Genomic DNA, 57671 nt, shown 5'->3' with positions numbered 1-57671 from the left:
AGCTCGCGCACCATCTGCTCCACATGCCCGTCACCGCGGACTATGTAGTGCGCCGAAGCCTTGTGCCAGGGGTTCTTGAAGGCGTCCACCGAGGACTTGAAGCCGCCCTGTGTGACATGCACGACGACCCGGTCCACCCGGTAGTCGTCGGGCCGGTCCGCCATCCGCCAGTTCGCCGGCGAGGCCGCGGTCCAGCCCGCCCCCGCGTGGTCGATCTCGCCCTCCTTGCGCGGCTTGGCCACTCCCGGCAGCAGCCACCACGCGCGGCTGATCTCGTCCCGCCCGGCGACCGCCCCCGCCGCGACGATCCCGAGCCCGCCGAGCAGCACCGCCCTGCGGGTCCGCCCCGGCTTCGGTCTCTTGTTCCCCTGCTCGGCCATGTGATCCACCCCCCGTAGCCGATAACGCGCTGTGACCCCGCTCGGTTCCCCCGTACCCTGGACGGTGCTATGACTGAGAACCTGCCGCGCACCGACCGCCCCCTTCGCGTCCTGGCCGCCATGTCCGGCGGAGTGGACTCCGCCGTCGCCGCCGCCCGTGCCGTCGAAGCCGGGCACGACGTGACCGGCGTCCACCTCGCGCTCTCCGCGAACCCGCAGTCCTTCCGGACCGGCGCCCGGGGCTGCTGCACCATCGAGGACTCCCGCGACGCCCGCCGCGCCGCCGACGTCATCGGCATCCCCTTCTACGTCTGGGACCTCGCCGAGCGCTTCCGCGAGGACGTCGTCGAGGACTTCATCTCCGAGTACGAGGCCGGGCGCACCCCGAACCCATGCCTGCGATGCAACGAGAAGATCAAGTTCGCGGCGCTGCTCGACAAGGCCCTCGCCCTCGGCTTCGACGCCGTCTGCACCGGCCACTACGCCACCGTCGTGCTGAAGGAGGACGGCTCCCGCGAGCTGCACCGCGCCTCCGACATGGCCAAGGACCAGTCGTACGTCCTCGGCGTCCTCGACGAGAAGCAGCTCGCCCACGCCCTCTTCCCGCTCGGCGACACCCTCACCACCAAGGAAGAGATCCGCGCCGAGGCCGAGGAGCGGGGGCTGGCCGTCGCGAAGAAGCCCGACAGCCACGACATCTGCTTCATCGCCGACGGCGACACCCAGGGCTTCCTCGCGAACCGCCTCGGCAAGGCCGAGGGCGACATCGTCGACGAGGCGACCGGCGAGAAGGTCGGCACGCACGACGGCGCCTTCGGCTTCACCATCGGCCAGCGCAAGGGCCTGCGGATCGGCCACCCGGCCCCCGACGGCAAGCCGCGCTACGTCCTCGACATCTCCCCGGTGAACAACACCGTCACCGTCGGCCCCGTCGAGGCCCTCGACGTCAGCGCCCTCACCGCGATCCGCCCCCGCTGGTGCGGCGCCGAGGCGGCCGCCCCGGGCACCTACACCGCCCAGCTGCGCGCCCACGGCGGCGAGACCGAGGTCTTCGCCGAGGTCGTGGACGGCGAGCTGCGCGTCTCCTTCACCGAGCCCGTCCGCGGCGTGGCCCCCGGCCAGGCGATCGTGCTCTACGACGGCACCCGCGTGGTCGGCTCCGCCACCATCGCGACCACCACGCGGGCCACCGCCGCCGTCTGACGGGCCCCGCGCACCCCGGTCAGACCACCGTCAGGACGATCTTGCCGGTGGTCCGGCCCTGCTCGCCGATCTCGTGGGCCCGCGCGGCGTCCGCCAGCGGCAGCACCGTCTCGACCAGCGGCTTCAGCAGGCCCCGGTCCGCCAGGTCCGCGATGGCCTCCAGACCCTTGAGGTCCGGGTCGACCAGCACCCAGGCCGCGTTCACCCCGTCGGCGCCCGCCGGGACGGAGTCCGGGCCGGGCAGCGAGACCAGGTGGCCGCCGGGCTTGAGCACCTTCAGGCTGCGCTCGGCGGTGTCGCCGCCCAGCGCGTCCAGCACGACGTCGACGTCCGAGACCGCCTCGGCGAAGTCCACCGAGCGGTAGTCGATCAGCTCGTCGGCGCCCAGCTCGCGCAGCACCTCGTGCTTGGCGGCGCTGGCGGTGCCGATCACGTACGCGCCGCGGGCCTTGGCGATCTGCACCGCCAGGTGCCCGACGCCGCCGGCCGCCGCGTGCACGAGCACCCGCTGCCCGGCCGTGACGCCGGCGGTGTCCACCAGCGCCTGCCAGGCGGTGAGCGCCGCCAGCGGCAGCGCCGCCGCCTGCACGTGGTCGAGGGAGCCGGGCTTGCGGGCGAAGTGCCGCGCCGGGGCCACCACGTACTCCGCGTAGCCGCCCGCCTGGCGCGGGAAGAGCGGCATGCCGTACACCTCGTCACCGGGGGCGTAGAGGGTCACGCCGGGGCCGACCGCCTCGACCGTGCCGGAGACGTCCCAGCCCACGATCGGGGTCCCGCCCCAGGCGATCAGGGCGCCGCTGGCGCGGGTCTTCCAGTCGACCGGGTTGACGCCCGCCGCGTGGACCCGGACCAGGACCTCGCCCAGCCCCGGCTCCGGTCGCTCGATCTCCCGCTCGACCAGGTTCTCCGGGCCGCCCCACTCGTTGACGACGATCGCGCGCATCTCAGTCCGCCTCATTCCATCCGTTTGCGTCCTCTACCGGGCCGTTTCCCGGCGACGTGTCCCAGATTCGGGCACCGGGCACGCGCATGGTGTTGGCCGTTTGGCCACTATGTGACAGGATCTGGCCATGGGTGAGACGCAGGAGCGCAGCGAGGACACAGCCCGCCGCGGGAGCGGCGCGGCCGGCCGGCACCTGGTCGCGGTGCTGGCCCTGCCGGGCTTCCCCCCGTTCGAGCTGGGCATCCCCTCCCGGGTCTTCGGCAGCGCCGTCGACGACGACGGCGAGGCCCTGTACGAGGTCGTCGTCTGCACCTCCGACGGCGCCCCCGTGCCCAGCGACTCCGGATTCACCCTCCAGCCCGCCGCCGGCCCCGAAGCCCTCGCCGCCGCCGACACCGTGATCGTCCCGCCCACCCACGCCATGCCCGAGCTCGCCGGCGGCGGGCCGCTGCCGCCCGCCGTCGCCCAGGCCATCGCGGGCATCCGCCCCGGCACCCGCCTGGTGTCCATCTGCTCCGGCTCCTACGTCCTCGCCGCCGCCGGACTCCTCGACGAACGCCCCGCGACCACGCACTGGAACCTCGCCGACGAGTTCCGCCGCGCCTACCCCCGGGTCCGCATCGACGAGGACGTCCTGTTCGTCGACGACGGCGACGTCCTGACCTCGGCCGGGGTCTCCGCCGGAGTCGACCTGTGCCTGCACCTGATCCGCCGCGACCACGGAGTCGCCGTCACCAACCGGGCCGCCCGCATGTGCGTCGTACCGCCCTGGCGCGACGGCGGGCAGGCCCAGTTCATCGACCGGCCCGTCCCCGAGCCCACCGTCGCCACCACCACCGCCACCCGCGCCTGGGCCCTGGAACGCCTCGCCGAACCGGTCAGCCTCGCCGAGCTCGCCGCCCATGCCCGGATGAGCCTGCGCACCTTCACCCGGCGCTTCCGCGACGAGGTCGGCATGACCCCCGTGCAGTGGCTCACCGCCCAACGCCTGGAAACGGCCCGGCACCTGCTCGAATCCAGCGACCTCCCGGTCGACCTCGTGGCCCACCGGTCCGGCTTCGGCTCCGCCAACTCCCTGCGCCAGCACATGCGCGCGTCCCTCGGCGTCTCCCCGATCGCCTACCGCCGCACCTTCCAGCCCACCGCCCCGGCATGACCCCGAAAGTAATCGCCACCGCGGCCGAGCGCTGACAGGATCGGATCAACGGCCCGCACCGGCGGGCCCGGTCGACAGGGGAGAAGACCATGACCGCCTACGCCATCGCCCACATACGCCCCGAGACGATGAACGAGGACGTCCTCACCTACATCGAGACCATGCAGTCGACCCTGGACCCCTTCGGCGGCCGCTTCCTCGTGCACGGCAAGGAGGTCGAGGTCCTGGAGGGACCCTTCCCCGGCACCGTCGTCGTCATCGGCTTCCCCGACATCGAACGGGCCCGCGCCTGGTACGCCTCCGACGCCTACCGGGCCATCCTCCCGCTGCGCACGAAGCACATCCCCGGCGAGGTCATCCTCGTCGAGGGCGTCCCGGCCGACTACGACGCCTCGAAGACGGCCGCCGGCCTGCGCGCCGAAGCCGGCCTCTGATGGGCAACCGGGCCACCTTCGTGATCGCGGGCCCCGAGGGGCACGAGCGCCGGTCCTCCTCCTTCGGAGCCGTCGGCCTCGATCTCGACCTGCTCGGCGGCCCGGAGGCGGTCCTGCCCTTCGCCCTCGGCCACCGGCTCGAGGAAGGCCCCTGGTACGACGACGACATGTGCGAAGCGGGCGCCCTGATCGACCCCGCCCGCAAGCTGCTCCTGGTCTTCGCCCAGGAAGGCCCGTCGGTGGCCATGCGCACCCGCGCCGCCTGGCTGGGCATGCTCGGCCACGCCTGGCCCGGATGGGAGGTCCGCTGGACGTACGACGGCCAGAGCGGCCTGCGCGCCCACCTCGGCCTGGAACCGGGACACGTACCGGACACCGCGCACCCCGGCCCGGCCCTGGAGGCCGACGAGCAGGAACTCGCCGACCCCGACCCCATGGCCGCCGTCGTCACGGTCGGATCCGGCCGCTGCCACGTCCTCGCCCACATCGCCGACCACCCCGTGGCCGAGGGCCCGGCGCTCGTCGACCGGCTCGCGGACGCCCCCGCCCACACCGGGTACTCCCGGCGCGCCGAGGCCGGCGTCCACGTCGACCCCGCGGCCCGCAGGGTCGGGTGGTGGCTGACCGGGATCGCGCCCCACGCCGGACGCATGGCCGCCCGCTGGCCCGGCTGGACCGTGGAGTTCTGGGCCGACCGCTGGGACGAGCACGAACGGGCCTCCGGCGGCCGATTCGCCCCGCCCGCGCAGGACCGTGCCGCCGCGCCGGCCGACGTACGGGCGCAGGCGCTGCAGCGCTGGGCCGGGCCGCGCGGCGACGTGCGGGAACGGCTCGTCGCCGCGCTCCCGCACGCCACGGTCGGGCGGGGCTTCGCCCCCGCCGTCACGGCGGAGCAAGCGGCCGCCGCCCGCGCCGCCGTGGAGCGGGCCTACGCGGCGGCCGTCGGCACCTGACCTCGGCCTTCGGGCCCCGAGCTCCCGCGGGACCGCCATCGGCACCGGCTTCCCGCCCGCCGTCACCGCCCGGCGGGCGGCCGGGGCGCGGGCGGTCGTCGCACGGTCCCGGCGGGCCGCCGCGGCCGGCCGCGGCGGCCCGGCCCGGCCCCGGGGCCGGGAGCACGGGGCTTCCCCCTCCCCGCCGCGCCGGACCTGCGAGCATGGGCGGTATGGCTACTCACCTGATCACCGGTGCCGGTTCCGGCATCGGCGCCGCCGTCGCGACCCGCCTGCACGCCCGTGGCGACGACCTCGTCCTCCTGGCCCGCGACGCCGGCCGCGGCAAGCAGCTCGTCGACCGCTACCCCGGCTCCAGGGTCCTCGTGGGCGACCTCGCCGATCCCGACCGGCTCTCCTGGGCCTTCTCCAAGCAGGCGATCCCCGAGCGCATCGACTCGCTCCTGCACATCGCCGGGATCGTGGACCTCGGACCGGTGGGCGAGCTGCGGCCCAAGACCTGGCACCAGCAGCTCAACGTGAACCTGATCGCCCCCGCCGAGGTGACCCGGCTGCTGCTGCCCACCCTGCGCGCCTCCAAGGCCACCGTCGTGTTCGTGAACTCCGGCGCCGGCCTGAACGCCCACGCCGACTGGAGCGCGTACGCCGCCTCCAAGCACGGCCTGAAGGCGCTCGCCGACTCGCTGCGGGCCGAGGAGCGGGCCAACGGCGTCCGCGTCACCTCCGTCTACCCGGGCCGCACCGCCAGCCCCATGCAGGCCAAGGTGCACTCCCAGGAGGGCAAGGAGTACGACCCGGCCGCCTGGATCGACCCCGAGTCGGTGGCGACCACCATCGTCATGGCCGTCGACCTGCCCCGCGACGCCGAGGTCAACGACCTGTCCGTCAGGCCGGGCCGATGAGCGCAGGCGCGACCGGCGTCGGCTCGCTGCCCGGCGGCGACGCCCGCGAGGCCGCCAAGACCGCGACCGGCTCCTTCGAGGACTTCCCGTACCTGCCCGAACTGCCGGCCCGCGGCCCCGGCGCCGACATGATCGGCCGCTCGATCGGGCTGCTCGTCGACATGTACGGGCACGTGGAGCCCAGCGGCTGGCGGATCAGCGACCGGCCCGGGCGCGACACGCGCCGGGCCCGGTCCTGGCTGGGCGAGGACCTGGACGCCCTGGAGGAGTTCACCCAGGGCTACACCGGCAAGCTCAAGGTCCAGGCGGTCGGGCCGTGGACGCTGGCCGCCGCCCTGGAGCTGCACGGCGGCGAGGCGATGCTGCAGGACGCCGGCGCCTGCCGGGACCTGGCCGGATCGCTCGCCGAGGGCCTGCGCGAGCACCTGGCCGATGTGCGGCGGCGGATCCCCGGGGCCGACGTCGTGCTCCAGCTCGACGAGCCGTCCCTGACGGCCGTGCTGCTCGGCCGGGTCCGCTCCGCGAGCGGCTACCGCACCTACCGCGCCGTCGACCGGCAGGTCGTCGAGGGCGCGCTGCGCGACCTGTTCGCCGTCCACGACGGCGAGGTGATCGTCCACTCCTGCGCGCCCGAGGTCCCCTTCGGCCTGCTGCGGCGGGCCGGCGCCACGGGCGTGTCGTTCGATTTCTCCCTGCTCACGGAGCGCGAGGACGACGCCGTCGGGGAGGCCGTCGAAGGCGGTACGAAGCTGTTCGCCGGAGTGGTGGCGGGCACCGACGGCCCGTTGTCGGACCCGGGCGGTAGCGTCATGGGTGTCAGGAAGCTCTGGCGCAGGCTGGGGCTGGCCCCGGGGACTCTGGCGGAGTCCGTCGTGGTCACCCCCTCGTGCGGTCTGGCGGGTGCCTCGCCCGCCTACGCCCGCGCGGTGCAGGCGCATTGCGCCAGGGCGGCGAGGTCGCTCGCCGACAACCCTGAGTGACGGTCGAGACGGGCCACGGGAGGACACGGCATGGCAGCCGAACAGCAGGACACGGCAGTACCGGCGGCGGTGCGTGAACAGCACCAGCTGCTGGCCGAGCAGGTCGAGGAGCACCGCTTCCGGTACTACGTGAACGACCAGCCGGTCGTCAGCGACGCCGAGTTCGACAAGCTGCTGCGTTCGCTGGAGGCGCTGGAGGAGCAGTACCCCGAGCTGCGCACGCCCGACTCGCCCACCCAGAAGGTGGCCGGGGCGTACGAGACGGACTTCGCCTCCGTCGAGCACCGCGAGCGCATGCTCTCCCTCGACAACGCCTTCGACGACGAGGAACTGTCCGCCTGGGCCGACCGGGTGGCCCGCGACACGGGCACCTCCGACTACCACTACCTGTGCGAGCTGAAGGTGGACGGCCTCGCCGTCAACCTCACCTACGAGAACGGCCGCCTCACCCGGGCGGCCACCCGCGGCGACGGCCGCACCGGTGAGGACATCACGCCCAACGTCCGCACCATCGCCGACATCCCGGACCGCCTGTCCGGCGAACGGATCCCGGCGCTCGTCGAGATCCGCGGCGAGGTCTACTTCCCGATGGAGAAGTTCGAGGAGCTCAACGCGAGACTCGTCGCGGCCGAGGGCAAGCCCTTCGCCAACCCGCGCAACGCGGCCGCCGGTTCGCTGCGCCAGAAGGACCCGAAGGTCACGGCCGGCCGCCCGCTGCACATGGTCGTGCACGGCATCGGCGCCCGCGCGGGCTTCGAGATCGAGCGCCAGTCGCAGGCGTACGAGCTGCTGCGCGAGTGGGGCCTGCCCACCGCCCGGCACAACAAGGTCGTCTCCTCGCTCGCCGAGGTCCGGCAGTTCATCGCGGAGTTCGGCGAGAACCGGCACTCGGTGGAGCACGAGATCGACGGCGTGGTCGTCAAGCTCGACGAGATCGCCCTGCAGGGCCGCCTCGGCTCCACCGCCCGCGCCCCGCGCTGGGCCATCGCCTGGAAGTACGCGCCCGAAGAGGTCAACACCAAGCTGATCGACATCAAGGTCGGCGTCGGGCGCACGGGGCGCGTGACCCCGTACGCGCAGGTGGAGCCGGTGACGGTGGCGGGCTCCGAGGTCGAGTTCGCGACCCTGCACAACCAGGAGGTCGTCAAGGCCAAGGGCGTCCTCATCGGGGACACCGTGGTCCTGCGCAAGGCCGGCGACGTCATCCCCGAGATCCTCGGGCCGGTGGTGGACCTGCGCGACGGCACCGAGCGGGAGTTCGTGATGCCGGCCGAATGCCCCGCGTGCGGGACGGCGCTGCGGCCCATGAAGGAGGGGGACATCGACGTCCGGTGTCCCAACGGCCAGACCTGTCCGGCCCAGTTGCGCGAACGGATCTACTACCTCGCCGGCCGGCAGGCCCTGGACATCGAGAACTTCGGGATCGTCGCGGCGGCCGCGCTGACCGGCCCGCTGGAGCCGGCCCGGTCGCCCCTGCTCGACGAGGGCGACCTCTTCGACCTGACCATCGAGCAGCTGCTGCCCATCAAGGCGTACGTCCTCGACCCGGACAGCGGCCTGCCCAAGCGGGACCCGAAGACCGGCGAGGAGAAGATCGTCACGGTCTTCGCCAACCAGAAGGGCGAGCCGAAGAAGAACGCCCTGGCGATGCTGGAGAACATCGCCGCCGCCAAGGAGCGCCCGCTCGCCCGCATCATCAACGGCCTGTCCATCCGCCACGTCGGACCGGTCGCGGCCGAGGCGCTCGCCCGCGAGTTCCGGTCCATCGCGGCCATCGAGGCGGCGACCGAGGAGCAGCTGACCGCAACCGACGGGGTCGGCGCCATCATCGCCGCCTCCCTCAAGGAGTGGTTCGCGGTCGACTGGCACCAGGAGATCCTGCGCAAGTGGCGGGAGGCCGGGGTCCGGATGGAGGAGGAAGGTTCCGCCGAGGAGGAGGGACCGCGGCCCCTGGAGGGGCTGACCGTGGTCGTCACCGGCACTTTGCAGAGCCATACGCGGGACGGCGCCAAGGAGGCCCTGCAGAGCCGCGGCGCCAAGGTGACCGGATCCGTCTCGAAGAAGACCTCCTTCGTCGTGGTCGGCGACAACCCCGGCTCTAAGTACGACAAGGCCGTCCAGCTGAAGCTGTCCGTCCTCGACGACGCCGGCTTCGCCGTACTGCTGGAGCAGGGGCCGGACGCGGCACGCGAGGCCGCGCTCCCGGTGGACGGCGCGCCCGAAGGGGAGTAGGACCGAAGGGCAATCCCCGAGAGGGAGTAGCGAAGGCGAACGGATGCGTGGCGTGCGGCCGTACGGGCGGGCGCACGCCAGGCGCGGCGGACGGTGGTAAACGGCCGGTACAAGCCTGGTCGCAGGGCGGTGACCTGTCGGATCATCGGAGGGGTGACTGGGGGCCCCCGTCCAAACTCACCCGTTCGGCGGATACCGTACTGATGAGGATGGCTGGGTCGCATTCGGGCAACCACTGCCGACCGCTGCCCCTGGGAGCCTCCCGCGTCCTACTGTTGAGGGGTGCGCCTGTCGTGCACGGCTGCGGGATGCGATTCCGGCCGTGGTGGCATGACATCGGGGCCATCGCGTGACATCGGCATCGCCGGCTGTGAGAGGTACGGGCATGAAACCCACCGAAAGCGCCGACCCGTCACCTGAATTCGGCGGGGAGATCCCGCCCATGCGGGCGGGCAGGCTCGGCGTCCTGCGTGCCAGGACGCCGGAGACCCGACCGGTCGACACCGGTGAGGGCGGGCAGGGGCGGCGCGGCGTGCTGCCCTTCCTCGTCGTGGGTCTCGCGGTCGCGGTGCTCACCACCGGCGTCGTGTCGGCCCTGAGTGGCCGTCATGCGCTGTTCCCCGGGGGGCCGGTCGGCTGGGCACTGGCCCTCCTCACCGGCATCATCGTCGGCCACCTGGTCGCCCTCGGCCGGGACCGCTGGTGGGGCGGCACCGGATCGGGCGCCGCGCTCACCCTCGGCGTGCTCATCCTCTACGGCTGGGTGCCCGCCGGACTCGTCTCGCTGGCCGTGGTCTCCCTCGTCGGGGCCGCCCGCCGGCACCGCTGGCGCCAGGGGCTGCTCCACGGCTCCGTCGACATCCTCGGCATCGGGGCCGGCGCCCTCGTGCTCGCCGCCTTCGGTGAGACGCCCACCGTCGAAACCCCCTGGCCGCCCACCACCTGGGGGCTGGACGCCCTGCCCGAGATCGTCCTCGTCGCCGTCGCCTACCTGCTCTCCACCCGGCTCCTGCTCTGGATCGCACTGGCCCCGCGCGGCGGCGGGCTGCCCACCGTCGCCCGGACCGCCCTGCTCCGACAGGCCTTAGTGGCGGTCGCGCTGCTCGGCATCGCACCCCTGATCTGCGTGGTCGCCGTCACCCAGCCGGTCCTGCTGCCGCTGTTCGCCGTACCGCTGATCGCGCTGGACTCCACCCTGTGGATCGCCCGGGCGCGCGCCGAGGAGCAGCTGCGAGACCCGCTGACCGGGCTGCCGAACCGGCAGTGGCTGCTGGAGCGGGCCTGGTCCGCCCTCGACGAGGCTGAACGTTTGGGCACCAGGGCCGCCCTCGTGCTGATCGACCTGGACCGCTTCCGGGCGGTCAACGACACCCTGGGCCATCTGGCGGGCGACCGGCTCCTCCTCCAGATCGCCGACCGGCTGCGCCAGGCGCTGCCCGAGGAGGCCGAGGCCGCACGCCTGGGCGGCGACGAGTTCGCCGTCCTGCTCCCCGTCGCCGACTCCACCACCAGCGCCCAGCGCATCGCCCGCCACCTGGTGGCGGAGCTCAGCTCCCCGCTCGACCTGGACGGCCTCACGCTCGTCCTGGAGGCCAGCGCCGGCCTCGCCGTCTTCCCCGACCACGCGCTGGACGCGGAGGGGCTGCTGCGGCGCGCGGACGTGGCGATGTACCAGGCCAAGCGGGACCGCACGGGCGTGGAGGTGTACGAGTCCAAGCGCGACAGCAACACCCCCGACCGCCTGGGCCTCCTCGGCGACCTCCGCAGGGCCCTCGACGCGGGTGAAGTGGAACTCCACTACCAGCCGAAGGTCCGCTTCGACGGCCAGGTCGCCGGGCTCGAAGCACTGGTCCGATGGGTCCACCCGGAACGCGGCCGGGTCCCCCCGGACGAGTTCATCGCGATAGCCGAGACCTCCGGGCTGATGCCGCACCTGACGGAGTACGTGCTGGAGACCGCCCTGGCCCAGGTGGCCCGCTGGCGGGCGCAGGGCCTGAAGGTCCCGGTCGCCGTCAACGTCTCGCCGCGCGACGTCCACACGCCCGGCTTCGCCGGCGCGGTGGCCGCGCGGCTGGCCCGCCACGGGGTCCCGGCCAGCGGCCTGCAGCTGGAGATAACGGAACACGTCCTGCTGGAGGACCCCCAGCGGGCGGCGGACACCATGGCCGGCCTCACCGGGCACGGCGTGAAGATGTCCCTGGACGACTTCGGCACCGGCTACTCCTCGCTCGTCCACCTGCGCCGCCTGCCGGTCAGCGAGCTGAAGATCGACCGCTCGTTCGTGGGCCGGCTCGCCGTCGACACGCAGGACGCGGAGATCGTCCGCTGCACCGTGGACCTCGCGCACTCGCTCGGCCTGCTCGTCGTGGCGGAGGGCGTCGAGGACGACGAGACCTGGGAGCGGCTGCGGGACCTGGGCTGCGACGCCGTACAGGGGTGGCTGGTGGCCGCCGCGATGCCGCCGCAGGAGGCCACCGCCTGGCTGCTGGCCCGCGGCGAGCGCGGCTGGCGCCGCCCGGCGGACATCACGGCGGAACTGGCGGCGGCCGAGGCCGACGCGGTCTGACCCCGTCGGTCCGGCGGTGCCCCCGCGGGCGCGCCGCCGCCGCCGGGGCTCCGCCCCGGACCCGCACCTCAAACGCCGGCGAGGCTGAAATAGAGCCCCGTCGGCGTTTGAGGTGCGGGCCCCGCACAGCGGCTCGGGCCAAACCGTTTCGCAGGCCGGGCACCGGGCCCCATAGGATTGAGCCCGAAACTACACATCCACCCACCCCCAGAGGATCGCTGCATGCCTGGCATTACGCGCGAGGAGGTCGTCCACCTCGCACGGCTGGCGCGCCTTGAGCTGTCCAGCAACGAGCTGGATCACTTCGCCGGACAGCTCGACGACATCATCGGCGCGGTCGCCCGCGTCTCCGAGGTCGCCGACCAAGACGTCCCGCCGACCTCCCACCCGCTGCCGCTGACGAACGTCATGCGCGCGGACGAGGTCCGTCCGTCGCTCACCCCCGAGCAGGCGCTCTCCGGTGCTCCCGCCCAGGAGCAGCAGCGTTTCAAGGTGCCGCAGATCCTGGGGGAGGACTAACAGCCATGGTCGACATCATCAAGCTCACGGCCGCCGAGACCGCCGAGAAGATCGCCTCCGGCGAGCTCACGGCCGTCGAGGTGACCGAGGCCCACCTGGCCCGCATCGACGCCACCGACGAGAAGGTCCACGCCTTCCTGCACGTGGACCGCGAAGGGGCGCTCGCCCAGGCCCGCGCCGTCGACGCCAAGCGCGCGGCCGGCGAGAAGCTCGGCCCGCTGGCCGGCGTGCCCCTCGCCCTCAAGGACATCTTCACCACCGTCGGGATCCCGACCACCGTCGGCTCGAAGATCCTCGAAGGCTGGATCCCGCCCTACGACGCCACCCTGACGCGCAAGCTGAAGGAAGCCGACGTCGTCATCCTCGGCAAGACCAACATGGACGAGTTCGCCATGGGGTCCTCCACCGAGAACAGCGCCTACGGTCCCACCGGCAACCCCTGGGACCTCACCCGCATCCCCGGCGGCTCCGGCGGCGGCTCCGCAGCGGCCCTCGCCGCCTTCCAGGCCCCGCTCGCCATCGGCACGGACACCGGCGGCTCCATCCGCCAGCCCGCCGCCGTCACCGGCACGGTCGGCGTGAAGCCCACGTACGGCGGCGTCTCGCGCTACGGCATGGTCGCCTTCTCCTCCTCCCTCGACCAGGGCGGTCCCTGCGCCCGTACGGTCCTGGACGCGGCTCTGCTGCACGAAGTGATCGCCGGGCACGACCCGCTCGACTCCACCTCCATCGACGCCCCGGTCCCGCCGGTCGTCGAGGCCGCCCGCAACGGCTCGGTCGCCGGCATGCGCGTCGGTGTCGTCAAGCAGTTCGCGGGCGAGGGCTACCAGGCCGGCGTCGTCCAGCGCTTCAACGAGTCGGTGGAGCTCCTCAAGGAGCTCGGCGCCGAGATCGTCGAGCTGGACTGCCCGTCCTTCGACCTCGCGATGGCCGCGTACTACCTGATCGCGCCGTCCGAGTGCTCCTCGAACCTGGCCCGTTTCGACGCCATGCGCTACGGCCTGCGCGTCGGCGACGACGGCACCAAGTCCGCCGAGGACGTCACCGCCCTGACCCGCGAAGCCGGCTTCGGCGACGAGGTCAAGCGCCGCATCATCCTCGGCACGTACGCGCTCAGCTCCGGCTACTACGACGCGTACTACGGCTCCGCCCAGAAGGTCCGCACGCTGATCTCGCAGGACTTCGAGAAGTCCTTCGAGCAGGTCGACGTGATCGTCTCCCCGACGACCCCGACCACCGCCTTCCCCATCGGCGAGCGCACTGACGACCCCCTCGCCATGTACCTCGCCGACCTGTGCACCATCCCGACCAACCTGGCCGGCAACTCCGCCATGTCGCTGCCCTGCGGCCTGGCACCGGAGGACGGTCTCCCGGTCGGGCTCCAGATCATCGCCCCGGCGATGAAGGACGACCGGCTCTACAAGGTCGGTGCCGCCGTGGAGGCGGCCTTCGTCGCACGCTGGGGTCACCCGCTGCTTGAGGAGGCACCGTCCCTGTGAGCACCAGTGCACTGTCCAAGGCCAAGGGCTTCAAGAAGTCCAAGACCGGCACCTACCTGTCGATCGGCACCACCGCCTTCGGCGCGGTCAGCGTGATGAAGCAGGTCAAGAAGGCCCGCAGCGAGAACGACGTGCTGAAGCTGGTCGACGCCGCCGTGTCCGCCGCCGCCATCGTCACCGGCCTCGCGATCCTGTACCGCGAGCTGAAGCGCCTGGGCGACGACGACGTCCTGCTGGGCTGAGAGGGAAAGTTTCACCGTGACCACCTTCACCGAACTGCTGTCGTACGAGGACGCTCTCGCCTCGTTCGACCCCGTCATGGGCCTCGAGGTCCATGTCGAGCTCGGCACCAAGACCAAGATGTTCTGCGGCTGCTCCACCGAGCTGGGCGCCGAGCCCAACTCGCAGACCTGCCCCACCTGCCTCGGTCTGCCCGGCTCCCTGCCGGTCGTCAACGCGATCGGCGTCGAGTCGGCCATCAAGATCGGTCTCGCGCTGAACTGCGAGATCGCCGAGTGGTGCCGCTTCGCCCGGAAGAACTACTTCTATCCGGACATGCCGAAGAACTTCCAGACCTCCCAGTACGACGAGCCCATCGCCTTCAACGGCTACCTGGACGTCCAGCTGGAGGACGGCGAGATCTTCCGCGTGGAGATCGAGCGCGCCCACATGGAGGAGGACACCGGCAAGTCGCTGCACGTCGGCGGCGCCACCGGCCGCATCCACGGCGCGTCCCACTCGCTGCTGGACTACAACCGCGCCGGCATCCCGCTCATCGAGATCGTCACCAAGCCCATCGAGGGCGCGGGCGAGCGGGCCCCCGAGGTCGCCAAGGCGTACGTCGCCGAGCTGCGCGAGGTCATCAAGGCGCTCGGCGTCTCCGAGGCCCGCATGGACAAGGGCCAGATGCGCTGCGACGTGAACCTGTCGCTGCGCCCGACCCCCGAGTCCGAGTTCGGCACCCGCTCGGAGACCAAGAACGTCAACTCGCTTCGCTCCGTCGAGCGTGCGGCCCGCTTCGAGATCCAGCGCCACGCCGCGGTGCTCTCGTCGGGCGGCTCGATCGTGCAGGAGACCCGGCACTTCCACGAGGAGGACGGCTCCACCACGGCCGGCCGCATCAAGGACAACGCCGAGGACTACCGGTACTTCCCGGAGCCCGACCTGGTGCCCGTGGCGCCGGCCCGTGAATGGGTCGAGGAGCTGCGCGGCGGCCTGCCCGAGATGCCGCGCGTGCGCCGCAACCGCCTCCGCGAGGAGTGGGGCGTCAGCGAGCACGACATGCAGTCGATCCTCAACGCGGGCGCGGTGGACTCCATCGTCGCCACCATCGAGGAGGGCGCCGACTCGGCCGCCGCCCGCAAGTGGTGGATGGGCGAGCTGGCCCGCAACGCCAACGAGCAGGGCGTCGTCGTCGACGAGCTGCCGATCACCCCGGCGCAGGTGGCCCGGGTCGCGGCCCTGGTCGCGGCCGGCGACCTGAACGACAAGCTGGCCCGTCAGGTCATCGAGGGCGTCCTGGCCGGCGAGGGCACCCCCGACGAGGTCGTCGAGAAGCGCGGCCTCAAGGTCGTCTCGGACGAGGGCGCGCTCGGCGCGGCCGTCGACGAGGCCATCGCGGGCAACGCGGCCATCGCCGACAAGATCCGCGGCGGCAAGATCGCCGCGGTCGGAGCCCTGGTCGGCGCGGTCATGAAGACCACCCGCGGCCAGGCCGACGCGGCGCGCGTCAAGGAGCTCATCCTGGAGCGCCTGGGCGTTTCCGAGGGCTGATCCCTCCGGGCCTGCCAGCCCGAACGCACTGAGGCCCCGCACCCGTTGGTGCGGGGCCTCGGTCGTCTCCCGCACACTGGACCGTCAAGGCCGCCGGAGGGCAAGGGGAGTTGCGGGTGGAGATCGGAGCGATGGTCATCGCGGCGGTGGGCGTGGTGGGGACCCTGGGCGGGGCGCTGCTCACCCAGCGCGGCGCTGAGCGGGCGAAGCGCAGGGAGATGGAACTCCTGCGCGGCCACGAGGAGATCCGCGACTACCTGACGCTGCGGCGGACCTGCTACGCGGACCTCAACCGGGACGCCCGGCAGTTCACCACCGCCCTCAACCGCCATCTGCACGTCATGCGGGAGCGCACGGTCGAGGACGCGGACCGGGAGGCGCTCGACGAGGCGAAGAACGCCCAGCGCGACCGCTACTCCGAGGCGCAGATGATCGCACCGGACGCCGTGCTCGGGCCCGCGAGCGCCGTCAACCATGCCCTGAGCAGGGTCTACGGCCAGGTCAAGCGCCTGGAGAGGGGCGCCACCGAGGAGGGCGAGACGATGGCCGGCGTCTCCGCGGCCCAGCAGGAGATCTGGGCCCTGCTCCGGGAGATGCGTGCGGCCATGCGCGCCGACCTCGGGGTGTCGGACGGGAACGGCTCCGTCAGCGCTTGAGGACGGGGGCCGCCAGGACGGCGTTGCCGCGGCCCTTGCAGCCCTCCTCCACCTTGATGCGCAGCCGCAGGGCGCCCTTGATGTCCAGGGACTTGGTGACCGGCTTGCCCAGGTGGACCAGTTCGGAGAAGACCGCCGGCTTGTCGTCCACCGAGATGGTCAGCCGTGCCTGCTCCACGGTCGAGCCGTCGTCGATGCCGGCGGTGAACTCCAGCGAGGACCAGGCCCTGTTGACGTCGTACTCGATCGCCGCGCCGTAGTAGCAGCTGCCGAGCAGTGCCGCCCCGTACTCCGTCGTGTTCAGCTTCGCGGAGCCGACCTCGAAGTTGTCGACGCCGCCCACCGAGGACAGCACGGTCAGGTCGGCGACGTTGCTGTCCTTGACCTGCCCCGGGGCATGGGGGCTTGAGGAGCCCGCCGGGGTCGGGGAGGCCCCGGGGCCGGAACCGTCCGTGGCGGAGTCCGTAGACGGGCTCGCGGAGGCCGAGGAGGGCGCCGGCGACTGCGGCGCGCTCGCCCCGCCGGGCTTCCCGCTCGCGGCGGTGTCCCCCTTGTCCATGTCGCCCAAGAACTTCACGCCGGCCACCGCGAGCGCCGCCAGTACGACGACGGTGACCGCCGAGCCCAGGACCAGGCCGGTCCGCCGTTTCTTCTTCGGCGGGGCGGGCTGCGCGGGCGGCGCCGGGGACAGGTTGTACGCGGGCCCGTACCCCTCCGGCACCGAGGCCGCCGGTTCCGGTACGGCTGCCGGCGCGGGCTCCGTCGCCGGCGGGGCGGGCTGCGCCGGATCCGGCGCGGTCAGCGGCGCCGTCGGCGGTGGCGCCGCCGCAGCCCCGGCGGGCGCGGTCGGACTGTACGCGGGCGGTGGCGGCGCCGCCGCGGCCGCCGGAGCCACCGTGGGCGGCGGAGGTGCGGCCGGCTTCGGCGGGGAGTCCTGGACGGCGGCCCGCTGCGAGGTCGTGGACGTCGTCGTGGACACCACGGCACGGCGTACGTCCTTCATCCATCCGGCCAGGTTCACCGGCCGCCGGGAGGGCTCCTCCGCGTAGAGGGCCGTGATCCGGGCCCGCTGCTCGGCGTCCAGCACCGCGATCTGCGGCAGCTCGGCCATCGCCCGGGCCAGCTGCTGCGGAGAGGCGGGCGGCGACTCCCCGCTGAGCAGGAAGTACGCGATCGCCCCGAAGGCGTACCGGTCGGTGCCCGGTGTCCGCTTGCCCTCGAACACCTCGGGGGCCGCGTAGCCGGGGGTGAACCAGACCTCGGCCGTCTGGTGGTCGGCGGTCAGCTTGCTGAGGCCGAAGTCCACCAGCGTGGCCTGCCCGTGCGCGTCGACCATCACGTTGCCGGGGGAGAGGTCGCCGTGGACGACCTGGCGCCCGGAGGGCGTGGCCTTCCCCGAGTGCAGCCAGTCCAGCACCTCGGCCAGCTGCTCCAGGGTCCGCATGACCTCGCGCCGCTCGGCGGCGCCGGCGAGCGTCCGTTCGGCGCGCCAGTCCCGCAGGTCGAGCCCGTCGATGTGGTTCATGACGAGGACGAGCGCCCGCCCGGTGAGGGTGGACGACTCCCCGGGCCGGTGGATCGGCGGGCCCTCGAAGTGCTCCCGCACGCCCACGACGCCGGGCCGGTGGACGAATCTCAGCAGTTCGGCCTGCTCGTTCCACTTCTGGCTGATGCGGTCGAAGACCTCGGGCGTGATGGTGGTCTTGGAGTCGAGCACCTTGACGACCACGGGCTCCGACCCGCCGGCGAGTTCGATCTCCGCGAGGTACAGCACGGCCTCCCCGCCGCGCCCGATCGACCTGAGCAGGCGATAGCGGTCCGCTGCCGCGTCCGGCCCGATGTGCAGATTCTGGCTGGTCAATTTCCCCCCAGCTGCCCGGTGTTGAGTGGGGGTCAGTCTGGCGTGGCCGGAATCGGTACGGCAATCGAAACCGTGGATCTGCCCCTGCCGCTTCCTGGGGCGGTTGCTCGACACCGCGGGCGCGCCCGCTTCGGCAGCCTGCGGCCGGGCGCCCGGCTCGTGGAACTGCCCACCGGGCAGATTCCGTTCGCCGAGCGCCCGGCCGAACGGGCGCCGCCGGTCACCGACTTCCTCAGCGGTCCTGCGGTGCGCTGAGGAACGCGAGGCGGGCCGGCTTGGCCGGGAGGTAGATCTCGGGCAGGTCGATCTCCGGGAGCACGACCTCCGGGCCGAGGACGAACCCGGTGCGCTCCAGCCGTGCGATGGCCTTGGTGTTGCGGGCGTCCGGCTCGGCGACCACGCGCCGGGTGGCCGGATCGGAGAACACGAAGGAGAAGAAGGCCTCCATCAGGCTCGCGCTGAAGCCGCGCTGGGGGGCGCCCTCGCCCGCGCTGATCAGCAGGTGCACGCCGACGTCCCCGGGCAGCGCGTCGTAGCACTCGCTGACCCGGTCCTCGGCGCACTCGTACGTCTGGAACAGCGCGACCGGCTCACCCTCGCGGGCCACGATGAACGCGTGGTGGGTGGTGCGGCGGTCGACGTCCTCGTAGATCTCCTGGACCAGTTCGCGACTGGCCTCGCCCATGCCCCAGAACCGGGCCCGCTCCTGCGTGACCCAGCCGTGGATCAGGCCGGCGTCGGCGGCCGGGTCGACCGGGGTGATGGTGACGGTGCCGAAGCCCTCGATGAGGTGCGTGTAGACGGGCTGCCGGGCGGAGACGGCGGAGGTCATATCGATTCCTTGGTGAGCCGGGTCCAGTCGGTGACGACGGGGACGAGTTCGCAGCGTGCCCACAGGGGGAGCTGGTCGCGGTGGTGGGGGGTTCCGGTGACGCCGTCCGCGCCCAGCGGGACGGCCCAGAGGCTGTCCTCGCGGCGGGCCAGGTCCCAGACGTAACGGGCGGCCGACGCGCGGGCGGTGAGGTCGGTGAAGCCCGGTACGGAGGAGGTGGCGTTCACGCAGTCGTGGTCGCCGCCGAGGCCGGGCCACTCGGGGGCGTCCGGGTCGGGGACCGCCTGCCAGGGGGTCAGCCGGTGGACCTGCGACCACGGGGTGTCGGGGGAGCCTGCCGCGGCCGTCTCCTCCAGGGCGGCGCGGACGTGCGCCGCACGGTCCAGCTCCGGCACGAGGGACGTGGTGAGCAGGCCTTCGAGCGCATAACCGATCTTGGGAACCAGGTACAGCCACGGGTGGAACACCGCGGGTCCGGCGGGCGCTCCCGCCAGGTCCGCGAAGACGGGGTCGGCGGCGAGGCGCCGTACGGTCGCGGTCCGGAAGGCGGAGAAGGCGGTGGCGTCGGTGCTGTCGGCCTCCATGCGCCGGTCCCAGGCCAGCAGCCGGGTGCGCAGCTCCTGCGCGGCCGGCGTCAGCTCCTCGAAGCCGGGGAGCAGGGCGAGCAGCGGTTCGGCCGATGCCAGGTGCGTGTCCCGGTGTACGTCGGCCATCGCCTTCGGGGACCAGTCCGCGGAGCCGCTGAGCAGCTCGCGGATGCGGTCGGCGCGGTGCGGCGGCGCGAACTCCACGCCGAGCGGGGAGGCGATGCCGCGCGCGTTCGCCATGACGGCGAAGCCCTGGACGGGCTCGGCGGGGGTCGGTGCCCAGCCCTGCCAGGCGTGCTCCGGCTCCCACGCGGGCACGGGGCGCAGCCGGTTGGTGCCGTGGCGCAGCGGCACGGCACCCGCGACGCGGTGCAGCAGGCCGCCTTCGGTGTCGGCGGCGTGGACGACGTTGACCGGCTCGGCCCAGCCGTCGAGGGCGCGGTCGATGTCGGCGACGGTGCGGGCGCGCAGCAGGGCGGGGAGGGCGGCGAAGCCGAGGTCGCGGCGGACCCGGGGCGGGTAGCGCAGGGAGAGGGTCTGCGTGCTGCCGTCGGCGCTGCCCGCGGAGGCGGAGGTGCTGTCGGTGTCGGTGGCCGGGGCGGTTTCGGCGTCGGCGCCGAGGTCGCCGTCCGCGCGCACGATCACCGGGCCGCGGGCGGTCTCCAGGATCTCCACCTCGACGTCGTCGCCGCCCGCCACGGTGATGGTCTCCGTGTGGCGCGCGACGGGCTCCCAGACCCCGTCCGGGCCGAACGCCTCGACGGCGCCGTCGTCGCCGCGGCGCAGCCGCTCGACGTACAGGTCCTGGTAGTCGGACATCGCGTTGGTGATGGCCCAGGCGGCGGAGCCGGTGTGCCCGAAGTGGGCGAGGCCGGGGACGCCGGGGACGGCGAGGCCCAGGACGTCGTAGTCCGGACAGGCCAGGCGGATCTGCTGGTAGACGCCCGGGTCCTCGATGAAGCGGTGCGGGTCGCCCGCGATGATCGCCGCACCGGTGGTGGTGCGGTCGCCCGGCACCATCCAGCCGTTGCTGCCGGCGATGCGGGGGCCGTCGGTGGCGAAGAGGGTGAGCGTCTCGTCGCCGAGGGCGCGGGCCACGCGCTCGCGCCACAGCTTGGTGGGGAAGCCGGCGAACAGGATGTGCGTGGCGACCCAGATCGCCAGCGGCACCCACGGCTCCCAGGGGGAGGGGGCGAGGCCGGTCCGGGCGAAGCGCTCGTCGCGGGCGGCGCCGTCGGCCAGGCCCTCGTTGACGCCGTCCACGTACGCGCGCACCCAGGCGGCGGTCGCGGGGTCGTCGGCCTCCATGGCCTCGTAGCACAGGCGCGCGGTATCGGCGAGGCGGCTCTGGCGGGCGAAGCGGTCCCACACGACGGAGTCCGGCCCCAGGAAGGAGGCGCTGGAGCCCTCGGCGCGGTGCCGTTCGACCTCCAGCTGCCAGGCGCGGTCGAAAGCGGTGACGCGGCCCTGGGCGCGGGCGAGCCCGAGTTCGTCCGATGCGCGCAGGTGGGGGATGCCCCAGGGGTCGCGGAAGACGTCGTAGGATTCCGGGGTCTGCCCTTGGGGCTCGTCCTGGGCGCCAGTGTACGGCTCCGGGTCGCTGTCGCTGCTCACACTGCTCACGCTGCTCACACTCTTCCCCGACGTGCATTTAGGTTAGGCTGCCCTAACTATAATGGTGTCAGGGGAGGGGTCGAACATGGCGGTCGGCAAGGGTTGGGAGGGCGTGGTCCTCAAGCTCCTGCGGGGCAAGGACTTCACGTTCACGGTGACCGGGTCGGAAGACGTCACGGAGCACTACCGCCGGGTGTACTTCACCGACGGCGGACTGCTGGCCGCCGCCGGCGAATCGCTGCACCCGACGATGTGGGTGCGGGTCTGGTTCCAGAACGCGGACAAGCCGCACCAGCGGGCGTACACGCTGGTCGACCCGGATCCCGAGGCCGGCACCTTCTGCTTCGAGTTCGCGCTCCACGACGGCGTCGCCAGCGCCTGGGCGCGGGGCGCCCAGCCGGGCGACACCATCGAGGCCACCGTCCAGGGCACCGGATTCACCGCCCCGGCTCCGGCGCCGGAACGCCTGCTGGTCATCGGCGACCCCGCGTCCCTTCCGGCGATCAACTCGCTGCTGGACTCCTTCCCCGAGCTGCCCGCGACCATCTGGTTCGAGACCCAGCACACCTCCGACGCGGAGCTGCCCGTACGCCTGGACGCGGACCGGCACGACATCCGCCGGGTCCCGCGCGACGGTACGGCGCTGGCCGACCGGGTCCGGGCCGAGCTGCCGGAGCTGCTCGGACCGGACCCGGCATCCGGGTACGTCTGGCTGGCCTGCGACACGGCCACGACCCGCACCCTGACGGCCTACCTGCGCAAGGACCTCGGCCTGCCCAAGCAGCGGGTGAACGGCCTGGGTTACTGGCGGGCCGCCTAGGCACAGCGGCCCGGGCCCACGACTCGGGCACATCCCCTAGGCGCCGGTCACGCCGTCGATCGCCTCGCGCAGGAAATCGGCGTGGCCGTTGTGGCGGGCGTACTCGTGGACGAGGTGGAGCATGACCAGGCGCAGCGAGGCCTCCTCCTCCCAGCGCGGCACGTACGCCGTCACCTCCAGGGACTCGGCGGCCGCCTCGATGCGGCGGGCGTGCGCCATCTCCTCCTGCCAGGCGGTGAACGCCTCGGCGCGGCTGGAGCCGGAGGCGTCGTAGGCGGCCTGGAAGTCGTGGCTGTCCGACCACAGGTGCGGGAGTTCCTCGCCGCCGACGACCCGGCGGAACCAGTGCCGTTCCACCTCGGCCATGTGCCGTACGAGGCCCAACAGGGACAGGGTGGACGGGGGCATCGAAGCGCGGCGCAGCTGCTCGTCGGTGAGGCCCTCGCACTTCCGGGCGAGGGTGGCCCGGTGGTAGTCGAGGTAGGCCCGGAGGGTTTCGCGTTCGTCCCCGGTCAGGGGCGGGCTGATGCGTTCCATGTCCGCGATCTTGCCCGTCGGCCCGTGTGTCGCGGAACCCCTGCCCGCCGGCCGACCCGGCCGGGCCGCGCGATCTCAGTCCGTGTCCGGGCCGGGCCGCGTCCAGATGTACGGCACCGTCACGCCCATCACCCCGAAGCCCAGCCGTTCCAGGATCGGGCGGCTGTCGTCCGAGGCGTCCACCTGCAGGTACGGGATGCCGAGCTCCGCCGCCAGGCGCGCGCGGTGCGCGACGAGCAGGCGGTAGATGCCCCGGCCGCGCCACTGCGGGACCGTGCCGCCGCCCCACAGGCCCGCGAAGGCCGTACCCGGCCGCATCTCCATCCGGGCCGCGCTGACCGGGGTGTCGCCCGCCATCGCGACCACCGCGGCGATGGTCTCCGGCTCGTCGCGCAGCCGGCTCAGCAGAGCCTCCCGGATCCGGGGCCGCTCCGTGCCGAAGGCCCCCGCGTGGACCCGCATCATCAGGTCGACGCCGGCCTCGTCCGTCACCACCCGCAGGGTGATCCCCTCCGGCGGCTCCACCGGCAGCTGCGCGAGCTCGGCCACCCGTCCCACCATCAGCGTCTCCGGCGGCTCCGGTACGAAGCCCGCGGCACGCAGCCGGGCCCCGAGGTCCGCCGGCCGGTCGTGCTCGTACAGCTTCCACTCGAAGTCCGGGCAGCCGCGCTCCGCGAAGAACGACACCTGCGCCGCGATCTGCGCATCCGCCGTCTCCTCGTCGAGGTCCGACCAGAGGACGCCGTTCCACCCGAGGCCGGGCACGCTCTGCCGGACGACCCCGCCCACCCGCTCCACGAGGGCGTCCCCGCCGTCCGGTTGGGCGTCCTCGCGCACCTCGGCGTCGTACCGGGCGCGTACCTTCAGCAGCTCATCAAGATCCATCGTCATCCGCCCAGCTCACCAGTGTCCGGCCGGCCCGCACAACTGCATTAGCCTCACCAGCGTGAACGACGACCTCACCATCTACACCGGCAAGGCCGCCCCCGACGCCGCCGCAGACCGCGGCTGGCTCCTCGGCCACTTCAAGGACCCGGCCGATCCCCGTCACAGCGAGGACGTGGAGATCAAATGGGGCGTCCACCCCAAGGGCGACGAACGGGAGCGCTGGGCGACCGCCGAGAAGCGCACCGCACTGCTGGTCCTGATCAGCGGACGCTTCCGGCTGGAGTTCCCGGGGCGGACCGTCGTCCTCGCCGAACAGGGCGACTACGTGCTCTGGGGCCGCGGCGTCGACCACTCCTGGTACGCGGAGGAGGACGCGGTCGTCCTCACCGTCCGCTGGCCCTCGATCCCCGGCTACCGGGTGGACGAGCCCGAGGACCGAACCGGCGCCCTGTCCTCGGAGGCCTCCGGCCGGACCCCTGCCGAAATCTGAGTTCCCGCGCACCTCCCGGCCCCCCTGTGATGATGCACACGAAAGGGGCCAACGATCACGAAACGCTGCGATCGTGGAGGTAGCAGACCATCTGGGCCGAACCGCGGGGCGATCCCCCGGGCTTCGGCCGGGCCTTCACGAGTTCACGCGTTCTTTGCGACGGGCTGTCTCCCGGTAAAGATCCGAACCCACCAGGGAGCACGTCCGTTGGCAGTCTTCGCGCGGTGGTGCATGCGCCACCGCCTCCTCGCCGTCCTGATCTGGCTGCTCGTCCTCGGCGGGACCGCTGCGGCCGCAGTGACCGCCGGAGCGGTGTTCTCCAACGACTACGAGGTCCCCGGCACCGAGTCCGGCAAGGCGAACGACCTCCTGCGCGAAGGCTTCCACGGCCAGGGCGGCGACACCGACACCATCGTGTGGCGGGCCCCGGACCACCAGAGCGCGCGCACCCCGGACATCGAGCAGCGCATGACCCGGGCGCTCGACGCCGTCGCCGCGCTGCCCGGTGTCGGATCGGTCGCCGGACCCTACGGCCCCGGCCCCGAGAGCGCCGCACGCATCAGCCCCGACGGACGCACCGCCTATGCCGTGGTGACCTTCGACCGGCCGGCCGACTCCGTACCCAAGGGCCAGGCCAAGGCGGTCCTCGACACCGCGAAGAACCCCACCACCGAGGCCGGCGGACTCCAGGTCGAGCTGGGCGGCCGCGCCATCCAGCTCACCGAGGCCCCCACCGCACACCTCGCCGAGGTCATAGGCGTGGCCGTCGCGGCCCTCGTCCTCTACCTCGCCTTCGGCTCCCTCGCCGCGAGTCTGCTCCCCATCGCGACCGCCCTCGTCAGCGTCGGTACCGCCTATTTCGGCATCACCCTGCTCGGGCACGCGATGCCGGTCGCCGACTTCGCCCCCATGCTCGGCACCCTCGTCGGCCTCGGTGTCGGCATCGACTACGCGCTGTTCATCGTCACCCGGCACCGCAAGGGCCTCGCGCGGGGCCTCCCGGTGGAAGAGGCGGCGGCCGGGGCCGTCGCCACCACCGGCCGGGCCGTCGTCTTCGCCGGCGCCACCGTCTGCATCGCACTGCTCGGCATGCTGGTACTGCGCCTGAACTTCCTCAACGGCGTCGCGATAGCCGCGTGCGTGACGGTCGTCCTGACCGTCGCCGCCTCGGTCACCCTGCTGCCCGCCCTCCTCTCCTTCATAGGCATGCGCGCCCTCTCCGGCCGTGAACGCCGAAGGCTCGCCGCCGAGGGTCCGCAGCCCGAGCGGACCTCCGGCTTCGCCGCCCGCTGGTCGGCCTTCGTGGAGCGCCACCCCAAGCTGCTCGGTGCCGTCGCCACCGCCGTCATGGTGGTACTGGCCCTGCCCACCCTCTCCCTCCACCTCGGCACCTCCGACCAGGGCAACAACCCCGCCGGCTCGACCACCAGGCAGGCCTACGACCTGCTCGCGGAGGGCTTCGGGCCCGGCGCGAACGGGCCGCTCACCGTCGTCGCCCGCCTGGACGGCGCCGGGGACCGGCTCGCCGTGGACCAGCTGGAGCAGGCGCTCCGCACGACGCCGGGCGTCGCATCCACCGGCCCCGCCGTCTTCAACCGCAGCGGCGACACGGCCGTCCTGACCGTCGTACCGGACTCCGCCCCGCAGTCCAGGGCCACGAGCGACCTCGTCGACACGCTCCGCCAGGACGTCATCCCGCGTGCCGGCCAGGGCAACTCCATGGAGATCCACGTCGGCGGTGTGACGGCCGCCTACGACGACTTCGCGGAGGTCATCGTCGGGAAGCTGCCGCTCTTCGTCTCCGTGGTCATCGCCCTCGGCTGCCTGCTCCTGCTGCTGGCCTTCCGGTCCATCGGCATCCCGCTGAAGGCGGCGGCGATGAACGTCGCCGCCGTCGCCTCCTCCTTCGGCGTCGTGGTCGCGATCTTCCAGTGGGGCTGGGGCAGCGAACGGCTGGGCCTGGGCAGCGCGGGCCCCATCGAACCCTTCCTGCCCGTGATCATGGTGTCCGTCCTGTTCGGACTGTCCATGGACTACCAGGTCTTCCTCGTCAGCCGGATGTACGAGGAGTGGCTGGAGACCGGCGACAACCGGCGGGCCGTACGCGTCGGCCTCGCCGAGACCAGCCGGGTCATCAACTCGGCCGCCGTCATCATGATCTCCGTCTTCCTCGCCTTCGTGCTCAGCGGCGACCGGATCATCGCGATGTTCGGCATCGCGCTCGCCGCGGCCGTCGCCCTCGACGCCTTCGTGCTGCGCACCCTGCTCGTCCCGGCCCTGATGCACATGCTCGGCGGCGCCAACTGGTGGCTGCCCGCCTGGCTCGACCGGATGCTGCCCCGCATCAGCATCGAGCCCCCCGAACACCGGCCGCATGCGAAACTTCCGGCACAGCGGTCCGGCGAGGTCCTCACCACGAGCGAGGACGACGCCGAGCCCGCCACAGCCTCCCGGTGATCCGGCCAACCGCCGCACGCGACCCAAGGAAGAAGCCGCATGTTCTCGATAGACCTCGCCGAAGGTGCCCAGCTGTTCCCGCTGGAAGCCCGGCATGCCGAGGAGTTCTTCGCGCACATCGAACGCGGACGCGAGTTCATCGGCCAGTACGTCGGCTTCCCGGACCGCTCCCCGGACGTCGACTCCGCCAGGGCCTTCCTGGCCAAGTACGCCGTGAAGGCCGGTGAGGACGGCGCCCGCTTCTTCGGCATCCGTCTCGACGGCACCCTCGTGGGCGGCGTCCTCTTCCCCAACTTCGACGCGGACGGCGGGAACTGCGAGATCGGCTGCTGGCTGGAGCCCGCCGCGGCCGGCCGCGGCCTCGTGACCAAGGCCTGCCACGTCCTGATCGACTACGCCTTCGGCGAGCGCGGCATGCACCGCGTCGAGTGGCACGCGGCCACCGGCAACAAGAAGAGCCTCGCCGTCGCCGAACGCCTCGGCATGACCCGCGAGGGCGTCATGCGGGAGAACTACCTCCACCGGGGCGTCCGCCAGGACACCGAGGTCTGGTCGATCCTCGCCCACGAGTGGGCGGCCACCCGGACCTCCTGAGGCACGCCGGCCGGGCCCCGCCCGTCGCGGGGCCCGATACGGCCACGACCACCGGATTCTCAGAGAAATCTCAGACACGGCCCCTACGGTGCCCCGCATGGACACCACGAAGACCCCCGCCCCGAACGCCGCCGAGGCGGACACCCAGGTCGACCTCGAGAAGAGCGAGACCACCCAGGACGCCGCAGCCGAGGCCAAGGCCGACGCCGACCTCGCCGCAGCGACCGACACCGACGCCGACTCCGCGCTCACCGACGCCGACCTCGACGACGACTTCGCCGAGGACCGGGCCGACGCAGAGCAGCCGAGCCACGTCGGCTCCGCGGCCTTCGCGATCGTCTCCGCCGGTCTTTCCGTCGTCGCCCTCAGCGGAAGCTGGGTCGCCGGCATCGTGTCCGAGCGCGCGAGCATCGCCGCCCGTCTGGAGCTGAGCCAGGCCGCCGACGCCAACGCGCAGATCGCCGCCCAGTTCGTCGACCCGTGGCACACCACCGCCATGGTCAACGGCGTCTTCTCGGCGCTCGCCCTGATCATCGCCACCTTCGTGCTGGCCCTTCCCGCCTTCAGCACCCCCGAGCGCATCCTCCCCACCTGGGTGCGGTCCGTCTCCTGGGCGGGCATCGGCCTGGGCGCCCTCGGCGTCCTGCTCTTCGTCCTCATGTACTTCGACCTCCTCCTGGCCATCCCGAAGGCAGCGGCCTAGACAGCGCCTTAGGTGCCCGCGGCCCGTCCCGGGCACCCCGCCCGGGACTAAGGCCCCCGGCCCCCCGCGGATGCGGCATGCGACCGATGTGCCGGTACCCCCTGGGACGCGAATCTCGGATCACACCCAACGAGGTGCCGACAACCGCGACCAGGGAGTACGAGATGTTCGAGCACGAGATCGCCGCAGCCGCCCGCACCACCGACCTCCTCCGTGAGGCCGCCGCGTACCGGGTCGTCCGGCAAGCCCGCAAGGCGCGCCGCACCTCCTTGCGCGGCCAGGAGCCCCGAGGGCGGGTGACAGGATCCGGGACCCGTGGCGCCCGCTCCGCGCCACGGCCCGCGTGAACCGGCGAGCGATGCGGAGCGACCCCGTATCGGGTGCCGCCGGCCAGGGCCTCTGTGCGATGCTCGGCGGCGTGGAGACCAGATCTGTCAGCCCGGTGTTCGTCGGCCGCGCCGACGAACTGGCCGCACTCACCGACGCACTGGCCCGCGCAGCGGACCGGGAACCGCAGGCCCTGCTCATCGGAGGAGAGGCCGGGGTCGGCAAGACCCGCCTCACCGAGGAGTTCCTCTGCGAGGCGGACCGGCTGGGAGCCGTCGTCGCCGTCGGCGGCTGTGTGGAGATAGGGGCGGAGGGACTTCCCTTCGCCCCGTTCTCGACGGCACTGCGCACCCTGCACCGGCTGCTCCCCGAGGAGCTGGCCGCCGCGGCCGCGGGCCAGGAGGACGAACTCGCCCGGATCCTCCCCGAACTCGGCGACACTCCCAGGGGCCCGCACGACGAGGAGAGCACCGCCCGGCTCTTCGAACTCACGGCCCGGATGCTGGAGCGGCTCGCCGCCGACCGCACCGTCGTCCTCGTCCTGGAGGACCTGCACTGGGCGGACACCTCCACCCGGCACCTGCTGTCCTACCTCTTCCGCACCCTCGGCAGCGGCCGGCTCGTCGTCGTCGCCACCTACCGCTCGGACGACGTCCACCGCCGCCACCCGCTGCGTCCGCTCCTCGCCGAACTCGACCGGCTCCGCACCGTCCGGAAGATCGAGCTGTCCCGCTTCAACCGGGCGGAGGTCCGCCGCCAGCTCGCCGGCATCCTCGCCGCGCAGCCCGACGAGGACTTCGTGGACACCGTCTTCGACCGGTCCGACGGCAACGCCTTCTTCGTCGAGGAACTCGTCGCCTCCCGGGAGAGCGGCTGCCGCACCGGACTGACGGAATCCCTGCGCGACCTCCTGCTCGTCCGCGTCGAGGTCCTCCCCGACGAGACCCAGCGCCTGGTGCGCATCGTCGCCGAGGGCGGCTCCACCGTGGAGTACCCGCTGCTGCGCGCCGTCGCCGGTCTCACCGAGGACGAACTCATCGAGGCCCTGAGGGCCGCGGTCGGAGCCAACATCCTGCTCGCCACCCCCGAGGGCGATGGCTACCGCTTCCGGCACTCGCTGGTCCGCGAGGCCGTCAGCGACGACCTGCTGCCCGGCGAGCGCGCCCGTGTCAACCGCCGCTACGCCGAGGCGGTGGAGGCCGACGCCCATCTGATCCGCGCCGAGGAGCGGGTCATCCGGCTGGCCAGCTACTGGTACACCGCGAACGACCCCGCCAAGGCACTGCCCGCCGTACTGGCCGCCTCGGTCGCGGCCCGCCGCCGCCACGCCTACTCCGAGCAGCTGAACCTGCTGGAGCGGGCGCTGGACCTGTGGGACAGCGCCCCCGAGGAGGTCCGCGAGGACCTTCGCCCGGCCGACTACGCCGACGTGTACCCGCCCTGCGGATGCGACCCGGCCACCACCCCGCTCCAGCGCCTCGACCTGCTGGCCGAGGCGACCGTCGCGGCGCGCTACGGAGGGGAACGCGAACGCGCCCTGAAGATCACGAAGACGGCGCTGCGCCTGCTGGAGGAGCACGCCGACCCGCTGCGCGCCGCGTGGTTCTGGACCGAACGCTCCCGCCTGATCGCCTCCCTCGGCCGCGGCGACGGCTGGGAGGAGATAGCCAGGGCCCAGGACCTCGTCCGGGGGCTGCCCCCGTCCCAGGTGCACGCCGAGGTCCTGGTCCGGGCCGCGAGCTGGGGCATGCTCCACAAGCCGGGACCGGGCAACCTCGCCGCCGCCGAACGCGCCGTCGAGTACGCGCGGATGGTCGGTGCGGCCGAGACCGAGCTCAACGCCCGGATCACGGTCGGCGCGCTCCTCACCGACGCCGGCGACGGCCCCGGGGGCCTCGCCGAGATGCACGCGGTCCGGGAACGGGCCGCGGAGCTCGGGCTGGCACTGCTGGCAGGACGTGCGCATATCAATCTCACCTCTCAGCTGGAAAGCCTGGGACGGTCCCACGAGGCCGTGGAACTGTGCGAACAGGGGGCCGAACTGGCCCGGAGGTCCCGGTTGCTGGACACCGAGGCCTGGGTCTTCGGGAACATGGCCGAGAGCCTCTACAGCCTCGGCCGCTGGGACGAGGCCGCCGAAGCGGCCCGGCGCACCCTGCTGGTCGGCCAGAGCGCGGCCCCGCGCGGCTCCGCCTCCGCGCGGCTCGGCTACCTCGCCCTGGCCCGGGGCGAGTTGACCGAGGCGACCCACCAGCTCGCCGCCGCCCACACCCACTTCGGCACGCACGAGACCCAGCCCCAGCACCGGATCCCGCTCCACCGCCTGGCGATCGGGATCGCCGCGGGGGAGGGGCGGATCACCGACGTCCGCACCGAGACGGCCGCCGCAGTGGACCACGGCTTCCCGCTCGGGCAGCACCGCTACGCCTGGCCCCTGCTGCTCGCGTCCGCCTCCGCCGAGGCGGACGCCCGCGGGCTGCCCGCCGCCGAAGCCGGTCGCGCCGCCGCCCTTGCCGTGCTGCGCACCGCCGCCCGCACCCTCGCCACCCCGGTCCCGGTGTGGACCGCGCACGCCGAGTACCTGCGGGCCGAACTGCTGCGGGCCGAGGCCCGGGACACCGTCGCCGACTGGACCGCCGTCGAGGAGTCCGTCCGCGCGCTGGAGCGCCCGTACCTGCTGGCCCGGGCCCGCTACCGGCTCGCGGAGGCCCTGCTGGCCGCCGGCGACCGGGAGCACGCGGCCGTCCTGCTCCGCGAGGCCCACGCCACCGCCGACCGGATCGGCTCACGACGGCTGCGTGAGGACCTGGCCCTGCTCTCCCGGCGCGCCCGGATCCCGCTGACCGCCGACGACACACCCCCGGAAGCCCCCGAACCGGAACCGGACCCGGCCGAGGCCCTCGGCCTGACCAGCCGCGAGCAGGACGTGCTGCGCCTGGTGGCGGCGGGCAGCACCAACCGAAGGATCGCCGAGGAGCTCTTCATCTCCCCGAAGACGGCGAGCGTGCACGTCTCGAACATCCTGGCCAAGCTGGGCGTCGCCGGCCGCGGCGAGGCGGCCGCCCTCGCCCACCGGCTACGGCTCTTCAGCCCGCCCGGCCCGGTCGGCCCGCCCGGTACGGGGCGGGTCAGTGATCGTCCGCGGGCTCCTCGTCCACGCGTATGAGCACCCTGCCGGAGTCGAGGTCTATCGGGCCCCGTCCCGGATCGTTGTCGCCCACGTCGGTCCGGGACAGCTCCAGCCGCTTCTTCTCGTCGTTCGTGTGCTTGCGTCCCGGGTTGAACAGCTCCTCGATCATGTTGAACACCGTGTCCACGCACCTTTCGCCCCTGCCCGGGGCATGCCGGTCACCGCACTGTCAGGGTCAGGATCCTGTCGTCGCCCGCCTCCGGCGACCCGCGCCCGTCCGTCTCGCTCGTGACCAGCAGCAGCCGGTCGCCTCCGAGAGCGATCACCGTCCGCAGCCGGCCGTACTCGTCCTGCAGGAAGGCCTCGGGCTCGGCGACCGGCTCCGTCCCGGACAACGGGATCCGCCACAGCCGCGCGCCCTTCAGCCCGGCCATCCACACCGACCCCTCCGCCCAGGCGATCCCGCTCGGCGAGGCCTCGTCGGTCCGCCACACGGCCACCGGATCCCGCAGGCCCGGCTTGCCCGCCTTCCCCTCGGCCTCGGGCCAGCCGTAGTTCGCACCGGGCTCGATCAGATTGAGTTCGTCCCAGGTGTTCTGGCCGAACTCGGCCGCCCACAGCCGTTTGTCCTTGTCCCAGGCGAGGCCCTGCACATTGCGGTGCCCGTAGGAGTAGACGACCGAATCGGCCTCCGGATTGCCGTGCACCGGATCCCCGTCCGGAGTCATCCGCAGGATCTTGCCGCCGAGCGACTTCCTGTCCTGCGCGAGACCGGTGACACCCGTCTCTCCCGTCCCCGCGTACAGCATCTTGTCCGGGCCGAAGGCGATCCGCCCGCCGTTGTGGATCAGCCCCTTGGGGATCCCCCGGAACACGGTGTCCGGCGCGCCCAGTTGCTGCCCGGGAGGTCTCTGCTCGTCATAGCGCAGCCGTGCGATCCGGTTGTCGGACGCGGTCGTGAAATAGACGTACACCAGGCGGTCCGAGGCGAAGTCGGGCGACAGCGCGAGGCCCAGCAGGCCGCCCTCGCCGCCCGGGTCCACGCCCGGAACCTCGCCGATCTGCGTCACCGCGCCCGACCCGGCCGCGACCCGGCTGATCGTCCCCTTGTCCCGGGAGGCGACCAGCAGGTCACCTCCCGGCAGCGGGGCCACGCCCCAGGGCGACTCCAGGTCCTTGGCGGCCTCACCGGTTACCGTCACCGCCCCTTTCGCGGGCGGTCCGGGCGCCGGCGGTGAGGCGGCCCCGCTCCGCGAAGGGCCCGGCGACCCGGACTGCGCCGCCGTCGCACCCGGTGGGGAACCGCCCCGCCCGGTGTCCGGGGCGCCCTCCGGGGAGCACCCCGTCACCAGCAGCGCACCGCACCCGGCCAGCGCGACCGCCGCCAGCACGCTCCGGCGCCGCCCGCCGGGCCCCTCGCACCCCACCTGCCCGGGAGAACTTCCGTATCGCATCGCCCTGCTCCCTTCCGGTCCTCCGATCCTGCCCTTCACCCGTCTCAACAGCCGGGGCAGTTCCCGAAGTTCCACCACTCGTACACCCGATCGAGTGGTTGTGGGCGGTCAGTCCCAGGCTCCCACGTCGACCGGAAGGTCCGCGATCTCGGCCAGGTCCGCGGCCGCGAGGCGCAGCTGCGCCGCCCGCGCGTTCTCCACGGCCCAGTGCGCCCGGTCCGCGCCGGGCACCGGCACCACCTGCGGCCCCTGGGCCAGCACCCAGGCCAGGGCCACCTGCGCGACCGTGACCTCGGGCCCGTGCCGCCGCGCCACCCGCCGCAGCCCCGCCACCAGCACCTGGTTCGAGGCCATCGCCTCCGCCGTGAACCGCGGGTGCCGGGCCCGGACGTCCTGCGACTCGAAGCCCTCGCCCGGTGTGAGCGTCCCCGTCAGGAAACCGCTGCCCAGAGGCATAGCCGCCAGGAACCCCACCCCGCGCGCAGCGCACCACGGCAGCAGCTGCCCCGCCGCCTCCGGCGACCACACCGACAGCTCCGCCTGCACCGCGCTCACCGGGAAGACCTGCTGCAGCCGCTCCAGGTGCCGCAGCGTCGTCCGGTACCCGCGGTCACCGCGCCGCCCGGCCCCCGGGCCGGCCCCGGCCCCCAGCGCGCAGAAGCCGAGCGCCCGCACCTTCCCCGCGCTCACCAGCTCCGCCATGGCCCCCCAGGTCTCCTCCACCGGAACCTCCGGGTCCACCCGGTGCAGCTGGTAGAGGTCTATGACGTCCGTGCGCAGCCGCCGCAGCGAGGCGTCGCACGCCCGCCGCAGGTATCCGGGCCTCCCGTCGGCCACCACGTGCTGGTCGCCGGCCCGCAGCCCGACCTTGGCCGACACGAAAGCGTCGGACCGCCGCTCCCGCAGCACCCGCCCCAGCAGCAGCTCGTTGGTGAACGGGCCGTACACATCGGCCGTGTCCAGCAGGTTCGACCCCAGGTCCAGCGCCGCGTGCACGGCGGCCAGCGACTCGTGCCCCCGCCGCCGAGAAGGCGCGTACGCCCAGCTCATCGGCATACAGCCGAGGCCGACGGCGCCCACGCTCAGCGCCCCTGCCCCGATCGACCTGCGCTCCACCCCTGCGCCCCCCTCCACTTCGGCCACCAAACTAACGGCTTGATCAAGACGGCTTGGCATAGCCTCGTGATCATGACTGCAATGCCCCGGGACGTCTGGCTCCCCTTCCCCGCCGAAGAGGTCGCCGGCCTCCCCGACTCCTTCCGGTACCGCCACTGGGACGGAGAGGACGCCTTCCCGGCCGATCCGGCCGACTGCGTCTTCTACGCGGCCCCCTACATGAAGTCCGCCGAGGTCACCGTGCGCCCGCTCGCCGAGATGCCGGCCGTCCGGGTCGTCCAGACCCTGACGGCCGGCATCGACGACGTGCTGGGCCGCCTCGGAGACCTGCGCCCCGGCGTACGGCTGTGCAACGCCGCAGGGGTCCACACGGCCAGCACCGCCGAGCTGGCCCTCGCGCTGACCCTCGCCTCCCTGCGCGGAATCCCCGGCATGGTCCGCGGGCAGGACCGCGAGGAATGGCACTCCGGCTTCTACGACGCCCTCGCCGACAAGTCAGTTCTGATCATCGGCTACGGATCCATCGGCTCGGCGATCGAGGACCGGCTCGTGCCCTTCGAGTGCGAGCGGATCGAACGCGTGGCCCGTTCGGCCCGGACCACCGCCCGGGGCCCGGTGCACGCCCTCGCCGACCTGCCCGCGCTGCTGCCGCAGGCCGACGTGGTGATCCTCGTGACCCCGCTGACCGACGCCACCCGGGGCCTGGTCGGCGCCGAGTTCCTCGGCCGGATGAAGGACGGGGCGCTGCTCGTGAACGTGTCGCGCGGCCCCGTCGTCGACACCAAGTCCCTGCTGGCGGAGGTGGAGTCGGGCCGGCTGAACGCGGCCCTCGACGTCACCGACCCGGAACCGCTGCCCGCAGGCCACCCGCTCTGGCACGCGCCCAACGTCCTGATCACACCCCATGTCGGCGGCAGCAGCTCGGCGTTCGAGCCGAGGGCCAAGCGCCTGCTGGCCCGCCAGCTCACCCGCTTCGCCGCCGGAGAGCCCGTGGAGCACACGGTACTGATCACCGAATGACATCCCGCCCTTATACGCTCCGCAGTCGTTCGAGCGCGTTCGGTTGCGGCAACTCCCCGGCTGGTAACGGAGCGTAGAGCAACTATGTCCCTGAGTGACGAAAGTGGTGTATCGTCCGGAAGAAGGGGCTGCGCCACGAACGTCTGGCGCTGGGGTGTGATCGGACACTTTGGGGGGCGACGGGCGATGCACGGCCAATGGACGAAGGATCCGATGCGGCACAGCCGCCGGAGGCGACGCTGCCGAGACTGGACCGCGCCGGAAGCAGCCGGCGAGGGGGACCGGTGAGTACCCCGGGGGCGGCGCTCCTGGACCGGCCGTCCGTCTCGGGCGGAGGCAGGGGCCTGGCGATGCAGCTGATCCTCGCGGTCGTCAGCGGCGGGTACGCCGTCGGCGCCGCCCTCAACTGGGGGTCCGAGGAAGTCGCCGAGATCATGGGGGACTTCGGGCTCAGCGCGGCCGGTCTGCTCGCCGCCGTCTCCTGCTACACCTACGCACGGACGATCGACAGCCGGGAACGCCCCGCCTGGCTGCTCTTCGCCTTCTCCTCCCTCATGGGCGCCTGCGGCAACGCCGTCTGGGGCTGGTACGAGGTGATCCTCGGCCAGGACGTGCCGAAGCCCTCGCTCGCCGACTTCGCCTTCCTCTGCTTCGCCCCGCCCGCCATCGTGGGTCTGCTCGTCCTCGCCAAACGCCCGGTCACCCGCGCCGGCTGGGTGTGCCTGGGACTCGACTCCTGGCTCATCGGCGGCTCCCTGCTCACCCTGTCCTGGAGCCTGGCCCTGGCCCACGCGGCGCGGACCGCGCAGTCCGGCGCCCCCGGCAGCGTCCCGCGGGCCGCGCTCTCCCTCGCCTACCCCCTGCTCGACATCGCGCTCGTCTCGATGGTGCTCGTCCTCCACTTCCGGCGGAGCGAGACCAACCGCTCCGCCGTCAACACCGCCATCGCGGCGCTGGCCCTGACCGTCCTCAGTGACGCCCTGTTCACCTCGCCCCTGCTGAGCGCCGAGTACCAGTCCGGACAGCTGCTCGACGCCGGCTGGTTCGCCGGCTCGCTGCTGCTCGCGTACGCACCCTGGGGCGCCCGGCGCATCCACCAGAGCCAGATGCCGGCCGGGCACCCGCGGCGGGACCGGCCGCACAGCCGCCCGATCACCGGATCCCTGCCCGCCCTCACGCCGTACCTCGCGGCCGCCGTGTGCACCCTCGGAATCCTCTACAACGTCGTGGACGGCCGGAAGGTCGACAGGATGGTCGTCTTCACCGGCTGCACCGTCGTGCTCGCCCTCGTCATCCGGCAGGGCATCATGCTCCTCGACAACATCGCGCTGACCCAGGAACTGGCCCAGAAGGAGAACCACTTCCGCTCCCTCGTCCAGGGCTCCAGCGACGTCATCATGATCGCCGCGCCCACCGGGACCCTGCGGTACGTCAGCCCGGCCGCCGCCGGGGTCTACGGCCGCGAGGCGGAGGAGCTGGTCGGCACGGAGCTGGCCACCCTGATCCACCCCGACGACCTCGGCAGGGTGGTCCACGAAGTACGCCGCTTCCTCGCCGCACCGCCCACCGAGGAGCCCACCACCCGTATCGAATGCCGCTTCAAGTCGGGCGGCGGCGAGTGGCTGAACGTGGAGTCCACCGTCAACCGCCACCAGGGCGGACTCATCCTCAACAGCCGGGACGTCACCGAGCGCGTCCGGCTCCAGGCCCAGCTCCAGCACAGCGCCGAACACGACCCGCTCACCGACCTCCCCAACCGGGCCCTCTTCACCCGGCGCGTGCGCCAGGCCCTGACGGGCCGCCGTGCGGGCGACCACAGCACCGCCGTGCTCTTCATCGACCTCGACGGCTTCAAGGCGGTCAACGACACCATCGGCCACCAGGCCGGCGACGAACTGCTCATCGAGGCCGCCCGCAGGCTCCAGGACTCGGTCCGGGCCGGGGACACCGCCGCCCGGCTCGGCGGCGACGAGTTCGCCGCACTGATCCTGGGCGACGGGAGCCGAGACCGCAGCGCCCGCGAGTACCAGGTCCGCGAGATCGCCGACCGGCTGCGCGCCAGGCTCTCCCAGCCGTACCGGATCGGCGGCAGCGAGGTACGGGTGGCCGCCAGCATCGGCGTGGCCTTCGCCGACCCCGGGATCACCCCTTCGGACCTGATGCGCAACGCGGACCTGGCGATGTACCGGGCCAAGGCGGGCGGCAAGGACCGCGTCGAGACCTACGCCCCGCAGATGCAAGCCGAGGTGGTGCGCAAGGCCGAGCTGGCGGGCCGGCTGCGCACCGCGCTCCACGAGGGCGAGTTCGCCCTGCTGCACCAGCCCGTGGTCTCGCTCTCCACCGGCGAGATCGCGGCCGTCGCCGCGCAGGCCCGATGGCGTTCCGCCCAGGGGATCCTCTTCACCCCGACCGAGTTCCTCCGGGTGGCCGAGTACAGCGAGGGTGCGGCGGGCGCCGCCGCCGGCAGCACGGGCCCGGACGCCTCGCGCACCGCCGAGCTGGGGCGCTGGCTGCTGGAGGAGGCCGTGGAGCAGGCCGCCGACCGGCACCGGGCCGGGCACGACGTACCCGTGGCCGTGCGGATGACCGCCCAGCGGCTCCTGGACAGCGCCATGCCGCTCGGCTCCGTGGAAGCCCTGCTGACCCGGCACGGCCTGCCGTCCGGGGCCTTGGTGCTGGAGCTCGCGGTGTCCGACCCCAGAGTCCCCTTCGACGACCTGGAGCGGCGCCTCGCGGCCCTGCACCGGCTCGGGGTGGGAATCTCCCTCGACGGCTTCGGCAGCGGCTATGCGGCCATCAGCGCCCTGCGCCGCCTCCCCGTGGACATGCTCAAGCTGGACCGCGGCCTGGTGGAGGGAGTGGTCGAGTCCGCCCGCCTGCACAAGATCACAGCCGGTCTCTTGCGCATCGCAAACGACCTGGGCATGCGCTCGGTGGCCGACGGGGTGGACCTGCCCGAGCAGGTGGCCGCGCTGCGTGCCATGGGGTGCACGCACGGCCAGGGGATGGCCTTTTCCGGCCCCCTCGACGAGTACAGGCTGCGGCGCGCGCTGGTGCGCGGTACGTTCCCAGTACCGGGCGGAGCGGCCCAGCCGGCACTGGCGGGCGGCTCCTCCGGGGGCTCGATGGTCATCCGTAGAGGCTCACATAATGAGACGCCCGTCCCACCTACTTGACATCACCCTCCCGCCGGAGGGAGGGTCAGTGCCATGCGCACCCGAATTCTCGTACTTGGAAAGCGCGTCGGCTGAAGCTGGGACCTGCATGTCCCCGCTCAACACCCCCGACGCGCTCCCCTCGCTTGCCTCCTGGCACGAGGGGTTTTTTGTTGCACTGGCACAGAGTCGAATCCGCGTAAAACCCTCAGCTTCGAGAAGAGAATGCCGATGACCGAGCAGGCCACCGGGGCCCACCATCCGCAGCCGCGGCCCCGTTCCGGCGGACAGCAGTCCGCCGCAGTTGAGCACGTCACGGGTGCGCAGTCCCTCATCCGCTCTCTCGAAGAGGTGGGGTGCGACACCGTCTTCGGGATTCCGGGAGGTGCCATCCTCCCCGCGTACGACCCGATGATGGACTCGAAGAAGGTCCGTCACATCCTGGTCCGCCACGAGCAGGGGGCCGGCCACGCCGCCACCGGCTACGCCCAGGCCACCGGCAAGGTCGGCGTCTGTATGGCCACGTCCGGACCGGGCGCCACGAACCTGGTCACCCCGATCGCCGACGCGCACATGGACTCCGTCCCGCTCGTCGCGATCACCGGCCAGGTCTCCTCCAAGGCGATCGGCACCGACGCCTTCCAGGAGGCGGACATCGTCGGCATCACCATGCCGATCACCAAGCACAACTTCCTGGTCACCAAGGCCGAGGACATCCCGAAGACGATCGCAGAGGCGTTCCACATCGCCGCCACCGGCCGTCCCGGCCCGGTCCTCGTCGACATCGCCAAGGACGCCCTGCAGGCGAAGACCACCTTCACGTGGCCGCCCTCCCAGGACCTTCCCGGTTACCGGCCGGTCACCAAGCCGCACGCCAAGCAGATCCGCGAGGCCGCCAAGCTCATCTGCCAGGCCAAGCGCCCGGTCCTGTACGTCGGCGGCGGCGTCATGAAGTCCGGCGCGACCGCCGAGCTGAAGGTCCTCGCCGAGCTGACCGGCGTCCCGGTCTGCACCACCCTGATGGCCCTGGGCTCCTTCCCCGACAGCCACCCGCTGCACGTCGGCATGCCGGGCATGCACGGCTCCGTCACCGGCGTCACCTCGCTGCAGAAGTCGGATCTGCTCATCGCGCTGGGCACCCGCTTCGACGACCGCGTCACCGGCAAGCTGGACAGCTTCGCCCCCTTCGCCAAGATCATCCACGCGGACATCGACCCGGCCGAGATCGGCAAGAACCGCGCCGTCGACGTCCCGATCGTCGGTGACGCCCGCGAGGTCATCGCCGACCTGATCCAGGCGGTCCAGGCCGAGCACACCGAGGGCAACGCCGGCGACTACACCGCCTGGTGGAACGACCTCAACCGCTGGCGCGAGACGTACCCGCTGGGCTACGACCTGCCCGAGGACGGCAGCCTCTCCCCGCAGCAGGTCATCGAGCGGATCGGCGCGCTCGCGCCGAAGAGCACGATCTTCGCGGCGGGCGTCGGCCAGCACCAGATGTGGGCCTCGCACTTCGTCAAGTACGAGGAGCCCCGCACCTGGCTGAACTCCGGCGGCGCCGGAACCATGGGCTACGCGGTCCCGGCCGCGATGGGCGCCAAGGTCGGCATGCCCGAGCGCACGGTCTGGGCGATCGACGGCGACGGCTGCTTCCAGATGACCAATCAGGAACTGGTCACCTGCGCCCTGAACAACATCCCGATCAAGGTCGCGATCATCAACAACGGCGCCCTGGGCATGGTGCGCCAGTGGCAGACGCTGTTCTACAACCAGCGGTACTCCAACACCGTCCTGCACGCCGACGAGACCGGTCACGACACGGTCGGCTCCCAGCTCGGCGAGTCCGTCGCGCCCCGCAAGGGCACCCGCGTCCCGGACTTCGTCAAGCTCTCGGAGGCCATGGGCTGCGTGGCGCTGCGCTGCGAGGACCCGGCCGACCTGGACAAGGTCATCGCCGAGGCCAACGCGATCAACGACCGTACCGTCGTCATCGACTTCATCGTCCACGAGGACGCCATGGTGTGGCCGATGGTCGCCGCCGGCACCTCCAACGACGAGGTCATGGCAGCCCGGGGCGTCCGTCCCGACTTCGGCGACAACGAAGACGACTGAGCCGAGAGAGCCTGAGAGAGAGAACGCCTCACATGTCCAAGCACACGCTCTCCGTCCTGGTCGAGAACACGCCCGGCATCCTCGCCCGGATCGCCGCCCTGTTCTCCCGCCGCGGGTTCAACATCGACTCCCTCGCGGTCGGCGTCACCGAGCACCCCGACATCTCCCGCATCACCATCGTCGTCAACGTCGAGGACCTCCCGCTGGAGCAGGTGACCAAGCAGCTGAACAAGCTGGTCAACGTGCTCAAGATCGTCGAGCTGGAGCCGCACAACGCCATCGAGCGTGAACTCGTCCTGGTGAAGGTCCGCGCCGACAACGAGACCCGCTCGCAGATCGTCGAGATCGTCCAGCTGTTCCGCGCCAAGACGGTCGACGTCTCCCCGGAGGCCGTCACCATCGAGGCGACCGGCGGCTCCGACAAGCTCGGCGCGATGCTCAAGATGCTGGAGCCCTTCGGCATCAAGGAGCTCGTGCAGTCCGGCACGATCGCCATAGGGCGCGGCGGACGGTCCATCACGGACCGCAGCCTGCGCGCACTCGACCGCAGCGCCTGACCCGGCCGGCCCGGCGACCGCGGCACAGCGGCCGCCGGGGCCGCCGGACCGCAGCAGACACGCTCGGCCCGCATAGCGAGACCGACGAACTCAGATTCCGTTCCCCGCCGTACGGTGGGAGCAACACCAGCGCACCAAGGAGATATCCCAGTGGCCGAGCTGTTCTACGAGAACGACGCCGACCTGTCCATCATCCAGGGCCGCAAGGTCGCGGTCATCGGTTACGGCAGCCAGGGCCACGCCCACGCGCTGTCGCTCCGTGACTCCGGCGTCGACGTCGTCGTCGGCCTGAAGGAGGGCTCGAAGTCCAAGGCCAAGGCCGAGGAGCAGGGCCTGAAGGTCGTCCCCGTGGCCGAGGCCGCCGAGTGGGCGAACGTCATCATGATCCTCACCCCGGACCCGCTGCAGGCCGAGATCTACGAGGAGTCCATCAAGGACCACCTCAAGGAGGGCGACGCGCTCTTCTTCGGCCACGGCTTCAACGTCCGCTACGGCTTCATCAAGCCCCCCACCAACGTGGACGTCGCGCTGGTCGCCCCGAAGGGCCCGGGCCACCTGGTCCGCCGCCAGTACGAGGAGGGCCGCGGCGTCCCGTGCATCGCCGCCGTCGAGCAGGACGCCACCGGCAAGGCCTTCGACCTGGCGCTCTCGTACGCGGCCGGCATCGGCGGCACCCGCGCCGGCGTCATCAAGACCACCTTCACCGAGGAGACCGAGACCGACCTGTTCGGTGAGCAGGCCGTCCTCTGCGGTGGCGCGTCCGCGCTGGTCAAGGCCGGTTTCGAGACCCTGACCGAGGCGGGCTACCAGCCGGAGATCGCCTACTTCGAGTGCCTGCACGAGCTGAAGCTCATCGTCGACCTCATGTACGAGGGCGGCCTGGAGAAGATGCGCTGGTCGGTCTCCGAGACCGCCGAGTGGGGCGACTACATCACCGGCCCGCGCGTCATCACCGACGCCACCAAGGCCGAGATGAAGAAGGTCCTCGAGGAGATCCAGAGCGGCAAGTTCGCCGAGGAGTGGATGGCCGAGTACAAGGCCGGTCTGCCGAAGTACAACGAGTACAAGAAGGCCGACTCCGAGCACCTGCTCGAGACCACCGGCAAGAAGCTGCGCAAGCTGATGAGCTGGGTCGACAACGACGAGAGCTGATCTCGCGGCGGCGGGGCCGGGACGGTGCGTCCCGGCCCCGCCGCGCATCACCGTGCGGTACGGCACCTGCCGCACCGGTGACCGGAGCGCCGGGATCGGAGCCCTCGCGGGGGCCGCTTGTCCAACCCGGCCAACCACGGAAGAGTGATCCTTCCGTACAGGCGGAAAACCGGTCCGTCTGCGCCACTACACTGCTCAACACATACGCGTCAGGCCCACAGTGTCGTGCGTCTTCCACGCGGCTACCCCCTCCACCGCCTGCGGCCGTCGGGACGGCCGTCCGCACTGGACTTGTGAGGATGACCCACGTGAGCTCGAAACCTGTCGTACTCATCGCCGAAGAGCTGTCGCCCGCCACGGTGGACGCGCTCGGTCCGGACTTCGAGATCCGGCACGTCAACGGAGCCGACCGCGGGGAGCTGCTGCCCGCGATCGTCGACGTCGACGCGATCCTCGTCCGCTCCGCGACGAAGGTCGACGCCGAGGCCATCGCCGCGGCGAAGAAGCTGAAGGTCGTCGCCCGCGCCGGCGTCGGTCTGGACAACGTCGACGTCTCCGCCGCCACCAAGGCCGGCGTGATGGTCGTCAACGCCCCGACCTCGAACATCGTGACCGCCGCCGAGCTCGCCTGCGGCCTGCTCGTCGCCACCGCGCGCAACATCCCGCAGGCCAACACCGCTCTCAAGAACGGCGAGTGGAAGCGGAACAAGTACACGGGTGTCGAGCTCAGCGAGAAGACCCTGGGTGTCGTCGGCCTCGGCCGCATCGGCGTCCTCGTCGCCCAGCGCATGTCGGCCTTCGGCATGAAGATCGTCGCGTACGACCCCTACGTCCAGCCCGCGCGCGCCGCCCAGATGGGCGTCAAGATGCTGACGCTGGACGAGCTGCTGGAGGTCGCCGACTTCATCACGGTGCACCTGCCCAAGACCCCCGAGACCCTCGGTCTCATCGGCGACGAGGCCCTGCACAAGGTCAAGCCGTCCGTCCGCATCGTCAACGCCGCGCGCGGCGGCATCGTGGACGAGGCCGCCCTGTACTCGGCCATCAAGGAGGGCCGCGTCGCCGGCGCCGGCCTCGACGTGTACGCGAAGGAGCCCTGCACGGACTCCCCGCTCTTCGAGCTCGACCAGGTCGTCTGCACCCCGCACCTCGGCGCGTCCACGGACGAGGCCCAGGAGAAGGCCGGTGTCTCGGTCGCCAAGTCGGTGCGCCTCGCCCTCGCCGGTGAGCTCGTACCGGACGCGGTCAACGTCCAGGGCGGCGTCATCGCCGAGGACGTCCGTCCGGGCCTGCCGCTCGCCGAGAAGCTCGGCCGCATCTTCACCGCCCTCGCGGGCGAGGTCGCGGTCCGCCTCGACGTCGAGGTCTGCGGCGAGATCACCCAGCACGACGTCAAGGTGCTCGAACTGTCCGCGCTCAAGGGTGTCTTCGAGGACGTCGTCGACGAGACGGTCTCCTACGTCAACGCCCCGCTGTTCGCTCAGGAGCGCGGTGTCGAGGTGCGCCTGACCACCAGCTCGGAGTCCCCCGACCACCGCAACGTGGTGACCGTCCGCGGCACCCTGTCGGACGGCCAGGAGGTCTCGGTCTCCGGCACGCTCGCGGGCCCGAAGCACCTTCAGAAGATCGTGGGCATCGGCGAGTACGACGTGGACCTGGCGCTCGCCGACTACATGGTCGTGCTGCGCTACACCGACCGCCCCGGCGTGGTCGGCACCGTCGGCCGCGTCCTCGGCGAGGGCGGGCTGAACATCGCGGGCATGCAGGTCGCCCGCGCGGAGGAGCACGGCGAGGCCCTCGCGGTCCTCACCGTCGACGCCGAGGTGCCGGCGGGCGTCCTCGCGGACATCGCCTCCGAGATCGGCGCCGTTTCGGCGCGCACCGTCAGCCTCGCCTGACGCCGCCACGGCAGTGACATGAGGAAGGGCCCGGGGGAGACCCCGGGCCCTTCCGCGTTCAGCGTTCCGCGCGGCGCGTCCGCCTTCCGCGTCCGCCTTCCGCCGGACGCGCCGCGCCGCACCGCGCCGGTCAGTTGTACGCCGCCTCGTGCTCCCGCGCCCCGGCGGCCGGGGCGGGCTCCGCCGCGGCCGGCGCGGGGGCGCCGGTCCCCCGCATCAGAGCCGCGGCGAGCACGGCCGCACCGAGCAGCAGTGCCGTACCGCCCCAGGCCGCGTACTGCATTCCGTGGACGAAGGCCTCGCGGGCCAGGGTCAAGGCCTGCTCGCCCGCCTCCCCGCCGATCCGGTGGGCGGTGGCGACGGCGCCGCCCAGGGTCTCCCGTGCGGCGGGCTCGGCGTCGGCCAGGTCGCTGCGGTAGACCGCGGTGCCCAGGCTGCCGAGGACGGCCATGCCCAGGGCGCCGCCGAACTCCGTACCGGTCTCCAGCAGGGAGGCGGCGGAACCGGCCTTCTCGGCGGGGGCCGCGCCCAGGGCCAGGTCGGAGACCAGGGACATCACGGTGACGATGCCCGAGGCCAGGACGCCCGCGCCGGTCAGCAGCAGCCACAGGGAGTCGGTGCCCACCAGGCCGATCAGCGCGAATCCGGCGGCGGCGAGGACGAACCCGCCGGCGATGACGTAGGCCCGGTCCACCTTCTGGGCGAGGGACGCGGAGACGGGGGCCGCCGCACCGATGACGACGGAGGGGGCCAGGCTCCACAGGGCGGCTTCCAGCGTGCCCATGCCGAGCACCGCCTGGAGGTACTGGGTGGTGAAGTAGGCCGAGCCGAGCATGGCGAAGGCGGCGAGGGTGTTCAGGCCGATGCCGGCGCCGAAACCGCGGCCCTGGAACAGCGAGCGGCTGATCATGGCGTCGTCACGGGTGCGCTGGCGGCGGACGAAGACGTACCCGAAGGCCAGGCCGACGGCGAGGCAGCCCAGGTGGAGGGGTTCGAAGCCCTCGGCGGCGATCTCCTTCAGGCCGTACACGACCGGCAGCACCGCGGCCATCGACAGCGGGACGCCGGCCAGGTCGAAGCGGCCCGGGACGGGGTCCTTGAACTCCGGGACCAGGACGGGGACCAGGGCGAGCAGCAGGACCATGGCGGGCACGTTGACCAGGAAGACGGAGCCCCACCAGAAGTGGTTCAGCATCACGCCGCTCAGCACCGAGCCGAGCGCGATGCCGCCGGTCATGGCCCCGGACCAGATGGCGATGGCCTTGCCGCGCTGCTTGTCGTCCTGGAAGAGGTTGCGGACGAGGGCCAGCGTGGACGGCATCAGGGTCGCGCCGCCGATGCCGAGCAGGACGCGGGCCGCGATGAGCATCTCCGCGCTGGTGGCGTAGGCGGCGCCGACCGAGGCGAGGCCGAAGGCGGCGGCTCCGATCAGCAGCAGCCGGCGGCGGCCGATCCGGTCGCCGAGCGAGCCCATCGTGATCAGCAGGCCGGAGAGGGCGAAGGCGTAGCTGTCGAAGATCCAGAGCTGCTGGGTGGCGCTCGGGTCGAGCTGCTCGGTGATCGCCGGAATGGCGAAGTAGAGGACCGAGACGTCCATCGAGACCAGGAGCAGGGGCAGCACCAGGACGGTGAAGGCGGTCCATTCACGGCGGCCGGCGAGTCGCGCTGTGGCGGCGGGGTTCGTCATGCCGAGGAACATACACATGTATTAAACGCTTGTCTATGACGCTTGTATAGAACTGTCGTCTAGGACAGTTGTCTTGCTACGGTGAGGCCATGGGACATCGCGAAGATCTGCTCGAAGGCGCCAAGAAGTGCCTGGTGGAGAAGGGGTTCGTACGCACCACCGCGCGCGACATCGTCAGCGCGTCGGGGACGAACCTGGCCTCCATCGGCTACCACTACGGCTCGAAGGACGCCCTGCTCACCGAGGCCTTCATCGGCCTGATCGAGGAGTGGGGGGCGGTCTTCCAGGACGGCCTGGCCGGGGAGGGCGGATCGCTGGAGCGCTTCCGCGCGCTCTGGGAAGGCGTCCTCGCGCAGCACGAGAAGTCCGCGCCCGTCTGGGCGGCGAGCCTGGAGGTGGCGCTCGGCCGCGACCAGCGGCCGGAGCTGCGGGCCATGCTCGCGGCCTCCCAGGCCGAGGGGCGCCGCGGGCTGATCTCCATGCTCACCGGCACCCCGGAGGGCGAACTCGACGAGCGGGACGTGCGCACCCTGGGCTCCTTCTACCAGGCGCTGCTCAACGGCCTGATGATCCAGTGGCTCTTCGATCCGGAATCGGCGGCCACGGCCGAGGAGTTCACCGAGGGCATGCGCCGGGCCGCCGAGGCGATGACCCGGCCGCAGGAGCAGACCGGCGGAGGCGGACGGCCTACACCGTGATGACCACCTTCGCGCGGGCGTGCTCCACCTCGAGGTACCTGATGGCCTCGGGCACCTCGCGCAAAGGGTAGGTGCGGTCGACGGCCGGGGTGACCCGGCCGGATTCGACGAGTTCCCGCAGCGCCGCCAGGTTCTCCCGGTCCGGCGCCGCGGTGAGGACGAGCAGCCGCTGGCGGACGAAGCCGGAGAGCGCCCGGCCCCTCACCAGGAGGGACATCGGCCCCACCAGGCTGCCCCCTTCGGACACGCCGCCGCCCGAGAGCACCAGCGTGCCTCCGGGCGTCAGCGCCCGCCGGCACGCGGCGAGCGACCGGTTGCCCACCAGGTCGAGGACGAGGTCGTGTCGCCGGCCGGTGCGGGTGAAGTCCTCCCGGGAGTAGTCGACGACGTGGTCGGCGCCGAGCGAGCGCACCAGCTCCGTGTTCCTCGTGCCGCACACGCCGGTCACCTCCGCGCCGAGGGCCTTGGCGATCTGAACGGCGAAGGTTCCCACCCCGCCTGACGCGCCGTTGACCAGAACCCGCTGTCCCGGTCGCAGGCGCCCCAGGTCGCGCAGGCCCATCAGGGCGGTGTTCCCCGCCAGCGGGACCGCGGCCGCCTGCTCGAACGTCAGGTTCGCGGGCTTCGGCTCCACCGCGTCGGCCGGGGCGCACACGTACTCGGCGAAGGCGCCCTCGGCCTCGCCGAACACCTCGTCGCCGGGGCGCAGCCGGGTCACGTCCTTGCCCACCGCCTCCACCCGGCCCGCGAAGTCGGTGCCCCGGATCCGCACCTTCGGGCGCCGCAGGCCCAGCACCAGCCGGGCCAGATACGGGTCGCCCCGCATGAGGTGCCAGTCGCGCGCGTTGACCGAGGCCGCACGGACCCGTACGAGCACCTCCCGGTCACCGACCCGTGGCCGCTCGACCTCCCTCAACTCCAGTACGCCGGGGGAGCCGTACCGGTCCTGGACGATCGCCTTCACGGAGCCTCCATGGTGCACCGACCGGCGCGGAGGGCTCCGCGGGCAGGGCGGCCGGCCCTGTCCGCGAGGCTAGGGAAGCGGCAGCCACCGGGGCATCGGGGACAGCCCTGAGACGCCCCGGGGAACACCCTCAGACCAGGGCCCGGGAGTGGCCGGGTCCGTACTGTCACGAGCGGTGTCGGTTCGGCCGTCTGCCATGGGGGGCCCCGACCGAACGGGCCGGTTCGGCGCTTTCGGGAAACGGGCGGATGGAGCCACCGGATCCGGAAACCCCGAAGTGCACAGAGCGCGCTGATCTCCTGTTCGGCGAACTCCTGCCGGGCCTCGCACCTTCTTGCCGGCGCCTACCGCAAAGACGCGTCCGAGGCCGCGAAGGCCCGGCTTTCTGTTCAGGCCCGCCTCCGACGTCGTGGAGACCCTGGAGCTCCAGGTCATCCACCTGCACCTCCAACGTGACGATGCGCCGCTGCCCCCGGGCCGACTGATGCCCGGTTCAGGCCAGGCGGGAGGCCTTGAGGGCCATGTGGAGCAGGAGGCGGTCCTCGCCCGCGTCGAGGTCGAGGCCGGTCAGCTGTTCCACGCGGCCGAGGCGGTAGTAGAGGGTCTGGCGGTGGATGCCGAGGGCGGCGGCGGCGCGGCCCGCCTGGCCGGCGCAGTCCAGGAACACCTCGGCGGTACGGGCGAGTTCGCGGTGGGCCGGGGTGAGCAGGGTCCGGGCCGCAGGGTCGTCCACCGGGTCGGAGGCCAGGCTCGCCAGCAGCCGGTACGGGCCGATCTGCGACCACTGGGCGACCGGGCCGAACCGGGGCTCGGCCACCGCCGCGCGGGCCGCGGCCACGGCCTGCTCCCAGGCGGCGGGCAGTTCGGCCAGGCCGCGGACGGGGTCGGCGACCCCCGCGGTCATCCGGTGCGGGCCGGCCGCGGTCGTGGACCCGGCTCCCGTGGACGCCCCGGCCGACGCCGCCTTGGCCCGGGATCCGGAGGCGCCCGGGCCGGCCGCAGCGGCCGCCGCCGGTTCCGCCGCGCGCGGCAGCAGCCGTGCCACCGCCGTCAACGCCGGAGCCAGCGCGTCCGTCGACCGCAGCCGGAGCAGTACGGCCAGGGCCAGGCCGCCCGCGGGCCCGGCTGCGGACGCGGCGCCCGGCTCGCCCGCGCCGCCGCCCCGCAGTGGTACGACGCACACGGCCGCCGCGCCCGGCACGGTCGCGGGAGTCTCACCGGGCCACGGCGCGACGCAGACCGCCGCGTGCAGGCCGTCCCCGCCCGGCCCGAGGGCGGCCCGCAGCGCGGCCACCGCCATGTCCTGCTGCCACCCCCGCCCGGCCGTGAGCACCGCCTGGAACTCCCGCGACAGGTCCGCCCCCGCCTTCGCCTCCTCGGCGAGCAGCACCCCGATCCGCTGGGCCACCTCCATGGCCGCGGCCAGCGCCGCGGGGTCGGGGCCGGGCTTGCCGGGCTCCTGGTCGAGCAGCCACACGTAGCCCTGCACGATGCCCCGGGACCGCACCGGCAGGCAGATCCGCCCCCGGAACACCCCCGCGTCGGGCGCCGCCGGGATGCGGACGGGGCCGGTGGCGCGGGCGATGCCGAAGCCCTCGAACCAGGCCCGCACGGCCGCCGTCGACTGCCGGGTCAGGATCGACCGGGTCCGTACGGGGTCCATCGCGAGGTCGTCGTCGCTGTCGTGGGCGCCGAAGGCGATGAGGCGGAAGTCCCGGTTCTCCAGGGTCGCCGGGGCGCCGAGGAGCGCCGAGATCTCGTCCACCAGGTCCTGGTAATCGCCCTTCACGCGCACATTCTCCCACCCGCGGCCGCACTCTTCAGACAGATGTATGAGATCGCGGACACGGATGCGTGACAGCTGTCGATGGCAGAGGATCAAAGCGATCCTTAGGTTTCACGGTGGTTTTACTTGCGCTTTTCTTCTGCCACCCGCTGGAGGTGCCCCGTGCTGGGTCCCGTGATCCTCGCCGCTTCGCGCAGCGACAAGATGCGTCGTATCGTCTCTGCCGCCCCGGTGACCAAGCCCGTGGTGAACCGTTTCATCCCCGGCGAGACGGTCGACCAGGTCATCCCGATCGTCGAGGACCTCACGCAGGCCGGCCTGGAGGTCACCCTCGACGTCGTCGGCGAGGACATCACCGAGGTGGAGCAGTCCTACGCGGCGCGTGACGCCTACCTCCAGCTCATCGAGCGCCTCGCGGAGCTCGGCCTCGGCGAGAAGGCCGAGATGTCCGTCAAGCTGTCCATGTTCGGCCAGGCCCTGGAGGGCGGCCACGAGCTGGCGCTCGCCAACGTCCGCCCCGTCGTCGAGGCCGCCGCCGCCATCGGCACCACCGTGACGCTGGACGCCGAGGACCACACCACCCTCGATTCGATGTTCGCCATCCACGAGGAGCTGCGGAAGGACTTCCCGCAGACCGGCTGCGTGATCCAGGCGTACCTCTTCCGCACCGAGGCCGACGCCCGGCGCCTGGCCGCCAACGGCAGCCGCGTGCGGATCGTCAAGGGCGCCTACAAGGAGCCCGCCGAGGTCGCGTACCTGGACAAGGCGGAGATCGACAAGGCGTACGTCCGCATCCTGAAGATCCTGATGGACGGCGAGGGCTACCCGATGATCGGGTCCCACGACCCGCGCCTCATCGCCATCGGCCAGGAGCTCGCCCGCAAGGCCGGGCGCAAACTGGACGAGTACGAATTCCAGATGCTGTACGGCATCCGCAGCGAGGAGCACCTGCGGCTCGCCGCCGAGGGCCACCGCATGCGCGTCTACACCGCGTACGGGACGGACTGGTACGGCTACTTCATGCGCCGCCTCGCGGAGAAGCCGGCCAACCTGCTCTTCTTCGTCCGCTCGATGATCACCAAGAACTAGCCAAGAACCAGGTCAAGGAGTTACCACCCCCATGGATGCTGTGACCCAGGTCCCCGCTCCGGTCAACGAGCCGGTCCACTCGTACGCCCCCGGCACCCCGGAGCGCACGCGCCTCGAAGAGCAGCTCAAGCAGCTGTCCGAGAACCCGATCGACCTTCCGATGACGATCAACGGCGTCAAGCGGATGGGCGGCGGCGAGCGTTTCGACGTGGTCCAGCCGCACGACCACAAGTCGGTGCTCGGCACCTACGCGAACGCCACCCAGGCCGACGCCCAGGAGGCGATCGACGCCGCCCTGGCCGCCGCCCCGGCCTGGCGCTCGATGTCCTTCGACGACCGCGCGGCGATCATCCTGCGCGCCGCCGAGCTGCTGTCCGGCCCGTGGCGCGAGAAGCTCGCCGCCTCGACCATGCTGGGCCAGTCGAAGACCGCCCAGCAGGCGGAGATCGACACCCCGTGCGAGCTCGTCGACTTCTGGCGCTTCAACGTCCACTTCGCCCGCCAGATCCTGGCCGAGCAGCCGGTCGCGAACTCCGCCGGCGTGTGGAACCGCAGCGACCACCGCCCGCTCGAGGGCTTCGTGTACGCGATCACGCCGTTCAACTTCACGGCCATCGCCGGCAACCTGCCGACCGCTCCCGCCCTGATGGGCAACGTGGTCCTGTGGAAGCCGTCCCCGACGCAGACCCACTCCGCGGTCCTCCTCATGGAGCTCCTGGAGGAGGCCGGCCTGCCCAAGGGCGTCATCAACCTGGTGACGGGCGACGGCATCGCCGTCTCCGAGGTGGCCCTGAACCACCCCGAGCTGGCCGGCATCCACTTCACCGGCTCGACCAAGACCTTCCAGTACCTGTGGAAGACGGTCGGCAACAACATCGAGAAGTACAAGTCCTACCCGCGCCTGGTCGGCGAGACCGGCGGCAAGGACTTCGTCGTCGCGCACCCGTCCGCGGACCGCGCGATCCTGAAGACCGCCCTGACCCGCGGATCCTTCGAGTTCCAGGGCCAGAAGTGCTCGGCGTCCTCGCGCGCCTACGTCCCGGCCTCCATCTGGAACGACGGCTTCAAGGAGGCCTTCGCGGCCGAGGTCGACGGCATCACCATGGGCCCGGTCACCGACCTGACCAACTTCATCGGCGCCGTCATCGACGACCGTTCCTTCGCGAAGAACAAGGCCGCGATCGACCGCGCCAAGGCCGACCCGACCTGCGAGATCGTCGCCGGCGGCACCTACGACGACTCGGAGGGCTACTTCGTCCGCCCGACCGTCATCGTGTGCACCGACCCGGAGAACGAGGTCTTCACGACCGAGTACTTCGGCCCGATCCTGGCGATCCACGTCTACGAGGACGAGAACTACGACGCCATGCTGGCGCAGATGGAGTCCGTCTCGGCATACGCCCTGACCGGCTCGATCATCGCCGCGGACCGCTACGCGGCGGCGGACGCGATGGAGAAGCTCCGCTTCGCGGCGGGCAACTTCTACATCAACGACAAGTCCACCGGCGCCGTCGTCGGCCAGCAGCCCTTCGGCGGCGGCCGCGCCTCCGGCACCAACGACAAGGCCGGCGCCGCGTCGAACCTGCTCCGCTGGACCTCGACCCGCTCCATCAAGGAGACCCTGGTCCCGCCGACCGAGTACGGCTACCCCCACATGGGCTGACCTCCGGCCCCTGCTGAACCCCGCCCCCGCTCCGGTACCCCCAAGTCCGGAGCGGGGGCGGTATCCATTTCGGGACCGGGCAACTCCTGCTAGCCTGGGCGCAGTTGTCGCGTACGGCGACCAGCTCCACTACCCGGGCCCGGTGACCCGGGGGAGCCAAGGGCTCTGCCGAGTTCCCGTACGGGGTGGGAAAGACCGCTGGAGATACGCAACCTCTACGCGCCCGTACCGGGACCGGCGCCCGGGGAGACGTATGTCCAGGCGTACAGACAACCGCCACCGTGCCGCGTCCATCTGCCGCGCGGCCACCGGTCTGCCGCACCGCACCTGTCTCGGCTGGGCCGAAACGGGGCTGATCGACCACCGCCAACCGGTCCCGGACGCCGAGGACGAGGGACAGCGCGTCCTGGAGTCGCTCGTGCTGGCCGAGATCGCCGACGGGCTCCGTGAGAGCGAGCACCGAGACGGGGCCCTCTTCGGCTTCACCTCCGCCCGGCCGGCCCGCACCGGGCTGGCCCTCGGACTGCACCCGGCCATGGCGGACCGGGTCCTCGCCACGGTGCTGCCGCGCCTCGACGAGCACCACGGCGGACTCCGCGGGGTGCCCGGGCTGCGCATCGTCCCGACGGGCCCGAGCTGGGCGCTGACCCGGCTGCGGGACGGGGCCGCGGTCCATCTGCTGCACCCCGACCCGGACTGGCGCCCGGTGCTGCCGGAACACGGCGACGGGCTGACACAGCTGTGGCGGCGCAACCGCCACCGCCTGCACCCCGCCGAGGCGGCGGAGCTGGGCGGGCGCGCCGACGCAGGGGGCGACCCAGGCTCGGTCGCGGCGCAGGACTGGCTGAACAGCAGGCTCCTGCGACGCCCGCGACTGCTGGGCGCGGCCGGGGCCGCCCACGGATCGGCGAACGTGTACACCCACGGCGGCGGGGACGTGGTCGTGGAGTGGTGCTGCGCCGTGGAACGGGACGAACTCGAGCGGCGGCTGCGCCGGAGCGGTCTGGCGCAGCGGCCGCGCGGGGTCGCCGAGCGGCTGCGGGACCAGCCGTGGTTCCCCGGTGAGATCGCGATGGGCGGCGCCTTCGTCACCCTGCGGCGCGGGCCCTGCCGCGCCCCGGACGCCGCGGCGCGGAGGACATCGTGATGCTGACCGCGGTGATCGTGACGGCTGCCGTGCTCGGGGTGGCGAAAGTGGTGCGGGACTGGCTGATCCTGCGGCAGGTGCGGGCCGCCATGGAGGCCGGCACCCCCGAGGACCGGGTGCGGATCGGGATGCGGCTCGCCGAGGCCCTCGGCGGCGGGCAGGCCGCGGCGGCGCCGGGGCAGGCCCCTGAGCCGCCCGGCGGCGAGGTGGTCACACCTCGACCATGACCTGGTCGAGGGACTTGCGGACCAGGTCCGGGACCACGCAGTCGTCCGCCGGGTAGCCGACCGGGATGACCGCGAAGGCCTTCTCGTTCGCCGGCCGGTTCAGGACGTGGCCCAGGAAGCGCATCGGGCTCGGGGTGTGGATCAGGGCGGCGAGGCCGCTCAGGTGCAGGGCGGACAGGAGCATGCCGACCGCGATGCCGACCGACTCGTCCACGTAGTAGTGCTTGCGCTTCGTGCCGTCGGGGCCGAGCCAGTAGCGCTGCTGGAAGACCACGATCAGCGCGGGGGCGTCCGTCAGGTGCGTCTTCACGGCGTCCGTGCCGAGCGGGCGCAGGGCCGCCAGCCATTCGTCGCCGAGGCGGCCGTCGTAGGAGAGCTCCTCCTCCTGTTCCGCGGCCGCGCGGATCTGCCGGCGCACGGCCGGGTCCTTGACCAGGACGAAGGTCCACGGCTGCTGGTGGGCCCCGGACGGCGCCGTCGCCGCGCACGCGACGGCGTCCCGGACGGCCTGCTCGGGCACCGGGTCGGGGGAGAAGTGGCGTACGGTCCGCCGCTCGTCCATCCGGGCCCGCAACTCGGCGGCCCGCGCCAGGGATTCGTGCTGCGGCATGCGCTCGGGCCGGTAGGCGGCGGGGCGGTACGGCTGGCCGTGGGTGGGGGTCCACTGCTGGGTATCGGGCGACATGGGGCGAGTCTGCCGACGCAGTGGTCCAGACCGCTAGAGCCGCTTCGGCCGATGGCGGCCGGTGTGCGGCGTTCGGCGTCCGCAATGCGGTCCCCGTCCTTGATACGTTCGCGGGATGAGTGAGTGGGACGCGGAGGCCGTACGGGCGAGGTTGCGCGCGAAGATCTTCCGGTACGAGCTGAGCCCGCCGCTCCCGGAGGCGGAGGTCCGGGCCTTCGAGGAGGAGCACGGCATTCGGCTGCCCGAGGAGTACCGGACGTTCGTCACGACGGTCGGCGACGGCCCGGCGGGTCCCCGGCACGGGCTGATGCCGCTGATCACCCCGCGCACGGGGGTCGACGACGACTGGGCGGTGGACGACGAGTGGCGGGACGACCGCCGCCCGGGCCGGCTGGCCGCGCCCTGCCCGATCCGGGGGCCCCGTCCGTTCGATGAAAACCGCCGGTTCGACGAGGCCGAGGGGCTGACCCTGGGCACGCTCATGCTGGCCGAGGAGGGGTGCGGCATGTATGCGAGGTTGATCCTCAACGGGCCGCTGGCCGGTCAGGTCTGGCAGCTGGACCAGGACTTCGGCTGCCACTTCCCCGAGAGCCCGGACTTCCGCAGCTGGTACACCGAGTGGCTGGAGCAGTGATGGACACGCGGACCGCGCACACCTCGGAACTGACCGCCGGCGAGCTCCGCGCGATCCGGTCCCTGCTCGACGACGCCTTCGAAGGGGACTTCGCCGACGAGGACTTCGAGCACGCGCTCGGCGGAATGCACGTGCTGATCCGCGTGGACGCTCGGCTCGCCGCGCACGGCAGCGTCGTGCAGCGGCGGGTCCTGCACCGGGGCCGCGCTCTGCGCACCGGATACGTCGAGGCCGTGGCCGTACGGGCCGACCTGCGCCGCCGCGGCCTCGGCGGGCAGGTGATGGCCCGGCTGGAGCAGGTCGTGGCGGGGGCCTACGTGCTGGGCGCGCTGTCGGCGTCGGAGGAGGGGGCCGGGCTGTACCTGGCCCGCGGCTGGTCGGTGTGGCCGGGCGAGGTGGGGGCGCTCTCGCCGGACGGGCCGGTACGGCTGCCCGAGGAGGAGGGCTCCACCTACGTGTGGGCGCCGCCCGGCGGGATCCGGCCGGACCCCGCCGCGCGGCTCGACTTCGACTGGCGCGACGGGGACGTCCTCTAGGCCCTGCCGGGCGAGAGGGTCATGACCCCGAGACGCTCGCCGAGCCCGTCTCGATGTGGCCCGTGTAGCGGCGCGACCAGGTGCTGTCGGAGTCGGCCAGGATCGTGAAGTCGTACCAGCCCTTGTGGTACGCCACCGCGTTGAAGAAGTCCTCGCGGGAGGAGTTCGCCGGGACGGTGTACGTCCACGGGCCGTCCGAACGGTAGGCGTTGGAGCGGATGGTGAAGGTGACCGGGGAGGCGGAGGAGTTCGTCATCCTGAACCAGATCGCCGTCTTGCCGGTACCGGGCTCCACTGCGAACCGCGCCGCCACCTCGATCGCCCTGCCCGCCCTGGACGCGTCGCCGATGAAGCGCCGCAGGAAGCGGTTCGGCCCGTACATCGAGATGTCGTACGTGCCGGAGCCGTGGCCGAGCCCGATGTGGAAGTAGTCCGTCGCGGCGCCGCCCGGGTCCACCGTGTACTGCCAGGCCGCCGTGTCCCGGTGCTGGTGCGGGTGGATCGAGAAGTGCGCCGGGCGCTTGGCCCGGGCGCCCTGGTTGGTCATCGAGAACCAGGCCGTGATCTGGCCGGCCGCCCCGAACTCGAAGCGGTCGAGGTTGCCGTTGACCTGGTACGGGAGGGCGCGCGCCGGGCGGGTACCGGGCTCCTGCGCCGGGAGGGCGTTGTCCTGCGGCACCGGGTTGGGCAGCGGGGCGCAGGTGGCCTGGCCGATCACCTCGGCGGTCGACGGGAGGCCCGCGGGGGCCCCGTACACCGGGTGCGCGAAGTCGAAGACGCCGGTCAGGTCGCCCACCACCCTGCGGCGCCACGCGCTGATGTTCGGGCAGGCGGCGGGGGTGCCGAGGGCTGCGGTCCAGGTCTCCATGAAGCGGAGCACCGAGGTGTGGTCGAAGACCTCCGAGCTGACCCATCCACCGCGCGTCCAGGGGGACATGACCAGCATGGGGACGCGGAAGCCGAGGCCGATCGGGAGGCCGTCCAGGTACTCGCCGGGGGTGCCGGGCGGGGCGACGGGCGGCGGCACGTGGTCGAAGAAGCCGTCGTTCTCGTCGTAGTTGAGGAACAGGACGGTGGAGTCGAAGACCTCGCGGTTCGCGGCGAGGGCGCGGTAGACCAGGTCCACGAAGTGCGCGCCGTCGCCGGGCGGGGCGTACGGGTGCTCCGAGAAGGCCTCGTTCGCGACGACCCAGGACACCTGGGGGAGGGTGCCGGCGACGGCGTCGGCGCGGATCGCGGCCGCGATGTCGTCCGGGGTGGAGCCGGTGACCTTGGGGACCGAGCCCATGCCCCGGTCCCACAGCGGGTTCCCGGGGGCCGCGTCGGTGAAGTTCTTGAAGTAGGCGAGACCGTTGTCGCCGTAGTTGTCCTGGGCGTTCTGGTAGACCTTCCAGGTCATCCCGGCGCGCTGCAGGGCTTCCGCGTACGTCTCCCAGGTCAGCCCCGACTCGTCGCCGCCGTCCTTGCTGGCGGCGTCGATCTTCCCGCTCCACAGGAACGTGCGGTTCGGGCCGGTCGCGCTGAGGGCGGAGCAGAAGTACGCGTCGCAGATCGTGTAGTGGTCGGCGAGGGCGTAGTGGAAGGGGATGTCGCCCCGGTCCAGGTGCCCGAGGGTGCGGGTGTTGCCGACGCCCAGGACCCAGTTGTCCATCCGGCCCTTGTTCCAGGCCGCGTGCTGCGAGGTCCAGCTGTGCGGGAGGTCGCCGCTGCACTGGGCCAGGGTCGCACCGTCCGCGCCGCCCGCCGGCGGGGTGGCGGACAGCTTCCACGGGTACTGCCGGGCGCCCCAGTTGGGCTGGTTGAACGTTCCCCAGCCGCCCGGGATGTTCCCGGCGGCGCGGTCGCCGAACCCGCGGACGCCCTTCAGCCTGCCGAAGTAGTGGTCGAAACTGCGGTTCTCCTGCATCAGGACCACCACGTGCTTCACATCGGTGATGGTGCCGCTCGCGGCGGCCGCGGCCGCCGACCGGGGCGCCACGACGGGCAGGGCCGCCCCCGCCATCAGCCCGGCGCCGATTCCCACGAAACCTCTTCGGCTGATCGGTGTCACTGGCCCCTCGCCTCCACCTGTGGTGCCCCGGCGGCACATCGACGGCAAGGGTGGCGGGGGTGGCTTCAAAGGTCTACAGCCGTGCGGTAAGAGTTCGGTGAACTTACGGGTGGCCGGAATCAGCCGTCGATCCGCACGAGCATCTTGCCCACGTTCTCGCCGCGGAGCATGCCCCGGAAGGCGTCCACCGTGTGTTCGAAGCCCTGCACAACGGTGGTGTCGGTGCCGATCCGGCCGGTGCGCAGATGGGGGACGAGGAAGTCCTCCAACTCGTCCTGAAGATTGGTGTGATGGCGAACCAATACGCCCTCCAGGCGCAGCGACTTGTGTACGACCTCGCAGAGGTTGCGGGGCGCGGCGGGGGAGCGGTCCCCGTTGTAGGTCGAGACGGCGCCGACCCAGGCGATCCGGCCGAACTCCCGCAGCGCGCCGATCGCGCCCTCCAGGTGCTCGCCGCCCACGTTGTCCACGTAGACGTCGATGCCGTCCGGAGCGGCCTTCCCCAGCTGCTCGCCGACCGGGCCGTCGTGGTAGTCGAAGGCCGCGTCGAAGCCGAGGACGTCCGTGAGGTGGCGGACCTTCGCCGCCGAGCCGGCGCTGCCGATGATCCGCCGGGCGCCCAGCAGCCGCGCGATGTGCCCGGTGGCGGTGCCGACCCCGCCCGCGGCGGCGGAGACGAAGAGGTCCTCGCCCTCCCGGAGCGCCGCGGTCCGGGTCAGCGCGGCGTACGCGGTCAGGCCCGTGCCGCCCAGGATGGACAGGTACGCCTCCAACGGGACGCCCGCGTGGCCCCGCAGCCTGCGGGTGCCGTCCACGCCGAGGGTGACGAGGGCGTGGGTGCGCCAGCCCTCGCGGTGGAAGACCAGGTCGCCCTCGCGCAGCCCCGGGTCGCGGGAGGCGGTCACCCGGCCCACCGAGCGGCCCTCCAGCGGGGTGTTCAGCTCGAAGCCGCCCTCGCCGCCGTCCATCAGGCCGCGGTGGTACGGGTCCACGGAGAGCAGCAGG

General features: G+C 72.4%; 50 protein-coding genes (2 of these 50 cut by a window edge). 34 read left to right on the top strand and 16 right to left on the bottom strand.

Annotated elements, in window-relative coordinates:
- A protein-coding gene (locus OHA91_RS12340; RefSeq protein WP_328739234.1) for an N-acetylmuramoyl-L-alanine amidase crosses the window boundary here: on the bottom strand, window positions 1-380 show its 5' portion. It extends 283 nt beyond the left edge of the window; 380 of the gene's 663 nt are visible here — the first part of the coding sequence; it begins with the start codon at window positions 378-380; its stop codon lies off the left edge, out of view.
- 69 nt (window positions 381-449) lie between these two features.
- On the opposite strand from OHA91_RS12340, the gene mnmA reads away from it, so the two are divergent.
- Complete coding sequence (mnmA, locus tag OHA91_RS12335) at window positions 450-1583, top strand: tRNA 2-thiouridine(34) synthase MnmA (RefSeq protein ID WP_031148490.1); 1134 nt, start codon at window positions 450-452, stop codon at window positions 1581-1583.
- Window positions 1584-1602: 19 nt separating this feature from the next.
- Here the strand turns inward: mnmA and OHA91_RS12330 are convergent, their stop codons facing one another.
- A complete protein-coding gene (locus tag OHA91_RS12330) occupies window positions 1603-2526 on the bottom strand; it encodes an NADP-dependent oxidoreductase (RefSeq protein WP_328739233.1) in 924 nt (307 codons plus the stop codon).
- A 127-nt stretch (window positions 2527-2653) separates the two neighbouring features.
- On the opposite strand from OHA91_RS12330, the gene OHA91_RS12325 reads away from it, so the two are divergent.
- The 12 genes from OHA91_RS12325 (at window position 2654) to OHA91_RS12270 (ending at window position 16196) form a co-directional block, all read left to right on the top strand.
- Complete coding sequence (locus tag OHA91_RS12325; protein WP_328739232.1) at window positions 2654-3682, top strand: GlxA family transcriptional regulator; 1029 nt, start codon at window positions 2654-2656, stop codon at window positions 3680-3682.
- Between the two features lie 89 nt (window positions 3683-3771).
- Window positions 3772-4116, top strand: a complete 345-nt coding sequence (locus OHA91_RS12320) for a DUF1330 domain-containing protein (protein WP_031148496.1) — start codon at window positions 3772-3774, stop codon at window positions 4114-4116.
- Complete coding sequence (locus OHA91_RS12315) at window positions 4116-5069, top strand: hypothetical protein (protein ID WP_328739231.1); 954 nt, start codon at window positions 4116-4118, stop codon at window positions 5067-5069. Before OHA91_RS12320 ends, OHA91_RS12315 begins: the two co-directional genes overlap by 1 nt.
- A 212-nt stretch (window positions 5070-5281) precedes the next feature.
- On the top strand, window positions 5282-5971 hold the full coding sequence (locus OHA91_RS12310) for an SDR family oxidoreductase (protein WP_328739230.1): 690 nt from the start codon (window positions 5282-5284) through the stop codon (window positions 5969-5971).
- Window positions 5968-6951: a methionine synthase gene (locus OHA91_RS12305; RefSeq protein ID WP_031148502.1), complete on the top strand. Its 984-nt coding sequence runs from the start codon at window positions 5968-5970 to the stop codon at window positions 6949-6951. The genes OHA91_RS12310 and OHA91_RS12305 overlap by 4 nt, the downstream gene beginning before the upstream one ends.
- Before the next feature lie 30 nt (window positions 6952-6981).
- Window positions 6982-9183, top strand: coding sequence for an NAD-dependent DNA ligase LigA (gene ligA, locus OHA91_RS12300; protein WP_031148504.1), 2202 nt, complete (start codon window positions 6982-6984; stop codon window positions 9181-9183).
- A 385-nt stretch (window positions 9184-9568) separates the two neighbouring features.
- The gene (locus tag OHA91_RS12295) at window positions 9569-11749 is read left to right on the top strand and encodes a putative bifunctional diguanylate cyclase/phosphodiesterase (protein ID WP_245240055.1); all 2181 of its coding nucleotides are present in this window, start codon (window positions 9569-9571) and stop codon (window positions 11747-11749) included.
- A gap of 222 nt (window positions 11750-11971) precedes the next feature.
- On the top strand, window positions 11972-12268 hold the full coding sequence (gene gatC, locus OHA91_RS12290; RefSeq protein ID WP_030030671.1) for an Asp-tRNA(Asn)/Glu-tRNA(Gln) amidotransferase subunit GatC: 297 nt from the start codon (window positions 11972-11974) through the stop codon (window positions 12266-12268).
- Between the two features lie 5 nt (window positions 12269-12273).
- Window positions 12274-13767, top strand: a complete 1494-nt coding sequence (gene gatA / locus OHA91_RS12285) for an Asp-tRNA(Asn)/Glu-tRNA(Gln) amidotransferase subunit GatA (RefSeq protein ID WP_266497522.1) — start codon at window positions 12274-12276, stop codon at window positions 13765-13767.
- Window positions 13764-14009: a hypothetical protein gene (locus tag OHA91_RS12280; protein WP_031148510.1), complete on the top strand. Its 246-nt coding sequence runs from the start codon at window positions 13764-13766 to the stop codon at window positions 14007-14009. Before gatA ends, OHA91_RS12280 begins: the two co-directional genes overlap by 4 nt.
- Before the next feature lie 16 nt (window positions 14010-14025).
- Complete coding sequence (gene gatB, locus OHA91_RS12275) at window positions 14026-15540, top strand: Asp-tRNA(Asn)/Glu-tRNA(Gln) amidotransferase subunit GatB (RefSeq protein WP_030826534.1); 1515 nt, start codon at window positions 14026-14028, stop codon at window positions 15538-15540.
- Between the two features lie 116 nt (window positions 15541-15656).
- Window positions 15657-16196, top strand: coding sequence for a hypothetical protein (locus OHA91_RS12270; protein WP_037631912.1), 540 nt, complete (start codon window positions 15657-15659; stop codon window positions 16194-16196).
- Here OHA91_RS12270 and OHA91_RS12265 read toward each other — a convergent pair.
- The gene (locus tag OHA91_RS12265; RefSeq protein ID WP_328739229.1) at window positions 16186-18057 is read right to left on the bottom strand and encodes a protein kinase domain-containing protein; all 1872 of its coding nucleotides are present in this window, start codon (window positions 18055-18057) and stop codon (window positions 16186-16188) included. The genes OHA91_RS12270 and OHA91_RS12265 overlap by 11 nt on opposite strands.
- Window positions 18058-18129: 72 nt before the next feature.
- Here OHA91_RS12265 and OHA91_RS12260 point away from each other — a divergent pair, with 72 nt between their 5' ends.
- Window positions 18130-18312, top strand: coding sequence for a hypothetical protein (locus OHA91_RS12260; RefSeq protein WP_266497504.1), 183 nt, complete (start codon window positions 18130-18132; stop codon window positions 18310-18312).
- Here OHA91_RS12260 and OHA91_RS12255 read toward each other — a convergent pair.
- Both OHA91_RS12255 and OHA91_RS12250 read right to left on the bottom strand, forming a co-directional pair.
- Window positions 18290-18889: a GNAT family N-acetyltransferase gene (locus OHA91_RS12255; RefSeq protein ID WP_031148519.1), complete on the bottom strand. Its 600-nt coding sequence runs from the start codon at window positions 18887-18889 to the stop codon at window positions 18290-18292. The genes OHA91_RS12260 and OHA91_RS12255 overlap by 23 nt on opposite strands.
- Window positions 18886-20991: a penicillin acylase family protein gene (locus OHA91_RS12250; RefSeq protein WP_328741125.1), complete on the bottom strand. Its 2106-nt coding sequence runs from the start codon at window positions 20989-20991 to the stop codon at window positions 18886-18888. Before OHA91_RS12250 ends, OHA91_RS12255 begins: the two co-directional genes overlap by 4 nt.
- A 184-nt stretch (window positions 20992-21175) precedes the next feature.
- Between OHA91_RS12250 and OHA91_RS12245 the strand changes: the two genes are divergently transcribed.
- The gene (locus tag OHA91_RS12245) at window positions 21176-21910 is read left to right on the top strand and encodes a siderophore-interacting protein (protein WP_266497497.1); all 735 of its coding nucleotides are present in this window, start codon (window positions 21176-21178) and stop codon (window positions 21908-21910) included.
- Window positions 21911-21946: 36 nt separating this feature from the next.
- Here OHA91_RS12245 and OHA91_RS12240 read toward each other — a convergent pair whose 3' ends face one another.
- Both OHA91_RS12240 and OHA91_RS12235 read right to left on the bottom strand, forming a co-directional pair.
- Complete coding sequence (locus OHA91_RS12240) at window positions 21947-22447, bottom strand: DinB family protein (RefSeq protein WP_031148525.1); 501 nt, start codon at window positions 22445-22447, stop codon at window positions 21947-21949.
- Between the two features lie 75 nt (window positions 22448-22522).
- Window positions 22523-23332 carry a GNAT family N-acetyltransferase gene (locus tag OHA91_RS12235; protein ID WP_266499784.1) on the bottom strand — a complete coding sequence of 270 codons (810 nt, stop codon included), beginning with the start codon at window positions 23330-23332 and terminating at the stop codon, window positions 22523-22525.
- A gap of 61 nt (window positions 23333-23393) precedes the next feature.
- Here OHA91_RS12235 and OHA91_RS12230 point away from each other — a divergent pair, with 61 nt between their 5' ends.
- The 6 genes from OHA91_RS12230 to OHA91_RS12205 all read left to right on the top strand — a co-directional run bounded on the left by OHA91_RS12230 (window position 23394) and on the right by OHA91_RS12205 (window position 31072).
- Window positions 23394-23825, top strand: a complete 432-nt coding sequence (locus OHA91_RS12230; RefSeq protein WP_031148529.1) for a cupin domain-containing protein — start codon at window positions 23394-23396, stop codon at window positions 23823-23825.
- A 207-nt stretch (window positions 23826-24032) separates the two neighbouring features.
- Window positions 24033-26282, top strand: coding sequence for an MMPL family transporter (locus OHA91_RS12225; protein WP_037631841.1), 2250 nt, complete (start codon window positions 24033-24035; stop codon window positions 26280-26282).
- Between the two features lie 39 nt (window positions 26283-26321).
- Complete coding sequence (locus OHA91_RS12220; RefSeq protein WP_031148533.1) at window positions 26322-26876, top strand: GNAT family N-acetyltransferase; 555 nt, start codon at window positions 26322-26324, stop codon at window positions 26874-26876.
- Between the two features lie 97 nt (window positions 26877-26973).
- The gene (locus OHA91_RS12215; RefSeq protein WP_031148535.1) at window positions 26974-27579 is read left to right on the top strand and encodes a hypothetical protein; all 606 of its coding nucleotides are present in this window, start codon (window positions 26974-26976) and stop codon (window positions 27577-27579) included.
- Between the two features lie 134 nt (window positions 27580-27713).
- A complete protein-coding gene (locus OHA91_RS12210; protein WP_158714751.1) occupies window positions 27714-27926 on the top strand; it encodes a hypothetical protein in 213 nt (70 codons plus the stop codon).
- Between the two features lie 59 nt (window positions 27927-27985).
- Window positions 27986-31072 (top strand): helix-turn-helix transcriptional regulator, encoded by a 3087-nt coding sequence (locus OHA91_RS12205; protein ID WP_408059234.1) that lies wholly within the window; start codon window positions 27986-27988, stop codon window positions 31070-31072.
- On the opposite strand, the gene OHA91_RS12200 is transcribed toward OHA91_RS12205, so the two are convergent.
- The 3 genes from OHA91_RS12200 to OHA91_RS12190 form a co-directional block, all read right to left on the bottom strand.
- Complete coding sequence (locus OHA91_RS12200; RefSeq protein ID WP_381821672.1) at window positions 31035-31223, bottom strand: DUF6191 domain-containing protein; 189 nt, start codon at window positions 31221-31223, stop codon at window positions 31035-31037. The two genes, OHA91_RS12205 and OHA91_RS12200, sit on opposite strands and share 38 nt — an antisense overlap.
- 31 nt (window positions 31224-31254) lie before the next feature.
- Window positions 31255-32490 (bottom strand): PQQ-dependent sugar dehydrogenase, encoded by a 1236-nt coding sequence (locus OHA91_RS12195; RefSeq protein WP_078959186.1) that lies wholly within the window; start codon window positions 32488-32490, stop codon window positions 31255-31257.
- A 108-nt stretch (window positions 32491-32598) separates the two neighbouring features.
- The gene (locus OHA91_RS12190; RefSeq protein ID WP_031148546.1) at window positions 32599-33606 is read right to left on the bottom strand and encodes an aldo/keto reductase; all 1008 of its coding nucleotides are present in this window, start codon (window positions 33604-33606) and stop codon (window positions 32599-32601) included.
- A gap of 72 nt (window positions 33607-33678) precedes the next feature.
- Between OHA91_RS12190 and OHA91_RS12185 the strand changes: the two genes are divergently transcribed.
- The 6 genes from OHA91_RS12185 to serA all read left to right on the top strand — a co-directional run bounded on the left by OHA91_RS12185 (window position 33679) and on the right by serA (window position 43500).
- A complete protein-coding gene (locus OHA91_RS12185; protein ID WP_031148548.1) occupies window positions 33679-34626 on the top strand; it encodes a 2-hydroxyacid dehydrogenase in 948 nt (315 codons plus the stop codon).
- 284 nt (window positions 34627-34910) lie between these two features.
- Window positions 34911-37802, top strand: coding sequence for a putative bifunctional diguanylate cyclase/phosphodiesterase (locus OHA91_RS12180; RefSeq protein ID WP_408059163.1), 2892 nt, complete (start codon window positions 34911-34913; stop codon window positions 37800-37802).
- A gap of 204 nt (window positions 37803-38006) precedes the next feature.
- Window positions 38007-39893, top strand: coding sequence for an acetolactate synthase large subunit (locus tag OHA91_RS12175; protein WP_031148552.1), 1887 nt, complete (start codon window positions 38007-38009; stop codon window positions 39891-39893).
- Window positions 39894-39925: 32 nt separating this feature from the next.
- Complete coding sequence (gene ilvN / locus OHA91_RS12170; RefSeq protein ID WP_030027475.1) at window positions 39926-40450, top strand: acetolactate synthase small subunit; 525 nt, start codon at window positions 39926-39928, stop codon at window positions 40448-40450.
- A gap of 150 nt (window positions 40451-40600) precedes the next feature.
- On the top strand, window positions 40601-41602 hold the full coding sequence (gene ilvC / locus OHA91_RS12165; RefSeq protein ID WP_030664757.1) for a ketol-acid reductoisomerase: 1002 nt from the start codon (window positions 40601-40603) through the stop codon (window positions 41600-41602).
- 308 nt (window positions 41603-41910) lie between these two features.
- On the top strand, window positions 41911-43500 hold the full coding sequence (serA, locus tag OHA91_RS12160; RefSeq protein WP_328739227.1) for a phosphoglycerate dehydrogenase: 1590 nt from the start codon (window positions 41911-41913) through the stop codon (window positions 43498-43500).
- Between the two features lie 130 nt (window positions 43501-43630).
- Here serA and OHA91_RS12155 read toward each other — a convergent pair whose 3' ends face one another.
- Complete coding sequence (locus OHA91_RS12155) at window positions 43631-45187, bottom strand: MFS transporter (protein WP_328739226.1); 1557 nt, start codon at window positions 45185-45187, stop codon at window positions 43631-43633.
- 89 nt (window positions 45188-45276) lie between these two features.
- Here OHA91_RS12155 and OHA91_RS12150 point away from each other — a divergent pair, with 89 nt between their 5' ends.
- The gene (locus OHA91_RS12150) at window positions 45277-45885 is read left to right on the top strand and encodes a TetR/AcrR family transcriptional regulator (RefSeq protein ID WP_031148562.1); all 609 of its coding nucleotides are present in this window, start codon (window positions 45277-45279) and stop codon (window positions 45883-45885) included.
- Here OHA91_RS12150 and OHA91_RS12145 read toward each other — a convergent pair.
- Window positions 45875-46849 carry an NAD(P)-dependent alcohol dehydrogenase gene (locus OHA91_RS12145; protein WP_328739225.1) on the bottom strand — a complete coding sequence of 325 codons (975 nt, stop codon included), beginning with the start codon at window positions 46847-46849 and terminating at the stop codon, window positions 45875-45877. The two genes, OHA91_RS12150 and OHA91_RS12145, sit on opposite strands and share 11 nt — an antisense overlap.
- A 493-nt stretch (window positions 46850-47342) precedes the next feature.
- On the bottom strand, window positions 47343-48638 hold the full coding sequence (locus tag OHA91_RS12140; protein WP_031148567.1) for a PucR family transcriptional regulator: 1296 nt from the start codon (window positions 48636-48638) through the stop codon (window positions 47343-47345).
- 159 nt (window positions 48639-48797) lie between these two features.
- On the opposite strand from OHA91_RS12140, the gene OHA91_RS12135 reads away from it, so the two are divergent.
- From OHA91_RS12135 to OHA91_RS12120, 4 genes are all read left to right on the top strand, one after another.
- Entirely contained in the window at window positions 48798-49724 is a 927-nt protein-coding gene (locus tag OHA91_RS12135; RefSeq protein WP_031148569.1) for a proline dehydrogenase family protein, read from the top strand.
- A gap of 31 nt (window positions 49725-49755) precedes the next feature.
- Window positions 49756-51387, top strand: a complete 1632-nt coding sequence (pruA, locus tag OHA91_RS12130; RefSeq protein WP_031148571.1) for an L-glutamate gamma-semialdehyde dehydrogenase — start codon at window positions 49756-49758, stop codon at window positions 51385-51387.
- Between the two features lie 253 nt (window positions 51388-51640).
- Window positions 51641-52534 (top strand): hypothetical protein, encoded by an 894-nt coding sequence (locus OHA91_RS12125; protein WP_051893007.1) that lies wholly within the window; start codon window positions 51641-51643, stop codon window positions 52532-52534.
- On the top strand, window positions 52534-52761 hold the full coding sequence (locus OHA91_RS12120) for a hypothetical protein (protein WP_031148575.1): 228 nt from the start codon (window positions 52534-52536) through the stop codon (window positions 52759-52761). The genes OHA91_RS12125 and OHA91_RS12120 overlap by 1 nt, the downstream gene beginning before the upstream one ends.
- On the opposite strand, the gene OHA91_RS12115 is transcribed toward OHA91_RS12120, so the two are convergent.
- Window positions 52745-53446 carry a nitroreductase family protein gene (locus OHA91_RS12115; protein WP_031148577.1) on the bottom strand — a complete coding sequence of 234 codons (702 nt, stop codon included), beginning with the start codon at window positions 53444-53446 and terminating at the stop codon, window positions 52745-52747. The genes OHA91_RS12120 and OHA91_RS12115 overlap by 17 nt on opposite strands.
- A gap of 115 nt (window positions 53447-53561) precedes the next feature.
- Between OHA91_RS12115 and OHA91_RS12110 the strand changes: the two genes are divergently transcribed.
- Entirely contained in the window at window positions 53562-54080 is a 519-nt protein-coding gene (locus tag OHA91_RS12110) for an SMI1/KNR4 family protein (protein ID WP_031148579.1), read from the top strand.
- Window positions 54080-54616, top strand: a complete 537-nt coding sequence (locus OHA91_RS12105; protein ID WP_031148581.1) for a GNAT family N-acetyltransferase — start codon at window positions 54080-54082, stop codon at window positions 54614-54616. The genes OHA91_RS12110 and OHA91_RS12105 overlap by 1 nt, the downstream gene beginning before the upstream one ends.
- A gap of 19 nt (window positions 54617-54635) precedes the next feature.
- On the opposite strand, the gene OHA91_RS12100 is transcribed toward OHA91_RS12105, so the two are convergent.
- Both OHA91_RS12100 and OHA91_RS12095 read right to left on the bottom strand, forming a co-directional pair.
- On the bottom strand, window positions 54636-56666 hold the full coding sequence (locus OHA91_RS12100; RefSeq protein WP_328739224.1) for a phosphocholine-specific phospholipase C: 2031 nt from the start codon (window positions 56664-56666) through the stop codon (window positions 54636-54638).
- 119 nt (window positions 56667-56785) lie between these two features.
- Window positions 56786-57671, bottom strand: partial view of an NADP-dependent oxidoreductase gene (locus OHA91_RS12095; protein WP_328739223.1) — the 3' portion only. The gene runs 128 nt beyond the window's last position; only the last 886 of its 1014 coding nucleotides appear in the window; its start codon lies beyond the right edge, outside the window; the stop codon is at window positions 56786-56788.

The organism is Streptomyces erythrochromogenes, from assembly GCF_036170895.1.
Lineage (GTDB): Bacteria > Actinomycetota > Actinomycetes > Streptomycetales > Streptomycetaceae > Streptomyces > Streptomyces erythrochromogenes.
This window is presented reverse-complemented; position numbering and strand designations above follow the sequence as displayed.

What these genes read in the sequence shown, in the direction of transcription:
- mnmA (WP_031148490.1), top strand. Translation starts at nt 450, where the DNA reads ATGACTGAGAACCTGCCGCGCACCGACCGCCCCCTTCGCGTCCTGGCC.
- OHA91_RS12330 (WP_328739233.1), bottom strand. Translation starts at nt 2,526, where the DNA reads ATGCGCGCGATCGTCGTCAACGAGTGGGGCGGCCCGGAGAACCTGGTC.
- OHA91_RS12325 (WP_328739232.1), top strand. Translation starts at nt 2,654, where the DNA reads ATGGGTGAGACGCAGGAGCGCAGCGAGGACACAGCCCGCCGCGGGAGC.
- OHA91_RS12320 (WP_031148496.1), top strand. Translation starts at nt 3,772, where the DNA reads ATGACCGCCTACGCCATCGCCCACATACGCCCCGAGACGATGAACGAG.
- OHA91_RS12315 (WP_328739231.1), top strand. Translation starts at nt 4,116, where the DNA reads ATGGGCAACCGGGCCACCTTCGTGATCGCGGGCCCCGAGGGGCACGAG.
- OHA91_RS12310 (WP_328739230.1), top strand. Translation starts at nt 5,282, where the DNA reads ATGGCTACTCACCTGATCACCGGTGCCGGTTCCGGCATCGGCGCCGCC.
- OHA91_RS12305 (WP_031148502.1), top strand. Translation starts at nt 5,968, where the DNA reads ATGAGCGCAGGCGCGACCGGCGTCGGCTCGCTGCCCGGCGGCGACGCC.
- ligA (WP_031148504.1), top strand. Translation starts at nt 6,982, where the DNA reads ATGGCAGCCGAACAGCAGGACACGGCAGTACCGGCGGCGGTGCGTGAA.
- OHA91_RS12295 (WP_245240055.1), top strand. Translation starts at nt 9,569, where the DNA reads ATGAAACCCACCGAAAGCGCCGACCCGTCACCTGAATTCGGCGGGGAG.
- gatC (WP_030030671.1), top strand. Translation starts at nt 11,972, where the DNA reads ATGCCTGGCATTACGCGCGAGGAGGTCGTCCACCTCGCACGGCTGGCG.
- gatA (WP_266497522.1), top strand. Translation starts at nt 12,274, where the DNA reads ATGGTCGACATCATCAAGCTCACGGCCGCCGAGACCGCCGAGAAGATC.
- OHA91_RS12255 (WP_031148519.1), bottom strand. Translation starts at nt 18,889, where the DNA reads ATGACCTCCGCCGTCTCCGCCCGGCAGCCCGTCTACACGCACCTCATC.
- OHA91_RS12245 (WP_266497497.1), top strand. Translation starts at nt 21,176, where the DNA reads ATGGCGGTCGGCAAGGGTTGGGAGGGCGTGGTCCTCAAGCTCCTGCGG.
- OHA91_RS12240 (WP_031148525.1), bottom strand. Translation starts at nt 22,447, where the DNA reads ATGGAACGCATCAGCCCGCCCCTGACCGGGGACGAACGCGAAACCCTC.
- OHA91_RS12235 (WP_266499784.1), bottom strand. Translation starts at nt 23,332, where the DNA reads ATGGATCTTGATGAGCTGCTGAAGGTACGCGCCCGGTACGACGCCGAG.
- OHA91_RS12220 (WP_031148533.1), top strand. Translation starts at nt 26,322, where the DNA reads ATGTTCTCGATAGACCTCGCCGAAGGTGCCCAGCTGTTCCCGCTGGAA.
- OHA91_RS12215 (WP_031148535.1), top strand. Translation starts at nt 26,974, where the DNA reads ATGGACACCACGAAGACCCCCGCCCCGAACGCCGCCGAGGCGGACACC.
- OHA91_RS12205 (WP_408059234.1), top strand. Translation starts at nt 27,986, where the DNA reads ATGCTCGGCGGCGTGGAGACCAGATCTGTCAGCCCGGTGTTCGTCGGC.
- OHA91_RS12195 (WP_078959186.1), bottom strand. Translation starts at nt 32,490, where the DNA reads ATGCGATACGGAAGTTCTCCCGGGCAGGTGGGGTGCGAGGGGCCCGGC.
- OHA91_RS12185 (WP_031148548.1), top strand. Translation starts at nt 33,679, where the DNA reads ATGACTGCAATGCCCCGGGACGTCTGGCTCCCCTTCCCCGCCGAAGAG.
- OHA91_RS12175 (WP_031148552.1), top strand. Translation starts at nt 38,007, where the DNA reads ATGCCGATGACCGAGCAGGCCACCGGGGCCCACCATCCGCAGCCGCGG.
- ilvN (WP_030027475.1), top strand. Translation starts at nt 39,926, where the DNA reads ATGTCCAAGCACACGCTCTCCGTCCTGGTCGAGAACACGCCCGGCATC.
- OHA91_RS12155 (WP_328739226.1), bottom strand. Translation starts at nt 45,187, where the DNA reads ATGACGAACCCCGCCGCCACAGCGCGACTCGCCGGCCGCCGTGAATGG.
- OHA91_RS12150 (WP_031148562.1), top strand. Translation starts at nt 45,277, where the DNA reads ATGGGACATCGCGAAGATCTGCTCGAAGGCGCCAAGAAGTGCCTGGTG.
- pruA (WP_031148571.1), top strand. Translation starts at nt 49,756, where the DNA reads ATGGATGCTGTGACCCAGGTCCCCGCTCCGGTCAACGAGCCGGTCCAC.
- OHA91_RS12125 (WP_051893007.1), top strand. Translation starts at nt 51,641, where the DNA reads ATGTCCAGGCGTACAGACAACCGCCACCGTGCCGCGTCCATCTGCCGC.
- OHA91_RS12120 (WP_031148575.1), top strand. Translation starts at nt 52,534, where the DNA reads ATGCTGACCGCGGTGATCGTGACGGCTGCCGTGCTCGGGGTGGCGAAA.
- OHA91_RS12115 (WP_031148577.1), bottom strand. Translation starts at nt 53,446, where the DNA reads ATGTCGCCCGATACCCAGCAGTGGACCCCCACCCACGGCCAGCCGTAC.
- OHA91_RS12110 (WP_031148579.1), top strand. Translation starts at nt 53,562, where the DNA reads ATGAGTGAGTGGGACGCGGAGGCCGTACGGGCGAGGTTGCGCGCGAAG.
- OHA91_RS12105 (WP_031148581.1), top strand. Translation starts at nt 54,080, where the DNA reads ATGGACACGCGGACCGCGCACACCTCGGAACTGACCGCCGGCGAGCTC.